This is a genomic window from Streptomyces sp. SID12488 (assembly GCF_010548275.1).
Taxonomy (GTDB): domain Bacteria; phylum Actinomycetota; class Actinomycetes; order Streptomycetales; family Streptomycetaceae; genus Streptomyces.
Genome location: NZ_JAAGLT010000004.1, coordinates 286,672 through 343,260 on the forward strand (window position 1 = coordinate 286,672; position 56,589 = coordinate 343,260).

52 protein-coding genes and 1 pseudogene (2 of these 53 cut by a window edge) are annotated in these 56,589 nt (G+C 69.8%); 31 read left to right on the plus strand and 22 right to left on the minus strand.

Features of this window, described 5'->3' with window-relative positions; all coding sequences use genetic code 11:
- The 6 genes from G3I56_RS09420 to G3I56_RS09445 all read left to right on the plus strand — a co-directional run.
- Window positions 1-290, plus strand: the final stretch of a protein-coding gene (locus G3I56_RS09420) for a response regulator transcription factor (RefSeq protein ID WP_164408428.1). It extends 370 nt beyond the left edge of the window; 290 of the gene's 660 nt are visible here — the last part of the coding sequence; its start codon lies beyond the left edge, outside the window; the stop codon is at window positions 288-290.
- A gap of 264 nt (window positions 291-554) precedes the next feature.
- Window positions 555-1,898 carry a helix-turn-helix transcriptional regulator gene (locus G3I56_RS09425; RefSeq protein ID WP_164408429.1) on the plus strand — a complete coding sequence of 448 codons (1,344 nt, stop codon included), beginning with the start codon at window positions 555-557 and terminating at the stop codon, window positions 1,896-1,898.
- Between the two features lie 186 nt (window positions 1,899-2,084).
- Entirely contained in the window at window positions 2,085-3,074 is a 990-nt protein-coding gene (locus G3I56_RS09430) for a permease (RefSeq protein WP_164408529.1), read from the plus strand.
- A 23-nt stretch (window positions 3,075-3,097) separates the two neighbouring features.
- On the plus strand, window positions 3,098-3,805 hold the full coding sequence (locus G3I56_RS09435) for a TIGR03943 family protein (RefSeq protein ID WP_343239908.1): 708 nt from the start codon (window positions 3,098-3,100) through the stop codon (window positions 3,803-3,805).
- Between the two features lie 68 nt (window positions 3,806-3,873).
- Window positions 3,874-4,500, plus strand: a complete 627-nt coding sequence (locus tag G3I56_RS09440; protein ID WP_203689501.1) for a sigma-70 family RNA polymerase sigma factor — start codon at window positions 3,874-3,876, stop codon at window positions 4,498-4,500.
- On the plus strand, window positions 4,497-5,165 hold the full coding sequence (locus G3I56_RS09445; RefSeq protein ID WP_164408432.1) for a hypothetical protein: 669 nt from the start codon (window positions 4,497-4,499) through the stop codon (window positions 5,163-5,165). Before G3I56_RS09440 ends, G3I56_RS09445 begins: the two co-directional genes overlap by 4 nt.
- Before the next feature lie 110 nt (window positions 5,166-5,275).
- On the opposite strand, the gene G3I56_RS09450 is transcribed toward G3I56_RS09445, so the two are convergent.
- The gene (locus tag G3I56_RS09450) at window positions 5,276-5,911 is read right to left on the minus strand and encodes a hypothetical protein (protein WP_164408530.1); all 636 of its coding nucleotides are present in this window, start codon (window positions 5,909-5,911) and stop codon (window positions 5,276-5,278) included.
- Between the two features lie 195 nt (window positions 5,912-6,106).
- Entirely contained in the window at window positions 6,107-7,096 is a 990-nt protein-coding gene (locus G3I56_RS09455) for a hypothetical protein (RefSeq protein ID WP_203689502.1), read from the minus strand.
- A gap of 165 nt (window positions 7,097-7,261) precedes the next feature.
- Between G3I56_RS09455 and G3I56_RS09460 the strand changes: the two genes are divergently transcribed.
- Complete coding sequence (locus G3I56_RS09460) at window positions 7,262-8,269, plus strand: nucleoside hydrolase (protein ID WP_343239909.1); 1,008 nt, start codon at window positions 7,262-7,264, stop codon at window positions 8,267-8,269.
- A 182-nt stretch (window positions 8,270-8,451) separates the two neighbouring features.
- Here the strand turns inward: G3I56_RS09460 and G3I56_RS09465 are convergent, their stop codons facing one another.
- Window positions 8,452-9,411, minus strand: coding sequence for an LAETG motif-containing sortase-dependent surface protein (locus tag G3I56_RS09465; protein ID WP_164408433.1), 960 nt, complete (start codon window positions 9,409-9,411; stop codon window positions 8,452-8,454).
- A gap of 315 nt (window positions 9,412-9,726) precedes the next feature.
- Here G3I56_RS09465 and G3I56_RS09470 point away from each other — a divergent pair, with 315 nt between their 5' ends.
- Window positions 9,727-11,403, plus strand: a complete 1,677-nt coding sequence (locus G3I56_RS09470; protein WP_164408434.1) for a glycoside hydrolase family 13 protein — start codon at window positions 9,727-9,729, stop codon at window positions 11,401-11,403.
- Window positions 11,404-11,480: 77 nt separating this feature from the next.
- Here G3I56_RS09470 and G3I56_RS09475 read toward each other — a convergent pair whose 3' ends face one another.
- Window positions 11,481-12,224, minus strand: a complete 744-nt coding sequence (locus tag G3I56_RS09475) for a DUF4142 domain-containing protein (protein ID WP_343239910.1) — start codon at window positions 12,222-12,224, stop codon at window positions 11,481-11,483.
- A gap of 138 nt (window positions 12,225-12,362) precedes the next feature.
- On the opposite strand from G3I56_RS09475, the gene G3I56_RS09480 reads away from it, so the two are divergent.
- From G3I56_RS09480 to G3I56_RS09495, 4 genes are all read left to right on the plus strand, one after another.
- Window positions 12,363-12,947 (plus strand): GNAT family N-acetyltransferase, encoded by a 585-nt coding sequence (locus G3I56_RS09480; protein WP_343239911.1) that lies wholly within the window; start codon window positions 12,363-12,365, stop codon window positions 12,945-12,947.
- A 388-nt stretch (window positions 12,948-13,335) separates the two neighbouring features.
- Window positions 13,336-13,539 (plus strand): cold-shock protein, encoded by a 204-nt coding sequence (locus tag G3I56_RS09485; protein ID WP_006373337.1) that lies wholly within the window; start codon window positions 13,336-13,338, stop codon window positions 13,537-13,539.
- A gap of 281 nt (window positions 13,540-13,820) precedes the next feature.
- Entirely contained in the window at window positions 13,821-15,389 is a 1,569-nt protein-coding gene (locus G3I56_RS09490) for a DEAD/DEAH box helicase (RefSeq protein WP_164408436.1), read from the plus strand.
- A gap of 144 nt (window positions 15,390-15,533) precedes the next feature.
- Entirely contained in the window at window positions 15,534-15,821 is a 288-nt protein-coding gene (locus G3I56_RS09495) for an SCO5918 family protein (protein ID WP_164408437.1), read from the plus strand.
- Window positions 15,822-15,899: 78 nt separating this feature from the next.
- Here G3I56_RS09495 and G3I56_RS09500 read toward each other — a convergent pair whose 3' ends face one another.
- Window positions 15,900-19,019, minus strand: coding sequence for a beta-N-acetylglucosaminidase domain-containing protein (locus G3I56_RS09500; RefSeq protein ID WP_343239912.1), 3,120 nt, complete (start codon window positions 19,017-19,019; stop codon window positions 15,900-15,902).
- Window positions 19,020-19,141: 122 nt separating this feature from the next.
- Between G3I56_RS09500 and G3I56_RS09505 the strand changes: the two genes are divergently transcribed.
- Entirely contained in the window at window positions 19,142-20,050 is a 909-nt protein-coding gene (locus tag G3I56_RS09505) for an NAD(P)-dependent oxidoreductase (protein WP_164408439.1), read from the plus strand.
- Between the two features lie 15 nt (window positions 20,051-20,065).
- Here G3I56_RS09505 and G3I56_RS09510 read toward each other — a convergent pair whose 3' ends face one another.
- Window positions 20,066-20,365, minus strand: coding sequence for a hypothetical protein (locus G3I56_RS09510; protein WP_164408440.1), 300 nt, complete (start codon window positions 20,363-20,365; stop codon window positions 20,066-20,068).
- A gap of 276 nt (window positions 20,366-20,641) precedes the next feature.
- On the opposite strand from G3I56_RS09510, the gene G3I56_RS09515 reads away from it, so the two are divergent.
- Both G3I56_RS09515 and G3I56_RS09520 read left to right on the plus strand, forming a co-directional pair.
- Complete coding sequence (locus G3I56_RS09515) at window positions 20,642-21,892, plus strand: M4 family metallopeptidase (RefSeq protein WP_164408441.1); 1,251 nt, start codon at window positions 20,642-20,644, stop codon at window positions 21,890-21,892.
- Entirely contained in the window at window positions 21,889-22,185 is a 297-nt protein-coding gene (locus tag G3I56_RS09520; protein WP_164408442.1) for a protealysin inhibitor emfourin, read from the plus strand. Before G3I56_RS09515 ends, G3I56_RS09520 begins: the two co-directional genes overlap by 4 nt.
- Here G3I56_RS09520 and G3I56_RS09525 read toward each other — a convergent pair.
- From G3I56_RS09525 to G3I56_RS09545, 5 genes are all read right to left on the minus strand, one after another.
- Complete coding sequence (locus G3I56_RS09525) at window positions 22,182-22,775, minus strand: YdeI/OmpD-associated family protein (RefSeq protein WP_164408443.1); 594 nt, start codon at window positions 22,773-22,775, stop codon at window positions 22,182-22,184. The two genes, G3I56_RS09520 and G3I56_RS09525, sit on opposite strands and share 4 nt — an antisense overlap.
- A 145-nt stretch (window positions 22,776-22,920) precedes the next feature.
- Window positions 22,921-23,694 (minus strand): hypothetical protein, encoded by a 774-nt coding sequence (locus G3I56_RS09530; RefSeq protein ID WP_203689503.1) that lies wholly within the window; start codon window positions 23,692-23,694, stop codon window positions 22,921-22,923.
- A gap of 198 nt (window positions 23,695-23,892) precedes the next feature.
- Window positions 23,893-24,111: a hypothetical protein gene (locus tag G3I56_RS09535; RefSeq protein WP_164408444.1), complete on the minus strand. Its 219-nt coding sequence runs from the start codon at window positions 24,109-24,111 to the stop codon at window positions 23,893-23,895.
- Between the two features lie 245 nt (window positions 24,112-24,356).
- Window positions 24,357-24,545 carry a hypothetical protein gene (locus tag G3I56_RS09540; RefSeq protein WP_164408445.1) on the minus strand — a complete coding sequence of 63 codons (189 nt, stop codon included), beginning with the start codon at window positions 24,543-24,545 and terminating at the stop codon, window positions 24,357-24,359.
- A 23-nt stretch (window positions 24,546-24,568) separates the two neighbouring features.
- Window positions 24,569-24,991 (minus strand): hypothetical protein, encoded by a 423-nt coding sequence (locus G3I56_RS09545; protein ID WP_164408446.1) that lies wholly within the window; start codon window positions 24,989-24,991, stop codon window positions 24,569-24,571.
- 327 nt (window positions 24,992-25,318) lie between these two features.
- On the opposite strand from G3I56_RS09545, the gene G3I56_RS09550 reads away from it, so the two are divergent.
- The 3 genes from G3I56_RS09550 to G3I56_RS09560 are packed head-to-tail and all read left to right on the plus strand — an operon-like array spanning window position 25,319 to window position 27,887.
- Window positions 25,319-26,506, plus strand: a complete 1,188-nt coding sequence (locus G3I56_RS09550; protein WP_203689504.1) for an ABC transporter ATP-binding protein — start codon at window positions 25,319-25,321, stop codon at window positions 26,504-26,506.
- Complete coding sequence (locus G3I56_RS09555) at window positions 26,503-27,225, plus strand: ABC transporter permease subunit (protein WP_164408448.1); 723 nt, start codon at window positions 26,503-26,505, stop codon at window positions 27,223-27,225. Before G3I56_RS09550 ends, G3I56_RS09555 begins: the two co-directional genes overlap by 4 nt.
- Window positions 27,222-27,887, plus strand: a complete 666-nt coding sequence (locus tag G3I56_RS09560; protein ID WP_164408449.1) for an ABC transporter permease — start codon at window positions 27,222-27,224, stop codon at window positions 27,885-27,887. The genes G3I56_RS09555 and G3I56_RS09560 overlap by 4 nt, the downstream gene beginning before the upstream one ends.
- Before the next feature lie 81 nt (window positions 27,888-27,968).
- On the opposite strand, the gene G3I56_RS09565 is transcribed toward G3I56_RS09560, so the two are convergent.
- The 4 genes from G3I56_RS09565 to G3I56_RS09580 all read right to left on the minus strand — a co-directional run bounded on the left by G3I56_RS09565 (window position 27,969) and on the right by G3I56_RS09580 (window position 32,815).
- Window positions 27,969-28,568 (minus strand): ATP/GTP-binding protein, encoded by a 600-nt coding sequence (locus tag G3I56_RS09565; protein WP_164408450.1) that lies wholly within the window; start codon window positions 28,566-28,568, stop codon window positions 27,969-27,971.
- Complete coding sequence (locus G3I56_RS09570) at window positions 28,555-29,007, minus strand: DUF742 domain-containing protein (RefSeq protein ID WP_164408451.1); 453 nt, start codon at window positions 29,005-29,007, stop codon at window positions 28,555-28,557. Before G3I56_RS09570 ends, G3I56_RS09565 begins: the two co-directional genes overlap by 14 nt.
- An 83-nt stretch (window positions 29,008-29,090) precedes the next feature.
- A complete protein-coding gene (locus tag G3I56_RS09575; protein ID WP_164408452.1) occupies window positions 29,091-29,567 on the minus strand; it encodes a roadblock/LC7 domain-containing protein in 477 nt (158 codons plus the stop codon).
- Window positions 29,564-32,815, minus strand: a complete 3,252-nt coding sequence (locus G3I56_RS09580) for an ATP-binding protein (RefSeq protein ID WP_164408453.1) — start codon at window positions 32,813-32,815, stop codon at window positions 29,564-29,566. Before G3I56_RS09580 ends, G3I56_RS09575 begins: the two co-directional genes overlap by 4 nt.
- A gap of 408 nt (window positions 32,816-33,223) precedes the next feature.
- Between G3I56_RS09580 and G3I56_RS09585 the strand changes: the two genes are divergently transcribed.
- Window positions 33,224-34,183, plus strand: coding sequence for an ABC transporter substrate-binding protein (locus G3I56_RS09585; RefSeq protein ID WP_164408454.1), 960 nt, complete (start codon window positions 33,224-33,226; stop codon window positions 34,181-34,183).
- A gap of 504 nt (window positions 34,184-34,687) precedes the next feature.
- Here the strand turns inward: G3I56_RS09585 and G3I56_RS09590 are convergent.
- Window positions 34,688-35,101 (minus strand): SsgA family sporulation/cell division regulator, encoded by a 414-nt coding sequence (locus G3I56_RS09590; RefSeq protein WP_164408455.1) that lies wholly within the window; start codon window positions 35,099-35,101, stop codon window positions 34,688-34,690.
- Window positions 35,102-35,306: 205 nt separating this feature from the next.
- On the opposite strand from G3I56_RS09590, the gene G3I56_RS09595 reads away from it, so the two are divergent.
- The 3 genes from G3I56_RS09595 to G3I56_RS09605 all read left to right on the plus strand — a co-directional run bounded on the left by G3I56_RS09595 (window position 35,307) and on the right by G3I56_RS09605 (window position 39,441).
- Window positions 35,307-36,941, plus strand: a complete 1,635-nt coding sequence (locus G3I56_RS09595) for a sigma-70 family RNA polymerase sigma factor (protein WP_164408456.1) — start codon at window positions 35,307-35,309, stop codon at window positions 36,939-36,941.
- A gap of 165 nt (window positions 36,942-37,106) precedes the next feature.
- Window positions 37,107-38,936, plus strand: a complete 1,830-nt coding sequence (locus G3I56_RS09600; protein WP_164408457.1) for a lysyl oxidase family protein — start codon at window positions 37,107-37,109, stop codon at window positions 38,934-38,936.
- Window positions 38,937-39,174: 238 nt separating this feature from the next.
- Window positions 39,175-39,441, plus strand: a complete 267-nt coding sequence (locus tag G3I56_RS09605; RefSeq protein WP_239134786.1) for a hypothetical protein — start codon at window positions 39,175-39,177, stop codon at window positions 39,439-39,441.
- Between the two features lie 130 nt (window positions 39,442-39,571).
- Here G3I56_RS09605 and G3I56_RS09610 read toward each other — a convergent pair whose 3' ends face one another.
- Window positions 39,572-40,429, minus strand: a complete 858-nt coding sequence (locus G3I56_RS09610) for a calcium-binding protein (RefSeq protein ID WP_164408458.1) — start codon at window positions 40,427-40,429, stop codon at window positions 39,572-39,574.
- Between the two features lie 314 nt (window positions 40,430-40,743).
- Here G3I56_RS09610 and G3I56_RS09615 point away from each other — a divergent pair, with 314 nt between their 5' ends.
- Window positions 40,744-42,309, plus strand: coding sequence for a carbohydrate-binding protein (locus G3I56_RS09615; protein WP_203689594.1), 1,566 nt, complete (start codon window positions 40,744-40,746; stop codon window positions 42,307-42,309).
- Between the two features lie 195 nt (window positions 42,310-42,504).
- Window positions 42,505-43,923: an ATP-binding protein gene (locus tag G3I56_RS09620; RefSeq protein WP_164408535.1), complete on the plus strand. Its 1,419-nt coding sequence runs from the start codon at window positions 42,505-42,507 to the stop codon at window positions 43,921-43,923.
- Between the two features lie 235 nt (window positions 43,924-44,158).
- Here the strand turns inward: G3I56_RS09620 and G3I56_RS09625 are convergent, their stop codons facing one another.
- On the minus strand, window positions 44,159-44,524 hold the full coding sequence (locus G3I56_RS09625; RefSeq protein WP_164408231.1) for a hypothetical protein: 366 nt from the start codon (window positions 44,522-44,524) through the stop codon (window positions 44,159-44,161).
- Here G3I56_RS09625 and G3I56_RS43685 point away from each other — a divergent pair.
- Entirely contained in the window at window positions 44,523-44,936 is a 414-nt protein-coding gene (locus G3I56_RS43685; protein WP_239134787.1) for a hypothetical protein, read from the plus strand. The two genes, G3I56_RS09625 and G3I56_RS43685, sit on opposite strands and share 2 nt — an antisense overlap.
- Before the next feature lie 113 nt (window positions 44,937-45,049).
- Window positions 45,050-45,232: pseudogene (locus G3I56_RS44995) on the plus strand (sigma factor); the annotation flags it as partial.
- A gap of 359 nt (window positions 45,233-45,591) precedes the next feature.
- Here G3I56_RS44995 and G3I56_RS09640 read toward each other — a convergent pair.
- A complete protein-coding gene (locus G3I56_RS09640) occupies window positions 45,592-46,446 on the minus strand; it encodes an AraC family transcriptional regulator (RefSeq protein ID WP_164408459.1) in 855 nt (284 codons plus the stop codon).
- Between the two features lie 101 nt (window positions 46,447-46,547).
- Between G3I56_RS09640 and G3I56_RS09645 the strand changes: the two genes are divergently transcribed.
- The gene (locus G3I56_RS09645; RefSeq protein ID WP_164408460.1) at window positions 46,548-47,159 is read left to right on the plus strand and encodes a TIGR03086 family metal-binding protein; all 612 of its coding nucleotides are present in this window, start codon (window positions 46,548-46,550) and stop codon (window positions 47,157-47,159) included.
- Window positions 47,160-47,217: 58 nt separating this feature from the next.
- Here the strand turns inward: G3I56_RS09645 and G3I56_RS09650 are convergent, their stop codons facing one another.
- The 3 genes from G3I56_RS09650 to G3I56_RS09660 form a co-directional block, all read right to left on the minus strand.
- Window positions 47,218-48,570 carry a lipase family protein gene (locus G3I56_RS09650; protein ID WP_164408461.1) on the minus strand — a complete coding sequence of 451 codons (1,353 nt, stop codon included), beginning with the start codon at window positions 48,568-48,570 and terminating at the stop codon, window positions 47,218-47,220.
- Between the two features lie 190 nt (window positions 48,571-48,760).
- Window positions 48,761-49,312: a hypothetical protein gene (locus G3I56_RS09655; RefSeq protein WP_164408462.1), complete on the minus strand. Its 552-nt coding sequence runs from the start codon at window positions 49,310-49,312 to the stop codon at window positions 48,761-48,763.
- 215 nt (window positions 49,313-49,527) lie between these two features.
- A complete protein-coding gene (locus G3I56_RS09660) occupies window positions 49,528-52,800 on the minus strand; it encodes an FG-GAP-like repeat-containing protein (protein ID WP_343239913.1) in 3,273 nt (1,090 codons plus the stop codon).
- A 364-nt stretch (window positions 52,801-53,164) separates the two neighbouring features.
- Here G3I56_RS09660 and G3I56_RS09665 point away from each other — a divergent pair, with 364 nt between their 5' ends.
- The 4 genes from G3I56_RS09665 to G3I56_RS09680 form a co-directional block, all read left to right on the plus strand.
- Window positions 53,165-53,632, plus strand: coding sequence for a GntR family transcriptional regulator (locus G3I56_RS09665; protein WP_164408463.1), 468 nt, complete (start codon window positions 53,165-53,167; stop codon window positions 53,630-53,632).
- Window positions 53,633-53,636: 4 nt separating this feature from the next.
- On the plus strand, window positions 53,637-54,569 hold the full coding sequence (locus G3I56_RS09670) for an ABC transporter ATP-binding protein (RefSeq protein ID WP_164408538.1): 933 nt from the start codon (window positions 53,637-53,639) through the stop codon (window positions 54,567-54,569).
- On the plus strand, window positions 54,566-55,624 hold the full coding sequence (locus tag G3I56_RS09675) for an ABC transporter permease subunit (RefSeq protein ID WP_164408464.1): 1,059 nt from the start codon (window positions 54,566-54,568) through the stop codon (window positions 55,622-55,624). The genes G3I56_RS09670 and G3I56_RS09675 overlap by 4 nt, the downstream gene beginning before the upstream one ends.
- A gap of 112 nt (window positions 55,625-55,736) precedes the next feature.
- On the plus strand, window positions 55,737-56,589 hold the 5' end (the start) of the coding sequence (locus G3I56_RS09680; protein WP_164408465.1) for a S8 family serine peptidase. It continues 2,510 nt past the right edge of the window; 853 of the gene's 3,363 nt are visible here — the first part of the coding sequence; the start codon lies at window positions 55,737-55,739; its stop codon lies off the right edge, out of view.

Here is a 56,589-nt window from a genome sequence, read left to right on the forward strand (position 1 = left end):
AGGTGCCCACCACCGCCGACCACGCCTTCCATCTGGCGCGCGACAGCCGGCCCAGCCGACCGCATCTGACCCCCCGGGAGCTGGAGATCCTGGAGATGGTCAGCACCGGTATGACCCACAAGGCGATCGCGCGCCGACTCGACTGTGCGTCCAGCACGGTGGCCACCCACCTGGCGAGCGTGCGCGGCAAGTACGACAACACCGAGCGGCCGATCACCAAGCCCACGGACTACCGGGACCGCCTGCGGGAACGCCAACTGGACCGCGACCGCCTCGACCCCGAGAGCTAGGACCGGCCAGGGTGGAGTCGCGCCCTACCTCGGCAGTGAGTACTCCTGCATCTGCCCGGCATGATGCGGCTCTGCCGCCCGTGCCGGGCCCGTGTTCGCTGCGATGATGAGGGTCGCGGCGGCGATGATTGCCGCGCAGACCGCTCTGAAATGTGAGAGCACGGCAACCTCGCAACAACAGCGACGTATTAAGCACGCTTAACCCGTGGCTTAACGTAGAGGTTGACGGACCTCAACGGCAAGTAGGCACAGGGGAGTTGGGCGATGGCTGAGCGGGACGACCCGGAAGTCATCGGGCGCAGGGTGCAACGGCTGCGTATCGAGCAGGGGCTGACACAGCGGCAGTTGGCGGAGCCCGCCTACACCCCCGCCTACATCTCCACCCTGGAGGCGGGACGCGTACGGGCCTCCGACGAGGCGCTGCGGCACATCGCCGAGCGGCTCGGGGTGGCGTACGAGGAGGTGGTGACCGGGCGGCCCGCCCATCTGGCCACCAACCTCCGGCTGCGCCTGACCGACGCCCAGCGCACCCTGGCCACCGGCGAGACCGAGGCGGCGGCCAAGCAGTACGGGGCGTTGCGGGAGGAGGCCGCCCGGCTCGGGCTTCTCGCGGAGGAGGCCGCCGCGCTGCTCGGGCTCGGCGAGTGCGGGGTGGACACCGGGGATCTCGCCGCCGCCCAGAACCACTTCGAGCTCGCCGAGCGGTGTCTGGCCGACGAGCCCCTGACCGGGCGGGTTCCCGCCCTGCGCGGGCGCGCCGTCGCGCACTACCTCGCCGGTGAACTCCGTTACTCCGTATACCTTCTCGAGTCCACGATCGACGAGCTGAACCGCACCGGACTGCACGACCCAGACGCTCTCCTCCCCCTCTACGCCAGTTCCATCGCCCCCTACATGGACATGGGCGCCCACGCGCGCGCGGCCCAGGCGGCCGAACTCGCCCTCGCGCTCGCCCCGCAGGTGAGCGATCCGGCGCTGGTCGCCCGGATGCACCGGCAGGTGGCCCGGACGATGCTCGCCGAGGGACGGTACGCGGATGCCGATGCCTCGCTGGCGAAGGCCGCCGAGCTGTACCGGCAGCTGCAGATCCGTACCGAGCTGGCCAACTGCCACTGGATGCGCGGGTATCTGTACGCCCAGCAGGGCGAACTCGCCCGCGCCGAGGCCGAGTTGCGGGAGGCGCACGCCATGCTCTCCGCCAAGCGTGCCGCCCTCTACAGCAGCCAGGTCACGGTCGAACTCGCCGACGTACTGCACCGGCGCGGCAAGTCGGACGAGGCGGCGGCGCTCCTGCACGACGTACTCGGGGATCTGTCCTCGGAGCGCGGCGCCGTCCACTCGGCAGCCGCCCACCGCCTGCTCGGCATCATCGCCGAGGACGCCCGTGACACGGAGAGGGCGGAGGAGCACTACGTCCGCGCCCTGAGCGTCCTGGAGCGCGCGGGCGCCGCCGGCGACCTCGCCGACCTGTGCCGGCTGCTCGGCGATCTGCTGCGCCGGACGGGCCGGGTGGAGGCCGCGCTGGACGCGTACCGGACGGGGCTGGGGCATCGTACGGCACCTGGGACCACCACCCTGGGCCCGGCGCCCGCACAGCCTCCTCTTTGACGAATCGGGGGCAGCGCACAGTACGGGCGGTTACCCTTCGGCCGGAACTATGAACATTTGACCGGATCGGAACGGTACGGGCGCTTGGACGGCGAGCACGGCGAGCACGGCGAGCACGGCGAGCACGGCGAGCACGGCGAAGGGTATCGGGGAGAGTACGGCGGATACGGCGGTGGCGGGCGGAGCGTGGCCGACGGGCTGAGGCTCGTCGTGCGCGCGTTCGTGTACGTCGTCGTCGGGGGCGTCGCGCTGATCGCGATCGTGACCGTCGCCTCCGTCCTCGGGCCGACCGTCGCCCTGGACCTGTACACGCCCGCCGTGGCCGCCTGGTGGACGGTGTTCACGGCGGTGGTGGTGCAGGGGGTGCCGTTCCTGCTGCTGGGCACGCTGGTGTCGGCGGCGATCGGGGCGTTCGTCCCGGAGAAGGTGTTCACCCGGCTGCTCCCGCGCAACCAGGCGCTCGCCGTGCCGATCGCGGGCGTGGCGGGGGTCGTCCTGCCGGGGTGTGAGTGCGCGTCCGTGCCGGTGGCGGGGAGTCTGATGCGGCGAGGGGTGGCCCCGGCCGCCGCGCTCGCTTTCCTGCTCTCCGCTCCGGCCATCAACCCCGTGGTGCTGGTGGCCACCTCGATCGCCTTCCCCGGCCAGCCGAAAATGGTGCTCGGGCGGCTGGTGGCGTCGCTGGTCACGGCCGTGGTCATGGGCTGGCTGTGGGCACGGTTCGGGCGGGAGGAGTGGCTGCGGAAGCCCACGTCGGGGGGTATCGGGTCGTCGGCAGTCGGCTGGCGCGGGTTCCTGGCCGGGCTCCAGCACGACTTCCTGCACGCGGGCGGCTTTCTGGTGCTGGGTGCGGGGGCGGCGGCGACCTTCAACATCGTCGTACCGAGGTCCCTGCTCGACGTGTTCACCGGCTCGGCGTGGCTGTCGGTGCTGCTGCTCGCCGTACTGGCGGTCGTGCTGTGCGTGTGCAGCGAGGCGGACGCCTTCGTCGCGGCCTCCCTCAGCGGCTTCTCCCCCACGGCCCGGCTCGCCTTCATGGTGGTCGGCCCGATGGTCGACCTGAAGCTGATCGCCCTCCAGGCGGGCACCTTCGGCCGGTCCTTCGCCGTCCGGTTCTCGTCGGTGACGTGGGTGGTCGCGGTGACGAGCAGCGCGGTGGTGGGGTGGTGGTTGCTGTGAGGCGTAGGCGGTACGGACCTGCCGTGCTGTTGCTGCTGACGGGCGGGGCGGTGCTGCGCATCGCGCTGTTCAGCGAGCTGTATCTGCGGTACGTGCAGGAGGGGCTGCGGCCGTACCTGGTGGTGTCCGGGGTGGTGCTGGTGCTGCTGGGGGTGGTGGCCGCCGTGGCGCGGCGACCGGCCGAGGGCGAACACGATGACCATGGCCACGATCAGAGTGACGGGCACAGCCACGGTGGCGGGCCCCGGGTCGCCTGGCTGCTCACGCTCCCCGCCCTCGCGCTGCTCCTCTTTCCGCCGCCCGCCCTGGGCTCGTACAGCGCGGACCGGGAGGCGGCTCAGCGGGCCGCGCAGGGTGTGGGTACGTTCCCCGCGCCGGCCGCCGGGAATCCGCTGGAGCTGACGGTCGGCGAGTTCAGCTCGCGTGCGATCTTCGACAGCGGGCGGTCCCTGAAGGGCCGTACCGTCCGGCTGACCGGCTTCGTCACCCACGGGGACGACGGCGTCTGGTACGTCACCCGCCTCCTCGTCTCCTGCTGCGCGGCCGACGCCTCGACGAGCAAGGTCGAGATCCGCGACGCCGACGCCCCGGTCACGGACACCTGGGTCACGGTCACCGGAACCTGGGTGCCCAAGGGCAAGTTGGGCTCGGACGAGGCCTGGCCGCCCGTACTGGACGCGGGCTCGGTGAAGAGGGTCGCGGAGCCGTCGAATCCGTACGAGAAACGTTGATCTCGGCTCGCAACTGAGCTGTGGTGAAAGGATTCCACGGGTGCCGGACAAGGCAGGGCGTGGAATCCATGACGGAGACGGAACAGAGGGCCACCCGGGATCAGCGGGCCCGCTTCGAGGCGCTGGCGCGCGTCGTGACGGAGCCGCTGCACCGCTATCTGCTGCGGCGCGCCGAGCCCGACCAGGTCGACGACGTCCTCTCGGAGACACTGCTGGTGCTGTGGCGCCGTATCGAGGACGTACCGGGTCTGGAGGCGTCGGGGTACGTTTCCGGCCCCGCCCCTGACCCCGACGCCGTGCTGCCCTGGTGCTACGGCGTGGCCCGCGGCTGCCTGGCCAACGCCCGTCGCGCGGACCGGCGTAGACGCTCCCTGCTGGAACGCCTGACGTGGACGGTGGCGGGCGCGGCGCGGGAGACGGGGGACGCCGACCACACCGCCCTGCACGCGGCGCTTGCCCAACTCCGCGCGCTGGACCGGGAGGTGGTCCTCCTGTGGGCGTACGAGGAACTGACCCCGAGCCGGATCGCCGAGGTGACCGGCCTGAGCGCGAACGCCGTGAGCATCCGGCTGCACCGGGCGAAGAAGAAACTGGCGGCCCAGCTGGAACGAAAGACCGGCCCGCACCCCGGACATGAGACAGACGAAGGACAAGGAACCGCTACCGGAAACGGAAACGGAAGGAGCAGTCGATGAACGACGACGAGTTGCTGGCCCACCTGAAGGCCACGGACCCGGCACTGACCTCGAAGGCTCCGCGACCTGACGTCACCCGTCTTGTGGAGGCCACGATGAACACGAACACGAACATGAACGCAGCCGCAACCACAACCACTCAGGTCGCACGGCCGCGCCGGCGCCTCGTACCGGCCCTGGCGTTCACGGCACTGCTGCTGGTGGGAGGCGGTGTCAGCTGGGGTGTCGCGCGGGGCGGAGAGAGTGCGGCGGACAACGCGGGGGCAGGTGTGGCGGGAGGCGGCCAGGTGCCCGGGCTTGAGCCCCTGACCCTGATTCTCCCGGACGGCGACTCGACGGCGGTGGTGAAGTGCGCGGCGCCCACACCCGAACTCCTGCGCCGCCACGAACTCGCCTTCGAGGGCACGGTGACGGCCGAAAAAGGCGACCGCGTGGTTCTCCGGGTCGACCACTGGTACCGCCTCGACGCCAACCTGGCGAACCCTACCGACGTGGTCCGCTTCAGCAGCGACAACGGCAACTCGGAGGCTCCGGACTTCCCGCTCGGCGCCCACTACCTCGTCACTGCCGACGACGCCATCGTCCCGATCTGCGGCGGCACGACCGTGGCGACGGACGAGGCGAGGGCTATGTTCCAGGAGGCTTTCGGGACCCCGGAGAAATAGCGGACAGGAGGTCTCTTCCGGCAGTTTCGGGCCAGGCCGACACGCACCGGGGCGCCCTGCCGGAGTGGAGGGCGCCGCAATGTCCGTATGGGGTAAGGCACTTGAGGTTCTCAGCGCTTCGCGCCGCTGCGGTACGTCGAGATGCCCAGGGCCAGCAGCCAGTAGCTGAGGAGCGCGCCCATCGAGGCTGTCGTGCCCCAGCCGTTCGCCGCGTAGAAGTCGGCCGGGGTGTTGCCGAAGAACAGGGACGGTACGAAGGCCAGGTTGATGCCTGCCAGGACGTAAGCCGAGCGGGCGGTCCAGCGCGGGAGGAGGTTCGTGCGGGCGAGCGTGAAGCCGGTCGCCGCCAGGAACATGGCGAGCAGGAGGCGGCCGATCGAGCCGTAGAGGATGTACGTGCCGTTCACGTCGATCGTCGGGTCGATGGAGTGGTCGGTGGCGATCACCGCGCCTGCCTCCAGGCCCATGGAGACCAGGGTGATCGTGGCGTAGGCGAGGCCCGTCGAGGAGGCCAGCGAGGCCGCCCACTCGTACGCCGGGTGCACCCGCTTCACCAGTTCACGGAAGCTCGTCACGAAGACGATCAGGAACGCCAGCGCGAAGATCCCGACCAGCAGGCGGGCCAGGACGTTCGCGTCCGGGGGCGGGCCCGAGTAGATGAAGTACAGGGGTACTTCGACGATCAGGGCGACCGCGGCGGCGATGCCCGCGGCGCCGGTCAGGCGGCGGGCGGTCGTCTCGCTCATTCCGGTCGGGTGGTGCGAGTCGGTCGCAGTGGCTGCGGCGGTTGTCTGCTGGGTCTTCGTCGTGTTGTCCATGTAAGGGATCGTGCCGGGCGCGGCGCTCTTCGTCCCTGGGCCTGAGCGGCGGATGTGGGGGTGGTGTTGGGTACACCTCCCGTTGTCTCCTCCCACGGCCGCACTGCGCCTCAGTGCAGGGCCTCAGTACAGGTCCTGGTCCTGGTCCGCGTCCTGGTCCTGTGCCTGTTCCCAGTCCTGGCCCTCTCCGTTCCCTTCCGCTTCCTGCTGCTGGGGCTGAGGCTGCGGCTGGGGTTGGACCGGGCCCCGCGTCGGGCTCTGGCTCTGCGTCGGGCTCGGGCTCTGGCTCGGGTCCTCCACCGGGGTCTGGGGCGGGGCCGGGGGGTCCTGCCTGGTCTGCTTCAGGCGTTCGGCGCCCACCTGGACCGCGTGGACCGTGTACTCCGTGCGCGGCTCGGCCAGGCCGCCGTTGGTGAGGACGATCGCGTCGTCGCCGACCCGTACGGCGGCGAGGTCCAGGGTGAGCGTCGCCGGGGCGCCGTCCAGCTCGCCGCGTGTCGACAACCGCAGGCCCTGTCTGGCGTCCCCCGCCTCCGGCAGGCCGACCTCCGTGACCCGCACCTCCTGGCGGGCGCCGCGTGGTCCGACCGCCGTGAAGCGGGCGCATTTCCGCGGCATCGTCTTCAGCCAGGCGAGCCGTCCGTCCACGTCGGCGCGGTGGGCCGCGGTGACCTGGTAGCGGAGCTGCCCGCCCTCGTCGTAGTCGTCGAAGCCGGCGACGGCACGGGCGCCGGCCGGTTCGCCCAGCAGCTCCTCCGTGTACACGGCGTCCAGGAGGCGCCCGCAGTCGGCGTCCTCCGTCGTCGCCTTGAGCAGCGCGTCCCGCCAGAGCGCGGCGCCCTCGGTGGGGGTCCAGGGCGCCCCGAGATCGGCGTCGGTGAGGAGGGCGCCCTGGGCCTGGGCGTCGGTGAGGGCGGTCGGGGTGGCCGGGGCCGCCGGGGACGCGGAGGCCCGCTGTGCGGCGGGGGAGGCGACGGGTCTGGCCTGGCGGCGTTCCATGGTGCCCCCGGCGCGGTCCTCGTCGTGCATGCACGCGGCCATCGTCAGCAGGGTGCCCATCCCGACGGCCGAGGCGAGCAGACGTACCGCACGGGGAGAGGGCCGACGGGTCATCAAGGGGTTCCTCCAGGGGCGCCGGTACGTCAGATCTCCCTCCGACGGCACCATCACGCGCCCGGTCCCACCAGCGGGCCGGGCCGTACGGGTGAGCGCGGCCGTCGGTGAGGGTGGGAAGCGGAGGGCGTGGGAGTCTGTGCAGCCGGGAAAGGAGCCCTCACCGTGACGACTGCGGAACCCACCACCCACGCCCGGCCCGACGACAGCTCAGCTCACCCCGTGCCCGTGATCATCGACTGCGACACCGGTATCGACGACGCCCTGGCCCTGCTGTTCGCCGTACGCCACCCGGGACTCGACCTCCGCGCGGTCACCTGTGTCGCCGGGAACACGGACGTCGACCAGGTCGTACGCAACACCCTCACCGTTCTCGACCTGGCCGGCGCCCCCGATCTGCCCGTCGCGCGCGGGGCCGAGCGGCCGTTGATCGAGCCCGCGCGGTCCGCCGCCCATGTGCACGGGCAGGACGGCATGGGCGACCTCGGCCTGCCCGCGCCCACCACCCGTACGACCGTCGACGTGGACGCGGTGACCCTGCTGCGCCGTGAGATCCTCGGCTCGCCCCGCCCGGTCACGCTCATCCCGACCGCGCCGCTCACCAACATCGCCCTGCTCCTGCGTACGTACCCCGAGGTGACGCGCAACATCGAGCGGATCGTCTTCATGGGCGGCGCGGTGGAGATCGGGAACGCCACGCCCGTCGCCGAGTTCAACGTGTGGCACGACCCGGAGGCCGCCGCGATCCTGCTCACCGCCGGGGTGCCGATCACGATGTACGGCCTGGACGTCTTCACCCGCGTCGTCGTGCCGGGGCCCGATGTCCAGCGGCTGCGCGCGAGCGACGAACCGGGTGCGCGGCTCGCCGGTGCGTTGCTCGCTCACCGCGACCCGGCCCTCACCGGCGACCCCACCCCCACCGGCAGCCTCGGCGACGCGGGTGCCGTCTGCGCGGTCGCCGACCCGGCGGGGCTGACCACCAGCCTGCTGCCGGTCGAGGTCTCCCTCGCCCCCGGCCCGACCCGGGGCCAGACGGTCGTCGACCGCAGACCGCGTGCCGGCGAGTCCGAGATCCACCACGGCACACGGGAAAAGTCGCTGGTGGACGTGGCGTTGGACATCGACGTGGAGAGGTACGTACGGCTGTACCTCAAGACGGTCGAGAAGCGATAGAGAAAGCCGACAGAGAAAGCCGATAGAGAAAGCGACAGGGCGCCAGGAGTTCGGGAAACGACGCCAGGGGTTCGGAAACGGCGTCCGCCCCGGTACCGCTCGCTGGGAGCGGTACCGGGGCGGACGTACTGGACGTACTCAAGCGTTACTGGACCGGGTTCGGAGCCGGGTCAGGAGCCGGGTTACGAACCCGCGCGACCCGCCTTGCGTCGCTTCGTCGCCATCACGATCGCCGCGCCGCCGATCAGCAGCGCCGCGGCGCCGCCCGCGAGCGGGACGGTGGCGCTGCCGCCGCCGGTCTCGGCCAGCGGGGGCTGGGAGCTGTCCGGGCTCGCCGGGGTCGCCGGCGGGGTGGACTCCGGGGTCGACTCGGACGGCGTCGGAGTCGACGTCGACGGCGTCTCGGAGGCGGGCGGGGTCGTCTCGGACGCGGGCTCGGAGGGAGTCGGCGTACCCGGGGTCTCCTCGGCCGGAGGCGTCGGGGTCGGAGTCGGGGTGCCCGGGGTCTCCTCGGCCGGCGGAGGCGTGGTCGTGCAGTCCTTCGTGCCGCCGTTCCACGCCGCGATCAGCTTGTCCTTGATGACCGGACGGTCCGGACCCTTGGGCAGGTCGCCGTGCTCGAAGCCGTCGTTGGCGTCGAAGTCGCCGTCGAACTTGACCTTGCCGCGGTAGAGGTCGATCTGCGCGAAGCAGCCCGCGTCCGGCACCGCGATGTCGAGCGAGTCGGTCTGGCCCTGCTTGACCGTGACGGTGTCGAAGTCGACGAAGACCTGCAGGCCCGAGGTGCCGAAGGTGGCGCCGTGGGCGATGTAGGAGGCGAGGGAGGCGGTGCAGGTGCTGGCGTCACCGGCGGTGCGGACCTTGATGTGGACCTTGCCGTCCTCGGTGGGCTTGAGGTTCTGGTCGTCGACGCGGACCGAGTCGAAGAAGTTCTGCCCGTCGACGGAGAACTGGCAGCGGTCGGCCTCGGTCTTCGTGCCCGCGCCGGCGCCGGGCTTGTAGCCACCGGTCTTGGAGCCCCAGCCGTCGCCGCCGGGTGTGCCGGTGGCCGAGGCCCCCGAGGCGGAGGCCGCGCAGAGAGCGATCGCGGCGGCGCCGGTCCCCAGAAGGTGCAGCGCGTTGACACGTCTCAGTATGGACATGCGGATCCCATCTTGGCGTGTACGAGAACCCGGGTACGGCGGGAGGGCAGCGCGTTGCGGCCGGGCCGTGCCAAGGGAGTCTGTTTTGAGGAACGCTGGGCTCATTGGTCACATGCGCCACAGCGTTTGCACATCGTGAATCGTGGGGAGCGGGGTGTCAACTTGCGGTAATGAAAAGAATGTTCGCGGTTCATAGCAATTCCGACACATAAGGAAGGGTGTGTTCCGGGGGCGCGCGGGTTCACGTTCCCGGCGGAGTGGACAGAGGTGGGCTTGTCGTCCGCCGGAGAAGTGCCGCAACCAAGGAGACAGTGAGTGCCCGAACCGACTCTGGACCTTTCCTCCCGGGACCCCGACTGGTGGCGACAGGCCGTCTTCTACCAGGTGTACCCGCGCAGTTTCGCCGATGCCGACGGCGACGGACTGGGCGACCTGAGGGGCATCACCCGGCGTCTGCCGCATCTGAGCACGCTGGGCGTGGACGCCCTCTGGCTCAGCCCCTTCTACCCCTCCGAACTCGCCGACGGCGGCTACGACGTCGCCGACTACCGTGACGTCGACCCCCGCCTCGGCACCCTCGACGACTTCGACGCCATGGTCGCCGAGGCCCACCGGCTCGCCCTCAAGGTCATGGTCGACATCGTCCCCAACCACACCTCGCGCCGGCACGTGTGGTTCGAGGAGGCCCTGCGCTCGGCCCCCGGCTCCCCGGCCCGCGACCGCTACGTCTTCCGCGACGGGCGCGGCGAGCACGGCGAACTGCCGCCCACCGACTGGCAGTCGGTGTTCGGGGGCAGCGCCTGGAAGCGGGTGGGGGCAGACCAGGGGCCCGACGGCCAGTGGTATCTGCACCTTTTCACGCCCGAACAGCCCGACCTGAACTGGGCCAACGAGGAGGTCCGCGCCGACTTCCGCACCACGCTCCGCTTCTGGTCCGACCGGGGCGTCGACGGCTTCCGTATCGACGTCGCCCACGCCCTGGCGAAGGACCTCGACGTGCCGCTGCGCGACCTGGGCGCTCCCGAACTGAGCGGCGCGGAGGCACTGACCGCCCTCCCGCCCGGCACGCACCCCTTCTTCGACCGCGACGAGGTCCACGAGATCTACCGCGACTGGCGCAAGATCCTCGACGCCTACACCCCGCCCCGGATGGCGGTCGCCGAGGCCTGGGTCCCGGGCGCCCGCCGCGCCCTGTACGCCCGCCCGGACGAACTCGGCCAAGCCTTCAACTTCGAGTATCTGCAGGCAGGTTGGGACTCGGAGGAGCTGCGCCGGGTCATCACCGACTCCCTCGCCACGGCCCACTCGGCGGGCGCCTCGGCCACCTGGGTCCTCTCCAACCACGACGTCGTACGCCACGCCTCCCGCCTCATGCTCCCGCCCGGCACCGACCTGAACGCCTGGCTCCTGTCGGACGGCACGGCCCCACCGGTCGACGAGGCGGCGGGTCTGCGCCGGGCCCGGGCGGCCACGCTCCTGATGCTGGCGCTGCCGGGTTCGTCGTACGTCTACCAGGGCGAGGAGCTGGGCCTCCCGGAGGTGGCCGACCTGCCCGCCGAGGCCCTCCAGGACCCGATCTGGGAACAGACGGCGCACACCAGCAAGGGCCGCGACGGCTGCCGGGTGCCGCTGCCGTGGACGACGACCGGCCCGTCGTACGGCTTCGGCGCGGGCGGCGCCTGGCTGCCGCAGCCGTCGGCCTTCGCGTCGTACGCCGTCGAGGCACAGGACGGGGCCGAGGGCTCGACCCTGGAGCTGTACCGCGCGGCCCTCGCCCTGCGCCGCCGCCTGCTGGACGGCGAGAACCTGACCTGGGCGGCGGAATCCGCCCCCGGAGTCCTCGACCTCACCCGCACGAACGGCTGGCGCTGCGTGACGAACCTGTCGGCCACACCGGTCGAACTGCCGCCCGGGGAAGTCCTGTTGAGCAGCGCACCGCTGGACGAGAACGGACGCCTGGGCCCCGACACGACGGCCTGGCTCGGAAGCTGAGGCCACAGTCGCAGTCACAGCCACAGGCGCAGCCACAGGCGCAGCCACAGGCGCAGCCCCAGCCATAGGAGCTGAACTCACCCTGCCGTGGGAGCGGTCGGGCTGGCGGAGGGACTGGCGCCGGTGTCCGGCGGCGGGGTGAGGACGACAATCGGGGCGCCCGGTACGGGGACGGGCGGGGTGACGTCGGAGGCCGGCAGCTTCGGCGGGGTGGTCTCCTGGAAGAGCACGGTGTCGAAGTTGACGAGCCCCGTCTTCTCCATGACCGTGATGTGGTCCAGGACGGTGGTGTTGGCCTGGTCGGCGAGGGCCCGTACCAGCGTGTTCTTGGTGGTCGACCGGATCTTGGCGACGGTGTTGAAGATCGACCCGTGGGTGATGCGCAGGATGTTGGCGAAGTCGCTGTCGAACTGCGTTCCCCTGCTGTCCGCGGTCAGGGTGGAGATGAACCCCTGTTGCTGCGGACTGGGTAGGTTGGGAATGGTGACCCCGAGTTGCGGAGCGATCGCGCGGACGGTGGCATCGAGGGCCGCGTGCCCGGCGACGAGATGCTGCCCGGCGGTGATGACGGCGGGCGAGGTGCCCTTCGCGATGGCCATCTGCCCGACCGGGTACTCCCAGAGGCCGGCCGCCCGCACCTTCACCACGAAGTCGCGGTCGGCCTCCGTCAGTGGCCCGGTGGGGGTCTGCGCGACGATCCGCGTGGGCGAACTGGACACGTTCTGGACACCGAGCATGGCGGGATAGGCGAGCGCGGCCAGGGTCAGCCCCAACGCGCCACCCACGAAAAGGGTGCCGGTCGAGCTTCGGGTGAAACGCACCTTGCCTCCTGAAGCGACGGGGAGTCGTCGAGGAGGAATACGGATACGGGTGGTGGCCGGAACCTTTCGTCTCCGTATGGCCTCCGTAAAAGACGCACCATGAAAGCGGACCCGAGAAGAGATAGAAGAGAGAACAGCGTGGAGACACTCGCCCTGGACGTGCCCGCGACCCCGACCGCTCCCGCCCTCCGCCTGCGCCCCTGGCACCCGGCGGACGTCGGCGCGCTGGTCGAGGCGTGCCGGGATCCCGTACTGCGCCGCTGGACGAGCCATTCGGTCGAGAACGACGAGGAGGGGCTGCGCTGGATACGGAGTCAGGAGCAGAGCTGGGAGGCCGGCGACCGGTTCGCCTTCGCGGTCGTCGAGGTCCAACCGGGTTCCGTACAGGGTGAGTTGGCGGGTCAGGTGGTCCTCAAGGGTGTGGCTCCCGGCAGGCGGTCGGCCGAGGTGGGCTACTGGACCGCGGCCCACGCGCGGGGGCGCGGAGTGGCCCCGCGCGCCCTGGAGGCGCTCACGGCCTGGGCCTTCGACACATACGGCGCCCCTGGCGACGCAGCCGGGCTCCAGCGCCTCGAACTCGTGCACCAGGAGGACAACGTGGCTTCGTGCCGCGTGGCGCACAAGAGCGGGTACGGACTCGACCGCGTCCTGCTTGCCGAGCCGCCCGCCTTCCCCCGCGACGGCCATGTGCACGTACGGCACAGGAGCCCCGCCCTCGTCTGAGGGCCGCGCCGCTCCCCGACCGCACCCTCCGTGGCCGTACTCACGCCTCCGCGGGCCGTACCGTCCCGTCGCCGGGTGTCTCGCGGCCCTGTTCGAAGATCGGGACGCCGCTGAAGGCCTGCGGCTGGGGCATCTGATGGCGGCGGCTGCCTTGATCACCCGCGAGGACGTCCCCACGGCTGTGGACCGCGTTGAGCTGCGGAGACTATTCCCGCCGGACGTGTGACATTGCCGCAGTCCCCCGTCAGCGCGTTGTGTGCTAGCGTGGTTTTCAGTTGCAGTTGTGGTTCCCAAAGATTTCGGTGTTCTTCTCCGGTCGGGGCAATCATTCCGGCGACGAGGGGTCCGCACGGTGCGGGCCCCCGAGCATGCCCCAAGGAGATTTAACATGGCCACCGGTACCGTGAAGTGGTTCAACGCGGAAAAGGGCTTCGGCTTCATCGAGCAGGACGGCGGCGGCGCCGACGTTTTCGCTCACTACTCGAACATCGCCACTCAGGGCTTTCGTGAGCTTCACGAGGGCCAGAAGGTGACGTTCGACGTCACGCAGGGTCAGAAGGGCCCCCAGGCGGAGAACATTCTCCCCGCCTGATCCGCGTGATCCTGCCGGTCCACTAGTGGATCGACATCGATACACGTGATTGTGGCCGGGGCCCGCACCTAGGGGTGCGAGCCCCGGCTCACAGTTTTTTAGGGACGGTTTCGCGCCGGATACTGGTCGCGCGTCCCTGGTTCTTGGGGGTAATCCCCACCACCGCTCGTTTCCTTTCGGCCCGTCCCCACGGCCTTTTTGTCCTGCATGCCGCCGCTCTCGCGGCGGACGCTGAGCGCTGCCGTGATTCTGTCGACGTGCCGCATTGAGGAAGGTTCTGCATGAACCGGTCGTTCGCCGACCTGGGCCTGCCGCCCTCGCTGCTGGCCTCCCTCACCGTCGAGGGCATCACCGTCCCCTTCCCGATCCAGGCGGCCACGCTGCCGGACACCCTCGCGGGCCGTGACGTCATGGGCCGTGGTCAGACCGGCTCGGGCAAGACCCTGGCTTTCGGCCTGGCCATGCTGGCCCGTCTCGCCGGACAGCGCGCCGAGGCGGGACGCCCGCTGGCACTCGTCCTCGTACCGACCCGTGAGCTAGCCCAGCAGGTCGTGGACGCGCTCACCCCGCACGCCCGCGCCATGAGCCTGAAGATGACCACGATCGTCGGCGGGCTGCCCATCGCCCGTCAGGCCCGTGCGCTGGGCGCCGGCACCGAGGTCGTCATCGCGACGCCCGGCCGGCTCCGTGACCTCGTCGACCGACGCGACTGCCGCCTCGACCGTGTCTCCGTCACCGTCCTCGACGAGGCCGACCAGATGGTCGACATGGGCTTCCTGCCGCAGGTCACGTATCTGCTCGACCAGGTGCCGCGCAAGGGCCAGCGCATGCTGTTCTCCGCCACGCTCGACGCGGATGTCGGCCGGCTCGCCCGCCGCTACCTGCACGAGCCCGTGGTGCACGAGACCGACCCGCACGCCGGCGCCGTCACGACGATGGAGCACCACGTGCTCTACGTCGACGATGTCGACAAGAAGACGGTCGCCACCGAGATCGCCGCCCGCGACGGGCGTGTCCTGATGTTCATGGACACCCGGCGCAGCGTCGACCGCCTCACCAAGCACCTGCTGAAGAGCGGCGTGCGTGCGGCAGCCCTGCACGGCGGCCGTTCCCAGCCCCAACGCACGCGCACCCTCGCCCAGTTCAAGACCGGCGAGGTCACCGTGCTGGTCGCGTCCGACGTCGCCGCCCGTGGCATCCACATCGACGACCTCGACCTGGTCGTCAACGTGGACCCGCCCGGCGGCGCCAAGGACTACCTCCACCGCGGCGGCCGTACGGCCCGTGCCGGAGCCTCCGGCAGCGTGGTCACCCTGGTCCTGCCCGAGCAGCGCCGCGAGATGCGGACCCTGACCCGGGCGGCGGGCGTCGACCCGAACACGGCCAAGGTCTCCCCCGGCGCCGCGGAACTGACCCGCATCACCGGCGCCCGTACGCCTTCCGGCATACCCGTGATCATTCCGGTCCCGGCTCCGACCCCGCCGGCCGCCCCCAAGGGCGACGGCTCCGGCGGCCGGTCCAGGTCCTCGCGGTCCCGGTCCGGTTCGGGCGCGGGTGCCGGTTCCGCCGGCGGTTCGGGTTCACGCTCCCGCCGCGGGTCTGCCGAGGGCGGTGCGGCCACGGCGCGTACGTCGGGCACCGGCGCCGCGGGCAAGACCCGTGCGACGGGCGGCGGCACCGCCAAGAAGGCGTCGCGTCCGACCGGTGGCGGTGCCAAGCCGCCGCGTGTGTCGGGCGGGAACCCGTCCGCCCGTACGGAGCAGGATCCCACCACCGGCGAGCCACGCAGCCGCCGGCGCCGGGCGCCCCGCAACCGGCGCCCGGGCTCCGACGCACGTCAGGCCGGCTGACCCCAGCCGCAGGCCTCAGCGTTGTCCCAGCTTCACCCAGCCGGTTGGTGTCAGGCCGACCGGCGCCCGCATCACCTGGCCCAGCACCACTGACGGGCCCCAGAACAACTGACCCCGGACCCTTCTCTGACCTGCGGAGGCACCATGCGTTGTGTGATCGCCCGATTCCCGTTCGACCTGATCATGAGCGAGGTCACGCACAAGATGGACGGGGTCGCTCCCGAGCCCATCACCAGTGCGGCCGTCAGCATCGGTGGCGTGGACTACCCCGTCAAGCAGGTCGGCGCGGTCATCACCCGCCTCGACCGGCGGGACTTCACCGAGAAGGAGATGATCGCCGCGCTCAACCGGCTCGGCTTCACCTGCCGTCCGGCCACCCCGGCGGCCCCGGCCCGTCCGGCGGTCATCGACCCGTGGGCCGAGATGCAGTAACCACCGGACGAGCCGGATGAGTCGGACGAGCCGGATGATTTGGGCTAGTTGTTCGGTTCAGTCGGATTCGGTTGTCTTTTAGTCGACCGGCACCCCCGTGACCGCCGCGGCCAGCGGGTACGCGCCTGTTTTCAGGGGCGTACCGACCTTGCCCGTCGCCGTTGATACCGGTACGAGGGTGCCGGCGTCGGCTGTGGTGACGTAGGCCGTGTCGCCGTTCCAGTCGAGGGCGACGTCGAAGGCGGAGCGGCCGACGGTGACCGGGGTGCCCGGAGCGCCGGTCACCGTGTCGAGCGGGGTGATCGTGTCCCCGTTGCTCGCGCTGATCCAGAGGGTGCGGCCGTCGGGTGAGACGGCGAGACCGTACGCCTGACCGGTGACCAGGTAGGTCGGGCGGGTGTCGTTCGTTGCGGTGTCGATGGGAGTGACCGTCGAGCCGCCGGAGTTGGACACGTACACCGTCCGCCCGTCGGGAGCCGCGACCACGTTGAACGGGTTCGGTCCGACCGCGATCGGCGTTCCGGCCCTGCCTGTCGCGATGTCCACCGGACTCACCGTGCTGTCGTGGATGTTCGCCACGTACATGGTGTTGCCGTCCGGAGTGATCGCCATGTTCTCCGGCCCGTCTCCCACCGCGACCTTCGCGCCCGCCGTGCCCGTGGCGAGGTCGATCGCCTGGACCGCGTCGTCGGAGTAGTCCGCGACCCAGAGGGTCCGGCCGTCGGGCGTGAGGGCCAGGCCCGCCGGTACGTCCCCGACCGCCACGGTCGCCGTGACCTTCGAGGCGGCGGTGTCGACGATGCTCACCGAGTCCGAACCCTGGTTCGCCGCATAGGCGGTACGGCCGTCCGAGCTGACCACGACCTCCCCCGGGTTGTTGCCGACGGGGATCTCCGTCGACGTCCCGGAGGCCAGGTCCACCGAACTGACCGACGCGCCACTGAAGTTGGCGGTAAGGGCGCGTTCGCTGGCTCCTCCGCTCTCAACTCCTCGTATCTGTACGGGAATTGCTCGGCTTACCAGGCCATCCCCGGTGACGGCGACCGACCTTACGCCCGCCGCTGCCCCGCTCGCCGCCGTGAAGGTCAGGGTCGTGGTGACCTTGCCGCCCGCAGGGACCGTCACCGAGCCGGTGGACGGGGTGATGGTCAGGCCCTCGACTTCCTTCGCCGTCCAGGTTGTTGTCCTGTCGGTGGTGGAGCTGTTGTCGGCGATGGTGAGGGTGGCTGTGGTGGTGGCGCCGGGGCTCAGGGACAGGGATGTCGGGGTGAAGGAGGCGTCCGGGCCCGGGTCGGGGGCCGCTCGCAGTGTCGCGTCGAAGAGGAAACGGTCGAGTACGCCGGGGGCGATCTGCTCCGGGACGGAGTCGAGTTGCTTGCGCTGGGACTGGAGGCGGGCGTAGAGGGTCGCCACGGCGTCCGTGTCGCCGTTCGTCTGCGCGAGCATCAGCTGTACGGCCGTCCTGCCTGCCTCTCCGTATGCGCCCAGCTTGTCGAGCCAGGCCGAAGTCTCCGTCAGGAAGCGTGAGTTGCGGAGGTTCGCACGGAGATCGGCGGGGGTGGCGGCCATCGCCGTGAAGTAGGCGGTGAGGGCGCGGGCCGCCTTGTCGAGGCCGACGCCGCTCTCGTACGCGGTCGTGAACGCCTTGAGGAGCGGGGTGAGGGGCGGGGATTCGGTGGCGTCGAGGAGGGAGGAGTAGTTGTTCTCCGCGAAGATCCGGAGGGCTGTGGCTGTGGCGGTTGCTGTGGACCTGGGCGCGGATGTGGTGGCTGCGAAGTCCTTTACCGAGGCCAGGAACGCCGCTCGGGGGTCGTACACCGTCGGGTTCCAGGCGTAGGACGCCGAGGTGAAGAGAGCGAGTTTGCTGGCCTCCGCCTGGATCATGGGGTTGGCGGTGATGCCCGTGACCTGGGTGGCCATGCCTGACTCTCGGCCGGTGTAGGGGCCCAGGAGGAGGCGGCTGGTGGTGTAGTCGTTCACCGGGTAGTTGTCCCAGATGAGGATGGGGTGACCAAACAACTCCCGTGCTTGGCGTGCTTGTTCGGTGCTGATCGTCGGCGCGATGACTCCGACGCCGGTCCATTCGACGACGACCGAGGGGGCCAGTTGCTCCCGTAGCGCGGTCTTGTACGGGGAGTCGGCGAGGTCCGAGTACTCGGTCGGGACCATCTCCAGCGGGGTAACGTCGTCGTGCGCGTCGACGAAGTCCCTGACGACGGCGTTGAGGAGGGCTGACTGTGCGGCCCCTGCCGCGCCGCCTCCGGTGCCGAACTTCTGCTCGTCGGCGGGGCAGTTCCAGGCCGTGTAGCTGATGTCGTCCAGCGGTACGGCGAACGAGCGCACGCCGATCGCGTACAGGGACTCGAACTTGGCGACCAGTGCGCCGACGTCGGCGGCCGAGGAGTAGCAGACCGACAGGCCGGGAGAGAGGGCGTAGGTGAAGCGGACGTGGTTCGCGGCGGCGCGGTCCACCAGTTGCTTCAGGGTGGCGAGCTGGGCGGGTGGGTAGTCGTCGCGCCAGTTCGCGCGCAGATACGGGTCGTCCTTGGGCGAGTAGACGTACACGTTCTGCTTCGTACGGCCGTAGAAGTCGAGTTGGGAGAGACGGTCCTGCTGGGTCCAGGGGGCGCCGTAGAAGCCCTCGACCACTCCGCGCAGTGCCGTTGCCGGCCAGTCGCGGACGGTTGTGGCGGGGACCGAGTGGTGGGTGACGAGTTGGCGGAGGGTCTGTGCCGCGTAGAAGGTGCCCGTCGGGTCGACGCCGGACAGGGCGATGGTGCCCTTGCCGGTGGCCAACGTGTAGCCGCCGGAGGGGAGTTGGGTGGGGGGTTCGGCGTGCAGGTGCTTGAGCGCCTGCGCCGTTGCCGGGTTCTCCTTGGGACCGCCGATGTAGACGGTGAGGGCGGCGGGGGGTGGGGGTGTCGGGCTGCCCGCGGTGACGGTACGGATGGTGCGGGCGCCAGCGTCGCGCAGTACGCGTTCGACGAGGGCGCGGGCGGCGGGGTCGGTGGCGTGGCCGATGACCTCGACGATGTGTCTCGGGACCGGTTGGGTGCCGTGGCCGGGAGTCGACTGCTGGGGTGTCGGCCAGATGTGGGGGACGGTGGACGCGGTGGCGGAGTGGGGCGTCGCCGCCGCGGCAGGGGCCGGGGCGGTGCCCAGCACACAGAGGGCCAGTGCGGCCAGGAGACCGCTCACTGACTTCAGGCCCGGGGTCACGGCCGGATTCGGTTTCGGTTCACTATTTTATCCATCATGCGGAATATTGGTGGATGGATTCACCAGACGGCAAGACCGCGTCCACTTGCTTTACTGAGCCCATGACCGACATCGAGACCCGCACCCGCACCGTCGCCCTCTCCGTCGCAGTCCTCGGCACCGGCATCATGGGTGCCGCCATGGCCCGTAGCCTCGCCCGCGCCGGCCACACCGTCCGGGTGTGGAACCGGACCCGGGCCAAGGCCGAACCGCTCGCCTCCGAGAACGGCGTCCAGGTCTCCGACACTCCCGCCGACGCCGTACGGGACGCGGATGTCGTGCTGACGATGCTGTACGACGGTGACGCCGTCCGGGATGTCGTGCGTGAGGCCGCGCCCGCGATCCGTCCGGGGGCCGCGTGGGTGCAGTCGACCACCGCAGGGGTGGACGCGATCGGTGAACTGGGCGCACTGGCAGATGAGTTGGGGCTCGCCTTCTTCGACGCGCCCGTGCTGGGTACCCGGCAGCCCGCCGAGGCCGGGCAGTTGCTCGTGCTCGCCGCGGGTCCCGTGGAGCACCGGGCGGCCGTCGAGCCCGTCCTCGACGCGGTCGGCGCCCGTACGGTGTGGACCGGCGAGGAGGGTGGGGCGGGAAGCGCGACGCGGCTCAAGCTCGTCGCCAACAGCTGGGTGCTGGCCGCCACCAGCGCGACCGGTGAGGTGCTGGCCCTGGCCCAGGCCCTCGGCGTCGACCCGCAGAGCTTCTTCGACGTGATCGCCGGCGGCCCGCTCGACATGGGCTATCTGCGTGCCAAGGCAGGCCTGATCCTGGACGACAAGCTGACTCCGGCGAGTTTCGCGGTGTCCACGGCGGCCAAGGACGCCCGGCTGATCGTCGAGGCGGGCGAGCGGAACGGCGTACGGCTGGATGTGGCCGCCGCGAGCGCCGAACGGTTCCGGCGTGCCGCCGAACAGGGGCACGGGGACGAGGACATGGCGGCGGCGTACTTCGCGAGCTTCGAGGAGAAGTAACCCGGGTCGGTGCCGTCAGCCCACCCGTACCTGTCGGCTGCCGCAGCTGCCGCACACGGCGTCGGTCAGGGGGGAGTGCATGGCGCGGCCGTCCTCGTCGACGTACTCCATCGGGTTGAGGCAGCCGGCCGGGTCGGGGAGGAGGACGACGACCTCGAAGGTGCGGTTCCAGGCCGCGCCGCAGTCGAGGCAGCGGAAGGCGAAGGTCTCGGTGAGGTTGTCGGACCTGTGCGGGCCGGCGTTCTCGTGCGGGCTCGGGCTCCTGTGCGGGCTCGGGCTCTCGCGCGGGCTGGGGTTCTCGTTCTGGCCGGGCATGCGGACTCCCTCTGCTGGCTGACGGGGTCCCAGGCCAGCAACCCCGGCCTCGGGCCGCCACCGGCGAGGGCCGTCCGGGTGATGGGTCATGGCTGTGGTCGTGGTCGCGGACATGGCTCGCGCTGCGTTTGCCAGTCGTCATGGTCGGCAGGAAACTGGTGGTGTCCTGCTTTTCTCTGCGATGGACTTTCCCGCCCGGTCTGCCTGGTCTTTCTGGTCTACCCGGTAATCACATGACCAATTTCGCCGGCGCTCCCATCGCACAGGAGGTATGCCATGAGCAGGAATTGTCACGTCAACTGCATCATTCCCCCGCACCTTCTCGACAAGCTTCTGGAGAGTGGAGACTCCGAGGTTCGCAAAACCGCCCTGGACACCCTGCTGACCACCGCACGGTTGCGCGGTGAGCGAGGGGTCCGGGCGTCCTTCGTCGGTGCCGCGTCCGCCGGGAACGGCCGCCGGACCGTCTTCGACTGCCATCAGGACAGACTCGCCTTCGCCGCGCTGGCCCAGACGGAGGACGGACCGGCGTCCGCGGACGAGTCCGTCAAGCGGGCGTTCGACGGACTCGGCATCACGCGCGACTTCTATCGCAGTGTGCTGGAACGGAATTCGCTCGACGACCGGGGAATGCGTCTGGACGGCTATGTCCACTTCGACGTTAAGTACAACAACGCGTTCTGGGACGGACGGCAGATGGTATTCGGTGACGGGGACGGAAGCATGTTCACCGACTTCACCGGATCCCTCGACGTGATCGCCCACGAACTGACGCACGCGGTCACGGAGTTCACCGCGGGGCTCGCCTACCACAATCAGTCCGGGGCGCTGAACGAGTCGATCTCGGACGTCTTCGGGTCGCTGGTCAAACAGTGGTCGATGAAGCAGTCGGCCGAGACGGCGGACTGGCTGATCGGCTCCGAGGTCTTCACCCCGGGGATCGACGCCGACGCCCTGCGGTCGATGAGAGCGCCGGGGAAGGCGTACGACAACGAGCTGTTCGGCAAGGACCCCCAGCCGGCCCACATGCGTCACTTCGCCCACCTGCCGGACACCGAGCGAGGCGACTTCGGCGGCGTGCACATCAACTCCGGCATCCCGAACAAGGCGTTCTACCTGACGGCGACGAACATCGGCGGGTTTGCGTGGGAGGCTCCCGGCCTCATCTGGTACGAGTCGCTCAAGGCGTCCAGCGTCGACACGCAGTTCCAGGACTTCGCGGACACCACCCACCAGAAGGCCGGGGAGGAGTACGGGGCCGACAGCACCGAGCAGTTGGCCGTGCTGTCGGCGTGGCAGGAGGTCGGCATCCAGATCACCGGGGTCCCGGCCGGGGTCGCCCGGGCCCGGAGCCGCGCGGCCGGCCGGAACGGTGCGCGGGGTCGAGCGGCCGGCCAGGACGGTGCGGCGGGCCGGGAGGACGGGATGGTGGCCCTGAACCGGCAGGTCGAGGCGCTGGCCGCCCAGGTGGCTGGGCTGTCCAAGGCCGTGACCGCACTGCAGCGGGAACGCGTGACCCACGGATGAGGGTGACTCTGGCGAAACACGGCGGGCAGGCGGCTGCGATCCAACTCCGCCTCCCGCTGAAGGAGTTGGACACGGACTCCCTGCCCGGGAACGCCGCTGCGGAGCTGGCCCGACTGGTCGCCGCGGTGGTTCCGGTGGCGGAGGAGCACCGGCCCGGCCGGGCAAGGGACGCGATGAGCTACACGATCACAGTGGAAGAGGACGGCCGTTCCGCCACCGTCCTCAACCAGTCGGACACCACCATGTCCCCGGGGTTCGCGGCGTTGCTGAGGTGGATCGAGAGTCGTGACTAGGGTTGGAGCTTCTCGCCCTTCGCCAGCATCGCCACGTACTTCTCGATCCGGCGTGCTCGGGTCTCGGCCTTCTTGGCCTCCTGGATGCGGTACAGGATCGCGTAGCGGTTCTGCCGGTCCAGGGTCTCGAAGGACGCCGCCGCGGCCGGGTCGGCGCTCAGGGCCGCCGCGAGGTCATCCGGCACCGTGGCGGTCCTCGCGCTGTCGTACGCCGCCTCCCAGCGGCCGTCCGCCTTGGCGCGGTCGATCTCCGCCAGCCCCTGCGGGCGCATCCGGCCCTGCTCGATCAGGACGGCCACCTTGCCGCAGTTGACCTTGGACCACTTGCTGCGCGGCCTGCGCGGGGTGAACCGCTGGAGCCACCACTGGTCGTCGAACGCGGCCTTCTGGCCGTCGATCCAGCCGTAGCAAAGTGCCACGTCGAGCGCCTCGGCGTAGTTCAGCGCATCGATGCCGGGGCCCTTCTTGCGCAGCTTGAGCCAGATACCGGGCGAGGCGGTGTGGTTCTCGCCGAGCCAGGCCTCGAAGGCCTCGGCGGATGGGAAGTCGATGGTCTCCAGGTCCTGAGTCACCCCGGCAGCGAACCACATCCGGCTCTTCGGCGGGAGGCCGCCGTGTCGTGCTGACCGCGCGGGCCGGTCCTGCCTTCCGGTCCCGGGTTTCCGGTCCTGGGTTCCGGCTCGGCCCGCCCCGCCGACAGTCGACGGGGCGGGCCACCGGGCTAGCGATTCAGCGTCACTGAACCGTGGCTGCCGTACTCTCCGTTCCCGCCACGCCCCCTGCTGCGGGCAGTGCGGGCAGTGCGGGCAGTGCGGGCAACGCAGGCAGTGCGGGCAACGGGGGCAGCGGGGCCGGAGGCAGCTCCAGCGGCGGGAGCTCGACCGGGGGCAGCTCCACCGGCAGTGGCGGCAGGCCGCCCAGGAGACCCCCGAGGAGGCCGCCGAGGGTGTCGAGGAGGCCGCTCACCAGGCCCGTGACGGTGCCCAACAGACCGCCGACCAGGCCGGTCACCGTGTCGAGGAGCCCGCTGAGAGTTGCCTGGAGCTTGTCCAGGAGGTCCGAGATCGGGTCGGCCATGACTGCCGCGGCCCTGTTCGTCGTACCGGTCCGTTCCGCCAGGCGCTGCTTGAGCGAGGCGTTCGCCGTCTCGACAGCCTTGGCGAACCCGGCCGCCTGGGTCGGGGTGAGGCGGCCGGTGCCGGTCTGCTCGGTGAGGTCGGTCAGGACGTTCAGTACCGGGGCGAGTGCGTCGCTGCGGTCGGCGCGATCGAGGGCGCCGAGCCGCTTGAGCATCCGGTCCGCGTAGGCGGAGGCATCGGAGGAGGTGCCGTACGTGGTGGACCACGACGTGTGGGCGCCGATGGAGGCGTAGGCGTCCCGGCTGGCGTCGGTGACGGCGACGGCCGTGCCGACCGGGCCGAATATCAGCGCGGCACAGACTACGGACGACGGGAGGAGAAGCCCGCGGGAGCGGGGGCCGAGGCCGGAACGGGATACGAGGGCGCGCATGCGCAGTCCTTTCGAGAGCTGCTCTCTTTGGGCCCACGGTGCGAACACCGGACACCGAACGCAACCGCTCACGGACTCTCGGTAAGCTCCGTCTCGTTCGCCGCGACCCGGCTGACCAGCGCGTTTCCTTGGTGCACCACATTGGTCGCGGCGTGGAGCCATTCGGCTGTCAGGGAGCTTCCTCCCTGGAGGGGGGTGTCAGATCTGCTGCCGGTGCGCGCCGTGCCCCTGCTGCCCCTGCCGCTGTCCGCGGCTCCTGAAGAGGCTGAGGCCCGCGCCGAGCGAGACGACTCCCATGCCGACGCCGGTCATGACGCCCTGCGATCCGTCGACGACGAACGGGGCGACGGCCGCGACGGCGAGGTTGAACAGGAACAGGAACCAGAGGACGGGCTTGGAGGCGAGCAGGGACTTCATGGGGTTTCCTTCCGGGGGAGGCCCATAAAGGGCCAGGTGGGAGAGGTGGTGGAGGTGCTTGGGGAGGTGGTCGGGGAGGCGTTTGCTTCCGAGATCAACGATCCCGGGAACGCCTCTCCGTCACGAGGGAGTGCTCTCCCGAACCCGAGGTGTAGCCCGCTACACCTTTTCGGCCCTCCGTTGCCATGTCTTACGAGGGCATACGAGAGGGTCGGCTCCGCCCGACAGCCCAGCCTCCGCCATCGCTACCGCTTCAGCGCCCGGTACCGCCTGAGCAGTGCGGTGATCCGGTCCGGGTCGGCCGCGCCGTTGAGCTCGGTGAGCAGGTCGTCGGGGCACAGCTGGTACAGGTCGCCCCACCAGCCGCGCCCCCGGTTGTCCCAGATCCGGTAACCACCGGGGACACCCCGGGCGACGTAACGCCTCCTGCTCACAGCCACTCCCTCCCCTCACACCCTCACAACTGGCTCCGCCACCAGGGCTCGTCGGGGTAATCCATCCGAAAGATCCTGGCCCGGTCCATGATTGTGCGGTCCAAAGCCCGTACGAGCGTGCGCAGTTCGCGTGCGCTCTTCCTGGGCAGTGCGTGGAGCACCTCTTCGAGGTGGTCGCGAAAGTACCCCGGCCAGCACCAGCATCCGAGGATGCCGCAGGCCTGCGCCGGGAACGGCTCGGCCAACTGGCGCAGCGGCCCGTACGCCAGAAGCTTCCACTGCAAGAAGGCCTCGGCCGTCGACTCCGGCCAGTGGCGACTCTGTTCGAGTCGGTGGATGTCGGCCGTGCAGGAACCGGAGAGCCCGTCGATAGAGGCGCGCCGGTGCAGGCTCTGGTTCCGGACGGGAATCTCGCCCCGCAGGGCGGAGGGGCGCCTACGCGGCACTGCCCTTTCGGTCGTCAGTCATGGGAGGGAACGTACAGGTCGAGATGGCGGGGCACCACGGAATAACGAGCAAGCAGATCAAGGGGCGTGCGGCACGCCGTGCGGCCGCCGATGTTCGACCGGGACGACCGGGACGACCGCACTGAGGGGGACGAGCCGTAGGTCGTGGCCGGTAGTCGCTGATCGGCCGTCAGCAGGGCAACGCGGAACGTGCCTCTCCCGTGGAAACGTCCGAAACGTACGAGGTTTAGACTCTCCCCGCAACGGCCCGAAACTCAGCGGTCAAGAGTGGGCGTAAATGGCCAGACCCGAAGGGTATTCGGCGCTTTGATACGGATAGATTCAGTCACCAAGCGATACCCGGATGGCACGGTGGCCGTCGACCGGCTCTCCCTCGACATACCGGATCGTTCGATCACCGTCCTCGTCGGCCCCTCGGGCTGTGGCAAGACGACCACCCTGCGGATGATCAACCGGATGGTCGAGCCCAGCGAGGGCACGATCCTCATCGACGGCGTCGACAGCCGTCAGCAGTCGGTCAACACCCTGCGCCGGTCCATGGGTTACGTCATCCAGAACGCCGGACTCTTCCAGCACCGGACGATCGTCGACAACATCGCCACCGTGCCCCGCATGCTCGGCTGGAGCAAGGACAAGGCCCGCGCGAGGGCGCGGGAACTGATGGAACGGGTGGGGCTCGACGCCTCGTTCGCCAAGCGGTACCCCTACCAGCTCTCCGGCGGTCAGCAGCAGCGCGTCGGCGTGGCACGTGCCCTGGCAGCCGATCCCCCGGTGCTGCTGATGGACGAGCCGTTCTCCGCTGTCGACCCCGTCGTCCGTAAGGTGCTTCAGGACGAACTCCTGCGCATCCAGGCAGAGTTGGGCAAGACCATCGTCTTCGTCACGCATGACATCGACGAGGCGGTCAAGCTCGGCACGATGGTCGCCGTGCTGCGCACCGGCGGCAAGCTCGCCCAGTTCGCGCCGCCCGCCGAGCTGCTCTCCGACCCCGCCGACGCGTTCGTCGAGGACTTCCTCGGCGCCGACCGGGGCATCCGGCGCCTTTCGTTCTTCTCCTCGGGCGGACTTGAACTGCTCACCACCCCGATCGTCGCGATCGACGCCACCGCCGAGCAGATCGCCGCGCGTGGCGACGCCGAGGCCCCCTACCTCCTGGTCGCCGATCTGGACGGGCGTCCGCTCGGCTGGAGCGAGCCCGGCAGGCTGACGGCCGGGCAGGTCGACGCCGGCCAACTGCTGCCGTACGGGCGGCCCTTCGTCGCCGGACGGGACTCGCTGCGCGCCGCGCTCGACTGTGCCGTCCTGTCGCCCACCGGCTGGGCGGTCGCCGTGGACGCCGAGGGCCGGGCCGCCGGAGTCGTCTCGCAGGCGGCCATCGGCGACGCCATCCGCGGCGCACACGCCCACGCGGCAGGCCGTGCGGAGCGGCCGACGACAGGGGACAGCGGGGACGCCGGGGGCAGCGGGAAGAGCGGGCAGAAGGTCGTCAGGTGAACTGGAACCGCTTCTTCGACATCCCCAGCGACCTCCAGCACGACTGGCTCGGCCTCATCGGGCTCCATCTGCGCGAGGCTCTGCTGCCGGTGCTTGGCGGGCTGCTGCTGGCCCTCCCGCTGGCCCAACTGTGCGTGCGGCTGCGCTGGTTGTACCCGCCGGTGCTGTGGGTGACGACCGTGCTCTACGCCATCCCGTCCCTCGCCTTCTTTGTCGTCCTCATCGACTACACGGGGCAGACCGAACTGACGGTGATGATCCCGCTCACCGTCTACAGCCTGGTCGTGCTCGTCCCGGCGATCGTCGACGGCGTCCGTTCGGTCCCGCAGGAGACCCTCGCCGCCGCGACCGCCATGGGCTTCGGACCCGTACGCCGTTACGTCCAGGTCCAGTTGCCGATCGCGGTGCCCGCCATCATCGCCGGTCTGCGGGTCGCCACCGTGTCCAGCATCAGCCTCGTCAGCGTCGGCATGCTGATCGGCAACCAGGGCGCGCTCGGCAACCTGCTCCACGACGCGCAGATCTACAACCGGCCGGAACTCGCCTGGAACTCCGTGATCACCAGTGCCGCCCTGGCGGTGCTCGCGGACGCCGCGCTGGTCGGCGTACGCATCCTGCTCACCCCCTGGATGCCGAGCGCCGCGCGCGGCGCCAAATCCATGCCCGCCGGGGTCCGGCCCGAGCCGGCCGTGCCCGCCCTGGAGGACGCAGCCCGGTGAACGTCATCAACTACATCCACGCCTTTTTCGGCGACAGCGCCCACTGGAACGGGTACGACGGCATACCCACCCGGCTGTGGGAGCACGTCCAGTACTCCCTGGAGGCGCTCGCCGTCGCCGCCGCGATCGGGCTGCCGATCGGCCTGATCACCGGTCACTACGGGCGGGGCGGCAACGTCCTCTCCCTGGTGGCCACCGCCGGCCGCGCCCTGCCCACCTTCGGCCTGCTGGTGGTGGCGACCCTCGCGCTCGGGTTCGGCATGCTGCCCGTGATGATCCCGCTGGTCGTCCTCGCCGTCCCGCCGATCCTGGTCACCACCTACGAGGCGATGCGCTCCGTGGATCCGCCCCCCGTGGACGCCGCGCGGGGCATGGGCATGCGTGAGTCCGGCATCCTGCTGCGCGTCGAACTGCCCGTCGCGCTACCGCTGATCCTCGGCGGGCTTCGCTCGGCGGCCATCCAGATCGTCTCCACGGCCACCATCGCCGCGTACGTCAGCCTCGGTGGCCTCGGCCGCTACATCGTCGACGGTCTCTACCAGCACGACTACGAGAAGGTGGTGGGCGGCGCCACCCTGGTCGCCGGCATGGCACTCGCGACGCTCGCGGTGTTCTGGGCGGCAGGCCGGGCGGCGGTCTCTCCCGGCGTGCGCCGGGGTTGAGGGGCGCGGGGAACTGCGCGACCAGCCACAACGGGCCGGCAGTTCCCCACAACCGTCAGTAGGTATGTGTACGTACGGTGCCTACCCGCCACTCCGGGCCAGTGCCTGCTCCAGCACAACCAGCAGAGCGTCCCGTACCGAGCCGCGGTCACGGGCGTCGAAGACCAGCAGGGGGACGCCCTCGGACACGTCGAGGGCCCAGCGGACCTCGTCCAGCGTGTGCGCGGTCTGGCCGTCGAAGGCGTTCACGGCGACGGCGAACGGGATCTGCTTGTGCTCGAAGTAGTCGACGGCGGCGTAGCAGTCGTCGAGACGGCGGGTGTCCACGATGACCAGCCCGCCGACCGCGCCCTCCACGATGTCGTCCCACATGAACCCGAACCGCTCCTGTCCGGGCGTGCCGAACAGGTACAGCTTCAGCGTCGGGTCGATGGTGATGCAGCCGAAGTCCATCGCGACCGTGGTGGTCGTCTTGGTCGGGGTGTGGCTGAGGTCGTCGACGCCTGCCGCGACCTCGGTGATCGCCGCCTCGGTGGTCAGCGGCTCGATCTCGGAGATCGAGCCGACGGCGGTGGTCTTGCCCACGCCGAAACCACCCGCGATCACCAGTTTCACCGGCAACGGCGGCCGTACGGCGGCCTGTCCGGCCGAGGTGCGGACCAGCGGTTCAGTCGGTGTCACGGAGGACCCTCCGGGAGTCGGGGATGGCCCGCAGGCCATCGATAACCCTGCGCAGTACGGACGAGTCGTGGGTGACGCCGGAGTCGGGCACGTGCACCGACAGTTGTCCCGCCGTCCGGAGGTCCTCCGCGAGGACCCGCACCACGTTCAGGTGCAGCCGCAGCCTGGCCGCGATCTCCGCGATGGACTGCGGTACACGGCAGGCGGCGACGATGTCGTGCTGTTCGAAGGAGAGCCGGTGGAGCGCGTCGAGCCCGCCGGTGGTGGCCACCAGCTGGGTCTCCACGGGCATCGTCCGGCCGGACGACGCCTCACCCGCGGCGCCCGCGACCCGGCCGGCGGTGACCAGGAACGGCCGCACGGCGGGTGCCGGGCCGACGGGTGCGGCCCTGCCCTCGTTGGCCCCGTCGGCCCCGCGCGGTGTGCGGCCGTCCGCCATCGGTGTTCGCTCTCTCTACGTCTCTCTGCGGTCTCTCAACGGTCTCTCTACTGCTTTCCACGGCTTGCTACGGTGCTAAGCGCTCAGTGCAGACGCGTGGCACCGACGGTGTTCTTCAGCTCCAGGACGAGCTGCGGACTGAGGGCGGTGCCGGCGCGGTTGGCGAACACCGTCATCTCGTAGGCGATGTTGCCCAACTTGGCCTCCTTGCCGGTGACCACGCCGAGCACGGCGCCGCTGCCGATCGCGGAGACCAGGACATGGCCGCCCTCCAGATCGATGATGACCTTGTTCAGGCCGCCCAGGCCGTAGTTGCCGGAGGCACCGGCGGCCAGGCTGGTGATGCCCGAGACGATCGCGGCCAGCCGCTCGGAGTCGGCGTGCTCGCGCAGCGCCGACACGGCGATCAACAGGCCGTCGGAGGACACCGCGATGGCGTCCACGACCCCTGCGGTCTCGGTGGCGAAACGGTTTAGCAGCCAGGTGAAGTCGTCTGCGGCGGCCCGCAGATCGCTCGGCCTGGAGTCTCCGGCGGGAGTCTCACCTGTCGACATGCTCACTGCTCGGCTCCTTCCGGAAGGTGGTTCTGGTGGTTCTGGTGGTGCGGGGTGTCCCCGACGGTGATCTGGTCGGTGGACGGGTCGGACGACTCTGTCCGGTCGGGCGAAACGTCGGGACGCTGGTCGGGACGGTGGTTGTGCCGGCCGTCGTCGCGACGAGCGGCCCGGTCTTCGGTGGGGCGGGGGTGTTCGCCGGTGTCGCGGTGCGCGCGGGCCACGGCCGCCTCGAACTCCTCCAGCGAATCGCGTACGGCGTCCGCGTCGGCGGGGCGTGCGGCCTGCCGTGCGGCCTGCTGGGCACCGGCGTCGGCGGGCGTCCGTAGTGTCGCCCCGCGCACCCGTCGCCGAAGCGGACGGGAACCGTCGGGACCGACGGCGAACGGGTCGGCCGCGGCCTGCGCGGAGAGGGGACCGGCAGAACGGCCGACCGGGGCCGGTGCGGCACCGTGGTCGCCGGCGCCCTGCTCCGTCCCGCGGACGGAGTCACCGGGTCCGCCTGCCGCACGGGCGAGGCCGCTCTCGGGGCCGGCCGGGTAGGCGTGCGGCGACTGCTCCGTCGTACGGGCGGCGGGCCGAGACCCAGCCGCCGGGTAGGCGTCCGGCGACGGTTCCGTCGTGGCGGTGGGGGGGATGTGCTCCGCCGTACGGGAGTAGGCCCCGGGTCCGTCTTCCGCGCGGGTGTGGAGCGTCGGCTCGGCGGTGCTGGGCACCGGGATCGCGGTCCCGTCAGGGTGGATGCCGGAGGCGGGCTCGGGCAGGTCGACGCGGGGCGCGGAGGCCGACAGGGAGCCTGAACTGCCGTGCTCGGCCGTGGCGTTGGCGGCCAGAGATCCGGACCGGGTGGGGAGACCGAGGGGCGTGGACCTCGTCGTACGGGAGGGGAGACCGGGTTCGGCCGAGTGGCCGGGGGAGCCGGTCGCGGCCGTACGGCTGCCGGAACCGGTATCGCCCGTCAGGACGGCGAGGCCGGCCGCGTCGGTGCCGGTGGAGGCACCTGCCGTGGTCGTGGCGGTGTCGCGTGCCAGGTCCGTCGGGTCCTCGGCGAGGGACGCCGAGGGCAGCGGGACCTCGGTCTCCCGTTCGGCGGGGGACGCGTCGCGGCGGGGGACCCGGCGGGGGAGGACGGTCGTGTCGTCGTCGTGCGTGGCCCAGGACGGGACCGTGGACGGGATCGATGACGACGGGGAGGGGCCGGCCGCGGGGGCCGACGGAGCGGTGAGCGCGGCGGGCGGGGGAGGCGCGTCGCGGGAGGCGAGCCGGCCCGCGGGCTCCAGCTCGCTCATCGTCAGGAGCAGCGTCGACGGGATCATCACCTCGGCCGTCACTCCCCCGCCCGGCGTACGGGACAGGGTGACGTCGACGTCCCAGCGCCGCGCCAGCGCACCGACCACGAACAGGCCGAGCACCTTCGTCGGGACGACGTCGAGGCGTTCGCGGCGCACGAGGCGGGAGTTCTCCTCGGCGAGGCGCTCGGCGCTCATGCCCAGGCCGTGGTCCGCGACGGTGATCGACGCGCTGTCGTGGTCGGAGCCGACGACCACCTCGACGGGGCTGTCCTCGGGCGAGAACGACACGGCGTTCTCGAGGAGTTCGGCGATCATCAGGGTCAGGTCACCGATGATGTCGGGCTCCACCATGGCCTCGGTCGCGGCCCGCAGCCGTACCCGCTGGAAGCCCTCGATCTGGCCCAGCGCGGCACGTACGACGTTGGTGAGCGCGGTCGGCCCGGAGCCGAGCACGGTCTCGCGGATGCCGGCCAGCAGCATCAGGCTGTCGGCGTTGCGCCGCAGACGGACCGCGATGTGGTCGATGGAGTAGAGGCGTTCGAGCAGCGCCGGGTCGGTCTCGCCGCGCTCGACCGCGTCGATCAGCGCGAGCTGACGGGTCGTCAGGTTACTGACGCGGCGACCGACGTTGCCGAACATCTCGGCGACGTTGCGCCGGCTGAGCACCTGGCGTTCGAGCAGCGCGGCGGCGGTGGTCTGCACGTTGTTGAACGCCTTGGCGAGCTGGCCGATCTCGTCGTCCGCGGTGACCGGCAGCTGACGCAGCCGGGGGGAGCCGGACTCCTCGGCGTCGTCGTCGGCGACGCGGGCGAGCTCGCGGCCCGCCACGTCGGCGACCTCCTGGGCGGCTCCCGTCAGCGCCAGCACCGGGCGGACCACGGAGCGGCGGACCAGGATGGAGAAGGCGATCCACAGGGCGAAGCCGAGCAGCGCGAGGCTCAGCAGCAGGGCCGCGCGCCACTTGGCGCTGGTGGCGGTGTCCTCGGCGCGGTCGGCGATCTGGTCGATGAGCGAGGTGGAGATGTCCAGCCGGGTCCCGGACTGCGCGCGGTAGTTGGGGTAGGAGATGATGGCCGTCCGCAGCGCCGCCCGGATCGCGCTCTTGGACTCGGCCTGCAACGCGCTGGGGTCCACGGCCAGTTCGGCGTACTGCCGGCTGATGGCGGCCTGCCAGGAGTTGTGCTCGATGCCGCCGAACTCGTCGGTCTGCGCCTCGTCGGCGAACCGGGCGAACCGCTCGGCCTGGTAGGTGAACAGCTCGTAGGAGCCGACCGCTCCGGTGAACTCGATGAGCGCGTTGCTGTCGCGGGTCCCCGCGGAGAAGACGCCGGTCTCGTAGGCGCCGTGGGCGGTGCCGGCGCGCAGCAGCGAGTCGAGGAGGTTACCGGTGAAGGTGGTCGCGAGGTCGGAGTTGCGGTCCAGGCCCAGGCCGTCGATGAGTCCGTCGGCCGCACCCGAGTACGCCGGGTCGATGTTGGTGGCGGGCAGATAGCCCTGCTCGATGGTGGTCCGCAGACTGGACAGTGCCTGGACGTCCTTGAGGGCCTGCACCTCGGTGTCCGGCAGCCGGTCGCCGAAGGCGTCGACGACAATCCGCACCTGGGTGTCCACGGCCGACTGCGCCTGCCGGTAGGTGGCGGTGGACGGGGTGCCGGCGTCGAACGCCGCTTCGTAGCGCACCGAGAGCAGGAGCGCCTGCTGGTGTTCGGCCTGCAGTTCGGCGACCAGTCGGGCCACTTGGGCGCTGGCGCGAACCAGTTGGGCGGCGTCCTCCGCGCGGTTGGACTCCTGCACCAGGTCGACGATGAGGTACGTCAGCAGCAGCGCGATCACCGTCAGCGGGATACCGACGAGTACGTTCAGTTTGCGCTGGAAGGGCCATCGGTCGGCGAAGCCCCGCAGGCCCCGACGCGTTGGCGTCGATGCCGACCGGGCGGTCGCGTCCACCTCTTTCGTGGACACCGGGCCTCCTTCAAGAAGGTGTTGCAGGCATGCAAGGGGGGCTCATGCGTGCCGACTTCTGCACGCACATGTCCGAATCGAACGATACGAACCATACGGAAGCGTCCCCCGCACACCGCTGTGGCCCCCGCCGACTGCTGTGGCGGACGCCAACTCCGGCGAGACTATCCCGTCTTCGAACGGGCGGGCGTGTGGCCCTAAGTCAAGAATCCATTACGAAGCGGCATACGGGGGCCACTTGGGGGCCTTCCTGGGAGTACACAGGTGATCTCCCGATCCATGCGCGAGCGATCACGGAAAGACGTCAATCGGTAACCCGGTTTCTCTTGACTGATCAAGAAGCGGCTGGATTGGATCAGACCAAAGCGTCTGAGCTCTCATCAACTCCCCCAGCCCGGAACGGGAACCGTGACAATCAACGCCCACAGCAGCAGGTCCCTCAGGAACCACCCAGGTGCGACGGCCGTCGCCCTCGCGGCGGTGACATTCCTGCTGGCGGGATGCTCCTCCTCGTCCGACGACAAGTCCGACCCGCTCGCCGGCGACAAGGCGGCCGGTGACACCGTGGTCGTCGGCTCCAACAACTTCGCCGAAAGCATCCTGCTCGCCGACATCTACGGCGAGGCCCTGAAGGCCAAGGGCATCAAGGTGACGTACAAGCCCAACATAGGCAGCCGCGAGACCACTTACGGCCTGCTCAAGAACGGTTCCATCACCGTTCTGCCGGAGTACAACGGCTCGCTGCTGGCCTACCTGGACGCGAAGGCCGCACAGACCTCGCTCGCGAGCGTGAACGCCGCCGCGAAGGCCAAGCTCGACTCCAAGCTCACGCTGCTGGAGTCGTCGCCGGCCGAGGACAAGGACTCCGTCACGGTCAACGCGGCGACCGCGAAGCAGTACAACCTCACCGCGACCTCGACCCTCGCCGACCTCAAGACCGTCGCGCCGGACCTGGTCCTCGGCGGTTCGCCCGAGTTCCAGACCCGCCAGCAGGGCATGGTCGGCCTGGAGTCGGTGTACGGACTGAAGTTCAAGTCCTTCAAGGCCCTCGACGCGGGCGGCCCGCTGACCCAGGCGGCGCTGAAGAAGAACACCGTGCAGGCCGCGGACATCTTCACCACGGACCCGACCATCACCAAGGAGAAGTTCGTCGTTCTCCTGGACCCGAAGAACCTCTTCGGATTCGCGAACGTGACCCCTCTGGTCTACAAGAGCGGGCTCTCCCAGGAGGGCATCGACGCGCTCAACGCCGTCTCCGCCAAGCTCGACACGAAGGCCCTGCTCGAACTGGACTCCCAGGTGCAGTTGGAGAGCAAGGACCCGCTGGACGTCGCCAAGGCCTGGCTGAAGTCGGCCGGCCTGGGCTGACGTTCCGGGTCGGGGACCACGGAATCACGGAAGTACGGAATCACGAGGGCCGCACCTGTACTCACGGGTGCGGCTCTCGCCATGACGGAGAAGGGCTCGGGGGCGTAGTCGTCCGCGCCCGCCGACCGGCCGTCGGTGCGGTGTTCGAGGGTGTCCCGAGCGGTGAGTATGAGCATTGGCGCGGGCAATCCGGCGTGCTCCTGCCGCAGCTTGCGCAGGACCTGGAGCCCGTCCGGCACGACGGCATGCGAGGCGCGGCCACGGTCTGCAACTCGGTGAGCGCCGGCTCGTCGTCGACGATCAGGACGCGAACGGCGCCTTCTGGAGCTGCGGCCAGGGGCCCACACCTTCGGGGGCCACGGCACTGGCGGCCACGGCAATGGGCAGCCACGGCTTTGGGGGTGTCAGTCATGCCGGACATGCGCCGAGCATTCCTGAGGAGGAGGCTGTAGGGCCGCTGCACGCGAACTGAGTGCCGGGCGGCCTGTGCGGCCTGTACGGAGTTCAGACCCCGCCGAGCAGCAGGGCGAGCCCTTGTTCGACCATCGGTCCCAGATCCTCCATGCCCGGCGCGACAACGCTGTACGAGCGATGGAGGAACCGCTGAAGCTGTGCCGTACGGAACCGGACCACGGCAAGCCCGTGCGGCGAGTGGAGTTCCACGACCGTGCGCGTCGGTCCGCACGGCCACAGGTGGACCTCGCCGATCCCCGCCGGGTTGTCCAGCCCCTCTCCCAGCAGCGTCCGGGAGAAGGTCCACGTCACTCCCTCGCCGTCGACCGAGACGTCGACGGGGAAGTCGATGTGGACGGCGAGCGGGTCGGCGGAGTCGTAGCGCAGGGTGACGGCGAGCGGAAGTTCCTGGTAACCGGGGGTTATCAGGCGGGCGCGTGCGGACTGCTCCAGGGTTCTGTACATGATCGTCTTCCCGTCCGGGTGGGGCGTTGGGCCAGTTGTGCCGAGTTGCCTTCTCGACCTCCGGCAGTGCCCCGGCATTACGCCGATATCGGAGCTACCCCATGTGACGTGCGTCACCTTCTGTAATTACTTGAGATTTTTGTCATCTAGCCTTACAAACTCATCCCCAATGCCCCATCTGCAGGTAACTGGAGCGTTCCTGCCCATGATTGACAACACCGCCACTGCCACCGCGACCGACGCGTACGCCCGTATCTACGAGGAGCAGCAACCGCGTCTCGTCGCGTACGCACGTTCGCTCACCAAGAGCAGTTGGGCCGCGGAGGACCTGGTCGCCGAGGCGCACTTCCGTGTGTGGCGACGCCTGTCCGCAGGGCACGAGATCGACAACGTGCCCGCGTACCTGATGACGACGGTCCGGCACCTGGCGGCAAGCGTGGGCAGCAGCTCGGCGCGCGAGACCCCGCTGGATCCGCAGGACAGGCCTGAACGCGGGGAACGGGTCGTCTCCCAGGGCCGTCACGTGGACGACCCCGCCGAACAGGTCTCCTCGGTCGACCTGTTGGTACGGGTACTGGGCCAACTCCCCGACCGCTGGGTCAAGGCGCTGTGGCTCGCGGAGGCGGAGGGCCAGCCCCTGGCGGCGATCGGACCCCAGATCGGCACCGGCACCAAGGAGGGCGCCACCGCGGTACTCCTCCACCGCGCCCGTGAGGGCATGCGCCAGGCCTTCCTGCGCGAGCAGCCCGGCGTCCCGGACAACACGGCGTGCGAGCCGTACTGGGTCCGCATGCCCGCGTACGTACGCGGCACCGCGACCCGCCGCCAGTCCGACCAGATCCTCGCCCACGCGGACACCTGCGACGACTGTCGCCACCGACTCGCTTTGCTGATGCGCACGAACGACCGCCTGCCCGCGCTCGTCGGCCCGGCCCTGCTGGTGCTTCTGGTGGGCGGCACGGGGAAGTACCTGCTGTCGTTCGCGGCGTCGTCCGTCGGTGCGTCGACCGTGACGTCGGCCGCTGCGGCCGGGCACGGTGGTGGGGGCGTGCTGCACGCGGTACAAGCGGTGCGCCATGCCGTGGTCGGTGGCGCGAGGATGCCCAAGGCGCTCGCGCTGAGCACGGGGGCGGCGGCAGCGGCCGTCGCGATCACCATCGCGCTCACCTCTCCGCAGGTGCAGTTGCAGGAACGGTCCCGGGTCCCGCTGGCCGGCAAGCCGGTGGCACCGGCGCCGGCGCCGGTGGCGGACGTACCGGTGACGGCGCCTGTGCCGCTGAAGGCGGGTCCGGTGGCTGCGCCCGAGCGGGTGCCCGTTGAGATACGGGTCGCTTCGGTGGTCACGGTGACTCGGGGGAGCGGCACCGGTGTTGGCACGGGTGGGGACGGGGGTGCGGCTGTGGCGCCTGTGACTGCTCCCGGCGCGCCGGTCGAGCCTGCGCCTCCGGAGACACCCGAGGTTCCTGAGGTTCCTGGTGTACCTGAGGCGCCTGTGGCTCCGGCACCGCCAGTTGTGGAGCCACCGGTGGTGGAACCTCCAGTGGTGGAGCCGCCGGTGTCTCCGGCGGTGGAGCCTCCAGTGGTGGAACCCCCGGTCGTGGAACCTCCAGTGGTGGAGACGCCGGAACCGCCGGTTTCCGAGCCTGTTCCCGTCCCGGATCCGGACCCGTACCCCGTCGCTCCAACTCCCGTGGATCCCGCCCCCGTTCCTGTCCCGGAACCAGACCCGGCCCCGGTGACAGAGCCGGCCCCGGCTGCAGATCCGGCTCCGGTCACCCCAACTCCCGTGGATCCCACGCCTGTTGAGGAGCCCCCGGTTCCTGACCCCGGAGGCTGCTGAGCGGCCGATCGGACCGCTTTCGGTTGAATTTTTCCTCGCCGAGCAACCTGGGCACAGCTTCCCTTGTCTCACAGGTTGCTCACAGGTCCGGCCTGGATGCGTTGGGGTGCGTCCGTAGGTATGTCGGCCGGTCGTGGGCTGTGTCCAGTCCGATGCCACTTGACCATGGCACTGGCAGACGAGGAACCGATGACCACTCAGCAGCACAGCACCACCACCACCACCAACAACAACAACAACACCAGCAACAGCGACAGTCGGCGCAACAACAACCGCGTAAAGCACTCGGCGCTCGCCGTGGGGGCCGCCCTGGCCGTCGTCGTGTCGGTGGCCGGAGCGGCGCCCGGGGCAGGGACGGCCTCGAGCGCGGCGCCCACGAAGCCGAAGATCAGGCTCCTGGCCGCGACGGACTCCGTGACGGCCGAACGCTGGGAGGGGGAACCCGGCGTCTACCTGGACCTCGCGACGTACGTCACCGTGGACGACGTACCGCTCGAGTTGAAGGTGACCCGGAAGTCCTACAAGGACCCGGTGGTCGCCGAGCAGATCACCCGCAAGGACGGCAAGGCAACGGCGAAGAGACTGCCTCCCGGGACGGTGAACGACTTCGCGGGTCTGCCGGGCTTCCTGGAGGTGTCGTTCAGGAACACGGCCGGGCAGGAAGTCGCCAAGAGCAAGGGCACGTTCTGCCCGAACAACGCGTCCGGACGTATCCGCCCGGACGCCCCGGCGACCTCGCACTTCCCGGAGGGCTGCTCCGCCAACCCGTTCACGCTGGGCGGGGTGTGGGGCGTGGAGAAGGGCTGGGCCACCAACGTCACCTCGATCGACGACACGAAGCCGGTGGATCTGCCGGTGGGTGAGTACACGGCCAAGGTGTCGGTCGGGAAGACCTACCGCGACCTGTTCGGCATCCCGAACGACCAGCGGACCATCAAGGTGACGGTACAGAAGGGGAGCGGCGAAGGAGGCGGTGGTGGAGGCGGCGGCGTAGGCCTGGCCGCACGGTCCTCCGCCCACCAAGGAGCAGCACACGGAGGTGCGCACGGAGGAGGACATGGAGCTCACGGGGCCCATGCCGCTCACGGGGCCCAGTCCTCCGCCCCGCTCGCCTCGCACCACTACGGTCCGCGCGGCGCGGACATGCCCACCATCCCGGCCTTCCCCAACGCGCTCGTCGACCTGGGTACGGCACACCACCTGGGCGACGGTCCGGGCCACAATGACGGTTCGCGCGTCGCGCCCCCGCTGAAAGCCGCCGCCCAGCGGCCCACGAGCAGGGCCGGCATTCCGGCCAACGTGCCCAAGCCTGACCTGCGTTCACTGCCGGCGTGGGACATCGCCATCACGGACGGCGAGGACGGGGACGTAGCAGGCAAGGACTACCTGGCGTTCAGCGCGAACGTCTGGAACGCGGGCCCGGCCCCGCTCGTCGTGGACGGCTTCCGCAAGCCGGGCAAGGGCCTGATGGACGCCTACCAGTACTTCTACGACGCGAAGGGCAAGCAGGTCGGGTACACACCCACCGGCACGATGGAGTGGGACCCGCGGATCGGCCACGAGCACTGGCACTTCACGGACTTCGCGAGCTACCGCCTCCTGAGCGCCGACAAGACCAAGGAAGTGCGCAGCGGCAAGGAGGCGTTCTGTCTGGCCAACACCGACGCGATCGACCAGACGGTGAAGAACGCCAACTGGCACCCGTACAACACCGACCTGTCGACCGCGTGCGGCGAGAAGAACTCGCTCTCGGTGCGTGAGGTGCTGGACGTCGGCTCCGGCGACACGTACACCCAGTACCGCCCGGGCCAGTCCTTCGACGTCACCGGCCTCCCGAACGGCACTTACTACATCCAGGTCATCGCCAACCCGGAGAAGCGCCTCCAGGAGACCAACCTCAACAACAACGTCGCCCTGCGCAAGGTGATCCTCGGCGGCACCGAGGGCGCGCGGACGGTGACGGTACCGCCGCACGACCTGATCAACGTGAAGTAACCGACCGGTTCCGGCCGCGCGCGCCGCACCTCCGAGGGGAATATGGGGGAGAACAGCCCCCTCGGAGGTGCGGCCACCTACACCACCGATCCGGTAGGCCGCTCCATGGTTCGGGCACCCGGGCAACGGCATCGTTGACCCCGACGAACCGAAGCCCGAAGCCCGAAGACCGAGGCCAGAAGCCCGGAGATCCGGGACGAATCCAACGGTTCACCGCCCCGGCCCGGAAGGATCTCCCATGAACGCCCTGCCGACCTCGAAGCCGAGCACCCCCACGGCCACCCTGACGGACACCCGGATCGACGCCCCCGCCGACAGCGACCTCACCCCGCTGCTCACGGCCTGGGACCAGGCACACTCGGCCGCCGTATCCACCTCCGTGCCGGCCGTCGGCGTCGTGGACCTGGGGCCGGATCCGGATCCGGACTGGCGCCACCTCCTGGACGAGATCGCCCACCCCCGCACCACGCAGGCCTTCCACCGCCTGGCCGAGGCCGCGGCTTGATCCTGTGCGTGCGTGCGTGCGTGCGTGAGTACGTCCGACCAGGCCGGCCCCGACACCAGAGGCCCCGGAGATCCGGGGCCTCTGGCGTGTGCGCACCGGGCCGACTCAGCCCTGTGACGTGCTACGAACTTCAGTCCTGGCGTACGACGTTCGTGCCCGGGCCACCCGAGAGGACGTCCCTGCCGGCGCCGCCGTACAGCTTGTCGTTGCCGCTGTTGCCCCAGATGTAGTCGACGCCGGCGTTGCCGTACAGGACGTCGTTGCCCTTGCCGCCGAGAATGTGGTCGTTGCCGGCGCCGCCGTAGATCGTGTCGTTGCCGTCGTCACCGCTCAGGTCCTCGGCCCCCGCGGTGCCGCGGATCACGTCGTTGCCTTTGCCGCCCTGCGCGATCCCGTTGGAGGAGGTGAGGGTGTCGTTGCCGTCACCGCCGGCCACGAACGAGTTACCCGCGCTGATGGTGTCGTCGCCTGCCCCACCGTCCACGAAGTTGCCGGCGATGTCGCCCCGGCCGGTCAGCTTGTCCTTGCCCGCGCCGAGGATGAACGCAGTGGTGAGGTAGGTCTCGTTGCTCTTGTTGGTGAAGTCGACCACGTCATTGCCGTCGCCGAGGTTCATCCGCATGATCTGGTACGGGCTCTGGCTTTCCTCGGTGACGACGGTGCACGCGACCTTCGTGTGGTCGGCGGCGCTGGGGTAGACGCACCCGCGTCCGGCACTGATCGGAACGACGTCGTCGATCACGAAGGTGATGTCCGTGGCGTTGGCCTTGGACTCGGTGACGGTCGCCTTGTTGATCTGACCGGCGGCGGCCGTGTAGGCGAACTCCCGGTCGTTGGAGCTGACTTCGGCCTTGGCGGACGGCGTCGCGGCACCGGCCGTACCGGCCAGTGCGAGCGGAACGGCCGCCAGTCCGGCGCCGAGGGCGAGCGTGAGAGTCAGTGCCGATGCGAAGCGTGTCTTACGACGGCCGGTGGGGGAAGAGGGCATGCGCGTAACCTCCAGGGTCACATGGGCACTTGAGGCGGTTCCGAATGTGTTCAGAACTCGGTGACGCCATGTGAGACGACCGAAGTGCGCCCCGGGTTGTAAAGACCCACCCAAGCCGACGGCCAAGCATTCGGGCAGGCGGAGCGACCGAAGTCCCTCAGTCGTCCACCCATGTGAACAACGATCAAGTACGCGACTATTGACGCGTCCAGGACCATCCCTCTAACTTCCGAGAGAAAGCGCTTTCCAGTCCGGTCCGGCAGCTGTTCCACCTGATCCAACCGCCCTGGAGATGGAGAACTCCGATGTCCACGATGCAAGTGAGACCCGTCATGGCGTGCGTCAGCCTGCTGGCAGGCGCACTCGTCGCGCTCTCCGGCACCACGGCACAGGCCGCGACCACGAGGTACGAGGCCGAGACCTCACCGGCGGTCTGCACCGGCACCATCGACTCCGACTGGACCGGCTACTCCGGCAGCGGATTCTGCAACGGCACCAACTCGGCTGGCTCGTATGCCCAGTTCACCGTATCCGCACCCGCATCGGGCACGGCGACACTGGGCGTCCGCTTCGCCAACGGCACCACCACCGCCCGTGCCGTGAGTGTCATCGTGAACGGTACGACGGTCACGACGGCGACCTTCGAGGGCACCAGCACCTGGACGGGGTGGACGACAAAGACCCTGACCGTGCCGGTGGTCGCGGGCAGCAACACGGTCCGCCTCAACCCGACGGCCGCCGCGGGCCTCCCCAACATCGACTACCTCGACGCGAACGTCCCGGACGGCGGCACCACACCCCCGCCGACCGCCTCCGCCCTGTACGTGTCCCCGTCCGGCACCGACAGCGCGGCGGGCACGTCATCGGCGCCGACCACCCTCACCTCAGCGATCAGCCGCATCACCGCAGGCGGAACGATCTACGTTCGCGGAGGCACGTACAACCAGCCCTCCACGATCACGATCCCGGTCGGCAACAACGGCACGGCCTCCGCCCGCACCACCCTCTCCGCCTATCCGGGCGAGACTCCGGTCCTCAACTTCTCGGCGCAGACGGAGAGTTCAACCAACCGAGGTCTCCAACTCAACGCCAACTACTGGCACATCAAGGGCCTGGTCGTCGAACGGGCCGGTGACAACGGCATCTACGTCGGCGGCAGCAACAACGTCGTCGAGCGCACGGTGACCCGCTTCAACCGTGACACGGGCCTCCAGCTCGGCCGTATCGCCTCCACCACCCCGGCCGCCGACTGGCCGGCCAACAACCTGATCCTGAGTGCCGAGTCCCATGACAACGCCGACTCGGACGGCGAGGACGCCGACGGTTTCGCCGCCAAGCTCACCACCGGCTCCGGCAACGTCTTCCGCTACGCGGTCTCGCACAACAACATCGATGACGGCTGGGACCTCTACACCAAGACGGACACAGGACCCATCGGCCCGGTGACGATCGAGGACTCCCTCTCCTACCGGAACGGCACCCTCACCGACGGCTCCCAGGCCGGCAACGGCGACCGCAACGGCTACAAGCTCGGCGGTGACGACATCGCCGTCAACCACATCGTCCGCCGCAGCATCGCCTACAACAACGGCAAACACGGCTTCACCTGGAACAGCAACCCCGGCACGCTGGCGGTGTCGGACAACGTCAGCATCGACAACACGGAGCGCAACTTCAACTTCGACGGCGGCACCTCGGTGTTCCGCACGAACACGTCGTGCCGCAGCACCAGCGGCACGAACGACCGGATCATCGGCAACTCGGATACGTCGAACCAGTTCTGGTCGGGCACGAACGGCTCCCGCTGCTCGTCGTACACGGGCGCACTGCACTGGTCGTTCGCTTCGGACGGGCGTCTGGTGGTGACGTTCGGGGGGTAGCCGGCGGCTTCCCTTGTGAGACCGAGCTGGACCGCATGCCCCGGACGCCCCCAGGTCGCCGACTCGGGGGCGTCCGCCATTCGCGGCGTCGCGACCCTCTTCCGAGTGAACATCGATGTTACTAACGTTGATGTTAGTAACATCGATGTTAGTTATTCTGTCCGGGGTTGTGGCGGACGTGCGGAGGGCTGGGGCATGGGTGATTTCGTAGGCAGGACGCGAGAGCTTGAGACGTTGAACCGGGAGCTCGGCAAGGTGTCGGGCGGTGTCGGCGGGGAGCGACCCGGGCGGTGCCTGATGCTGCGAGGGCGCCGACGAGTGGGGAAGTCTCGTCTGGTCGAGCGGTTCGCGGAGCGGTCCGGCGCGCCCTTTCTCTTCTACGCGGCCACGGGAGCGTCGCCGCAGGCCGATCTCCAGCGGCTCGGCCGGGACGCTCAGGTGTCGAACCTCCCATTGGCCGGCCTGCTGGCCTCGGCCCGTCCGGCGAGCTGGGACGACGCCTTCGACGTGCTCGCGGCAGCCTTGCCATCCGATCGGGCGAGCGTTGTGATCATGGACGAAGTGCCCTATCTGATGGACGCGGAGGGGGCTTTCGAGGGCACGTTGCAGCGGGCGTGGGACAGAGTGCTGGAGGTCAGGCCGGTTCTGCTCATCCTCATCGGCTCCGATCTCTCCATGATGGAAGCCCTGAACAGCTATGGCCGCCCCTTCCATCAGCGCGGACGGGAGATGGTGCTCGGTCCCCTCAATCCGGCTGAAGTGGGCGGGATGCTGGGCCTTGAACCCGCCGAGGCGTTCGACGCGGCACTGATCACCGGCGGGCTTCCCCTGATCTGCGCGGAATGGCCGCACGGCGCCGGAATGTGGGACTTCCTGTCGGCTGTACTGAACGATCCGGTGTCTGCCCTGCTGGTCTCGGCGGAGCGGTCGCTCGCCGCCGAGTTCCCGCAGCAGACGCAGGCGCGTACGGTGCTGTCGGCGATCGGAAGCGGAGAACGGACCTTCAGCAACATCGCCCGCGCCGCCGGCGGTATCGGGTCGACCCCGCTCCAGCGTTCGGTGGGGGTCCTCACGGACAAGAGGGTGGTCGCGACTGAACTCCCCGTGTCCACAGGCCCTTCGAAAGACCGGCGCTACCGGGTCGCAGACCCGTATCTTCGCTTCTGGCTGCGATTCCTCGGACCGGCGATGGAGGAGATCGAGCGAGGCCGGGGTGATCTGACGCTGAATCGGATCCGCGATAACTGGACCAGCTGGCGTGGCCGCGCCGTCGAGCCCCTCGTACGCGATGCCCTGGCACGTCTGCTGCCGGACGCGCACCTGCCCGCCGCCCCCGCGATCGGCGCCTACTGGACCCGTACCAACGACGTGGAGATCGACATCGTCGGAGCCGACCGTGGCCCCATCGCCAAGGAACTGCTGTTCGTCGGCTCGGTGAAGTGGCTGGAGAACGCCCCCTTCGACCGCCACGACCTGTCGGCGCTCCTGCGCCACCGCGCATTGCTCACGCCCGACGAGATTCCCGTGGTCGCGGTTTCGCGGAGCGGTACCGACTGCACGGGACTCGACGCCGAGTACGGCCCGGCGAGACTCTTGGAGGCGTGGCCCTCCTGACCGTCACGCCGTGGTCGAGCACCCGTTGGACCCGCACGAGATCCGAGGTGGGCACGATCCAGCGGATGCCCTCCTCGTCCGGGCTCGCGGCAACCACGTCACCGCATGCGACGCACGAGAGCTATGGAGGTTACGAAGGGCTACTGGGCCACTTGGACCCCTGAGGGTTACGGAGACGGGCACGAGTCGAATGTCGCTGAGCTGTTGCGGGTCAGGTGCCCCGGCGGTGACTCCGTCACGGCCGATCGGTGACGTGGAACTCCATCCACTCGATGCCCGGGACGGTGAAGCGCGCACCGATGTTGGCAGCCGCGATGCCCTCGAACTCGTGCTGGGCGCCTGATCCTTGGCTGCCGAGGCTCCATGGCGTCGCGACCTTCCACGCACACTCGAGGACGGCCATGAGCGCCTGCTCCGGAGTGGGGCACCCGAGCGGCGAGAGCAGCCGCAGCACGGCGAGCTCGGGAAACTTGCAGTACCGCTCGTAGCTCTCGATCTCAACGGGCCGATCCAACCGAGCCGCAAGACGCCCGACCACCCGCTCGGCGGCTCGGCGGTCGTTCGCGTGTACGTGACAGCGCCAACGGATCGTCTGGAACATGGCGGAAACCATACGGGTCAGGCAGACAACTCGCAGTCGTCTCGGCCGACGTGGCATCCGGTGCCGCCCCGCCGCCGGAGCGGCAACAGCCAACCTTCGCGTCAACGGCGTCAACGGCGTCAACGGCACGGCCTACCGCTGGCGGCTGCGGCGCAGGCCGACCTACTTTCAGGTCCTGTCCTGGACACCCTGCACGTACGCGGTCGAGCACGCGGACAGCCCTGGAACAACGCTCCTGGTCACCACCAACCAGCCGCACCCGAGCAACTGGTTCGGCCGTGAGGCGAAGCCTGTACTGCCGTCCGACGTCGCCGAAGCCATCGGACGTGCCCTGCACAAGGGTTGGACCCCCACGGACTCCGGTTCCCCGTTCCACCTTGACCGGTCCGTAGGCTTCGTTCCTTCGCCTTGAGCGGGGCGGAGTACGAGTACGAGTACCGCGCACGAGGCGAGTTGGAGGATCCGCCCGCTCGTAGTGTGATCGTCGCCACAGAGACGACGAGTGCCGAGCGGACAGGGTTGGTTGTGGAACTTTCCCTGCGTGACCGGATCCGCGCCGGCGATCCGGAAGCCTTCGCCGAACTGTTCGGCGCGCATGCCCGGGCCGTCTACGGTCATGTCGCTCGTCTGTCGGCGGACCGGGGCACTGCGGAGGACGTGATGTCCCTGACCTTCCTGGAGGCCTGGCGGCTCAGGGAGAAGCTGAGACCCGACGACGCGGCCCCGGACGGAGACGCCGACGTGCCCGACGGCGACGGGCTGCGCCCCTGGCTGTACGGCATCGCCACCAACGTTCTGCGCAACACACGCCGCGCCACCCGCCGGCACAGCGCGGCGCTCGCCCGGCTCCCCGACCGCCCGGCGGACCGTGACACCCTGCCCGACTTCGCCGACGACGTCGTCGGGCGCATGGAAAAGGCCGAGCGGCTCGCTGCCGCGCACACCGCGCTCGGCAGGCTGCGCAGAGCCGAGCGTGAAGTGGGCATTCGGGTGACGGGAGTTCACGGTCACCCGAGCCCAAAGCCGCATGAGACGGCACTGGGCGCGAGTGTCTGCGAGCGTGCTCATCAGGAGCCGTTGTCTCCCCGCCGCGCCCAACTCGCGTACTGCGTTGGCGAAACCCCCACCGCCCCCGTGAAGTCCCGTGTGAAATGGGCCTGGTCGGCGTATCCGAGTTCGGTGGCCAGGGCTGACCAGTCCTGGGGAGTCGTGGCCGCGCGGGACGCGGCCTCCTGGATTCGGGTGCGGCGGATGACCCACTTGGGGCCGATGCCGACGTATTCCGCGAAGAGGCGCTGGACTTGGCGGGTGCTCAGGTCGGCTTGGGTGGCGAGTTGGGAGACCCGGAGGAGTGAAGGGTCCGTCGTGATGGTGTCGACCAAGGCTGCCGCCTCGTCGATGTTCCTGTACATGGAGGGTGTTGTAGCGGAGGGAGTCGGGGCTACGGAGCGCAGGAACGTGGCCGCCAGTTCCAGTGCCGTTGGGACGTCCGGCTCCGTGATGATCGTGTTCGCCGCTGCCTGCGTCGCCTCGCCGAAGAGATCCTCCACATCCAGGACGCGGTCCGTGAGTGTGGACACCGGGGAACCGAGGAACGGGCGGAAGCCGCCGGGGCGGAAGCGTAGGCCCAGTGCGCGGCCGGTGCCGGAGATCTCCCGGGTGAATGTGTTGCTGACGATGCCCGTGATCTGAGCCTCTCCGCCGGTGACGAAAGTGAGGTGAACCATCGGGTGGGTGAGGACCTGTTGGTGGTGTGGCTCGGTCAGGTTCCAGTTGAGGATCCAGTAGCCGTCCAGGAACCTCTTCAGGTCCTCCGGGGGTGGTTCGGTGGTCAGGTGGAAGCGTTCGGCTGCTGTGTGCGGGTCGAGGATGGCTTGCTGACGGGCTCTGTTCTCACGTCGCGTTTGTTCAAGACTCGTCATCGGTTCCCTGTCTACCGTGGCTCCCTGGGATACGGAAGCGATGAAGGCCGGAAGTCGGGAAGGCCGGAAGTCGGGAAGTCGGGAAGTCGGGAAGGGATGACGTGGAGCATCGGTCTCTGATGGTTCGGGCCTCGGCGGTGGCCGTCGACATCGTGCGGGGGGTTCAGGGTGATGACCTCGGATCGCCCACCCCCTGCGCCGAGTTGAATGTCCGGGCGCTCGTCAATCATCTGGCCTACTGGACCGGCGTACGAGGGCATGTCGCCGGGCTCAAGCAGTCACCGCACGGCGATCGGGTCGTCGACGGGTTCGACTTCACCGGGGTTGTCGGGTGGGCCGACGAATACGCCTCCCGGTCGGCCGCCACCGCCCTTGTCTGGAGTGAGCCCGAGGCCTGGGAGGGTGAGACCGCACTCACCGGAGCCGGAGTTAGTCCCATGCCTGCCCGCTTCGTCGGGGGAGTCGTGCTCGGAGAGTGGCTCGTCCATGGGTGGGACCTTGCCGTTGCCACCGGGCAGAAGGTCGACGTGGACGACGAACTCGCCGCAGTGCTGTACGAGGACATCGTCGGCAAGGCGGAGATGGCCAGGCGGTACGGCGTGTACGGGCCCGAAGTCGCCGTACCGGCCGACGCGCCCCTGTTCGAGCGGGCGTTGGGGCTCGCGGGACGCGACCCGTCCTGGCGGCGACAGGGGCAGGAACAGCGGGGCTGATCGGCGGCCGTAGCCCCCGATCAGCCCCGATCAGCCCCGGTCGGCCTCGCTCACCCGCTCAGGGCAGGACCGGCAACGCCCCGCAGTTCGATGTCGCGGGCTTGCCCGACAGGCGGTCCGTCAGCCAGCTCACCGCGTTGCCCTGGTCCGTGAGGAGTGGGGTGAAGTGGTTCAGCAGGGGGCTGATCACGTTCGGCAGGAGCACCGGTCTGTACGTGATGTTCGCGCCCTTCGCGCACCAGTCCGCGGCCAGGCTGCGGGCCTGGGCATGCGGAACCAGGTTGTCGCTGAAGCCAGTTGCTATACGGATCGGGCTCGATGGGGTGAGGGTGCCGATGCGTTGGCTGTTCAGGAAGGTCTGGAGGGCCGGGGTGGACGCGATGATGTCGGAGATGGACTCGCCGTCCGTCGTCCACTTCGTGCTCTTCGTGTAGGCGTAGCCGAGCAGCGCGTCCCCTACGCACATCGTCGACAGGTCGGTCATCGCCGCCTTGCCCTGCGCGTTCAGGTGGGCCTCCGCCAGCGGCCTCAGCGTCGGGTCCGACTGGAGGAAGCCGTTGAGCGACCAGGCCAGCGCGCCCGCCAGTTCGCTTCCGTCGATCGCCTTCGTGACCGCGGCCAGGTCGGCCGGCGGGGCACCCGAGTAGGTGCCCGCGAGGGTGATGTCGGGGGCGTAGGAAGGCTGGAGTTCCGCTGCCGCCGCTGTCGCTCCGCCGCCCTGGCTGTAGCCGAACAGGCCTACCCGGGAGGCCGATGTGACCGACGTGTCGGGGAGGGAACGGGCGGCGCGTACCGCGTCCAGTACCGCGTGTGCCTCGTCGAGACGGTTGACGTACGTGTGGAGGCGGTCCGTCGCTCCCAGGCCGGCGTAGTCCGTGACGACCACCGCGGCGCCGGTCGCGAGCAGGCGGTAGATCGCCACGTCCTCGTAACCGACCGACACCGTACGGCCGTTGAGGGAGAGCGGGTGCTCCAGGCCCAGGGATGCCGCGCACTGGTCGCCCTGGCCCATCGTGCCCGGGGCCACCGCGACCAACGGGCGCGCGCCGCCTCCCTTCCAGGCCGCCGTCGGTTCGATGTACGCGCCGGTGACCGCGACCGGGGCGCCGTTGGAGTCCGTGGACTTGTACATCAGCCGGGTCGCCCGGCCCGGGAGGGGGCCGTCGAGGGTGGGGAGTGAGATGGCGAGGGGGAGCGGTTCGGTGCGGATCAGCGCGCCGTCGGGGGTGGGGAGGGTGGCTGGTGGCGTGTAGAACGTGGGGATCTCCACGCCTCGGGACACGACCGTCTCCGTAGAGGAGCCGTCCGAGGCCGAGGTCGAGGCCGAGGCTGTTGCGTACGAGAGCGCCTGGGCGCTCAGACAAGTCGCAGCGGTGACCGCTGCGGCCAGGAGCCGTCTGCGTGCGGGCATGGCGAACCTCCTGAAGCGTGGGGCAGGAAGGAAGCAATGAGGAACCCGGGAGAGGCCGAGAAGCCGAGTGGCCGCCTCTCCTTACCGGGTAGTTCGCCAGGACCGTACCTACTGGTCGGTTACTTCGGGTAGCAGTCGGAAGATTACGGTTGAGTAACTTGACTCACTGTCTAATTGGGGAAACGGGCCGTCACCGGTTACAACCAGCCGCCTCCGGCGTGAACTTCAGGGGGGCGTTCCGGTCCGCGGCGCTGGCCTCGTCGTAGGTCACCCTGGTGACCTGGTACCAGACGGCGTCCCGCTTGGTGTCGCCGTCCACGTCGTCCAGGCTCACGCACCAGCGTTCCTGGCGGACGACGCGCGTATACGTCTCGGTGCCGCTTCGGGTGTTCGAGCACTTCTGGTAGTGCTCGGTGGTGTACCAGGTACGCGTTCTCTTCGCGGTGCCCTTGCCCGTACGTTGCGTGTGCTTGACCTGCCTGGTCGCCGACGCGCACTTCTTGACCAGGTGCGGGCGGGTGGCCTTGGTCGTCTTGGCGGTGACGTGACGGACGGCGTTGCGGAGCCCGTGGACGGTGGGCGTCACCGGCGCCGTCTCCTGGACGTCCGCGCCGCCGCCATCGCCGTACTGGCTGCTGGTGGTGCCGTCGCCCTGTGAGCCGTCGCCGCTCCCGCACGCGCCGAGCCCGGCCATGAGGATCACCGTGAATCCGGCCAATGCCAGACGTCTCTTGCTGGACATGTCTCTTTCCCCGCCCGTTCTCTGTCTCAAAGTCTCAAAAGGGCGGTCAGCGTAACTGATCACCCGACAAGCGGGACGATCACGGCGATGAGACGCACAGCGGCCCGGCGGTCCGTCGTCACGGACCACCGGGCCGGGTCGGCGGACGCCGACTGAGGCTGACGCGAGCTGTATGGCAGAGCTACGTCACGGATCTACGTTTCTACGTCGCGGATCTACATGACCGCCTTGTAGCCCTGCCAGCCCGTCGCGATCCGCGTACGGGCGCCGAACACTCCCTTTCCGTTGCCGTTGGTGCGCCATAGGTTCCCGGCGGTGTCCCGGGACACGAGGTCCGCGCGGCCGTCGCCGGTGAAGTCACCCACGCCTACAACCGAGTTGTAGGAGGCGCCCCAGCTGACGGCGATCTTCACCCGCGCCTTGAAGGAGCCGGTGCCGGTCCCGTCGAACCGCCACAGCACGTTGGACCTGTCCTGGGCGACGAGGTCACCGCGGCCGTCGCCGTTCAGGTCTCCGGCGCCGACGATCTTCTTGTAGCCGGTCCAGCGTGAGCCGACCTTCGTCCGGGCGGAGAGCTTGCCGGTGCTGGTGCCCTTGAAGAGGAAGACGTCCCCGGTCGAGGCCTGACGGGCGATCAGGTCCGGCCGCCGGTCGCCGTCGACGTCACCGGGCGAGGTCAGCACGTCGTACCGGTTCCAGCCGGTGCCGAGTGCGGTGTACGGCGTCGAGGGCGTCGCCACCTTGCCGCAGGCCGGACGGTACGCGCGCAGGGTGCCGTCGCCCGACCGGACCAGGACGTCGTTGCAGCGGTCGCCGCTCAGATCGCCGTACGGCACGAACCTCGAGGTGACCGGCCAGCCCGCACCGGTGACCTTGGCACCCAGGGTGCCGGTGCCGCGCTGAACGGTGAGCGTGCCGTTCGAGGAGAGGGTGAGGAGGTCGCCGACGCCGTCGCCGCCCGCGTAGTCGCGCGGGGCCGCCGAACCGGACGTCACTTTGGTGGTGCCGGAGAGGGTGAGGGCGGCGCCCTGACCGTCGGCCGGCTTCGCGGTGAGCGTCCAGGTGTAGGTGCCGTTGGTGACGAGGCGGCCCGCGGTGTCCTTGCCGTCCCAGGCGGCCTTCAGCAGACCGCGCGCGGAGGCGCCGGCCAGGGTGCGGACGGTGGCGCCGGACGCCTTGTCCCGGACGGTGACCTGCCAGCCGGCGGCGGGCTTGGACAGCCACCAACTGCCGGACCAGCCTGCGGAGTTGGCAGTCAGGGTCGAGTCGATGGCGGTCAACGCGGAGGCGGGAACGCCGGTCGGCACGATGTGGACGCGCTGCTCGTCGTCGGCGTGGGCGACGGGGCCGCCGAAGCGGTCGACGGTCCAGCTGGTGCGTCGACTCCTGATTCCGTCTTCGTACCGGCCGAGTTCCCTCCAATCGACGAGCTTGCGGCTGGGCAGGTCGTCGTAGGACCCGCTGGACGGCAGTCCGCCGTGCAGGTCGACGAGGGTCAGGCCGCTTTCCGAGTAGGTGCCGTAGATGTACTGGACGAGGTAGCCGTCGCCCAGGAGGACCTCGCCCACCGGGGCGGTCGAGGTGCGCTTGGTCGTGCGGTCGTAGACGCCCGCTTCCTTGAAGTTGCCTTCTGGTTCGTCCAGGCACTGCCAGTAAACCCAGCGGCCCACGGCCTGAAGCTCGTACGGGGTGCAGCCGTTGGTCGTGGTGAAGGACTCCATGGCGGTACCGGAGGGCAGCCGGGTCGCCGTGACCTTTCCTCCGGTGGCGGCGCCGCTCCACAGGGTGTTGCCCCAGACGGCGGCGGCGACCCGCTTGCGCTTCTGGAGGACCTTCCCGGCCGCACCGGCGGAGAACTCGCCGATGTACTGGTTCGAGGCGTAGGCATTTTCGACGATCGCGTACCGCCCGGAGAGATCCGTCAGTTCCGGGGAGTCGTCGTTCGTGTCGATGGTGGGGCCCCAGTTGGGGGAGCCGTTGGCGTACAGCATGGTCAGGCCGGTCACGGTGTCACGTTCGCGCCCGTGGTGGCCGGTGCCGTCGGCGAACATCGGGATGCAGCGGGGCGTGTTGTCGTTTACGCCGCAGTTGCCGTCCCATGCGTCGACCAGACCGTCCACGGTGCTTCTGGTGACGCTCGGGGCGGCGCCTCCGGCAGGCGTGGTGAGCCAGGTGCTGCGGTACGCGCCGATGGCTCTGTCCGGCTCGTACAGCGTGCTGTTGTCGGCCGTGCTGAGAATGCCGCTGCCGAGGGCGAGGCCGTGGATCTGGGCCGGCACCGGCTGGACGGCGGTCATCCGGGTGCGGGCGACGGTGCCGTCGGCGGCAGGCGTGATCCGGTACACATTCCAGTCGAGGTCGCCCCGCTCGAGGTACCGCTCGGCGCCCGCCACGAGGACGGAGCCGTCGGGCGTCTGGACCAGCTGGCTTGTGGCCGGGTCCATGACCTTGGTCGTGTCCGTGCCCGTGCTGCCCGGGGTGAAGGCCCAGAGGGGCCGGCCCCGGGGCACGTACTCGTGCTCGGGTTCCGTCAACTGCGACTCGATGCCGAGCAGCGCGTCGCCGACGATGCCGAACGAGGGATAGGAGCTGAGGGAGCCCGTGTCGAGGGTGCGGGGCGGTGCTGACAGATCGGCGCGGTCGAAGACGTCCGCCTTGCCGCTTCCGGCGCGCAGTCGCACCACCGAGTCGGCGCCCAGCAGGAAGCCGGTCACCTCCCGGCCCTCGTCGGAGGCGTCGACCCGGTCGGGTAGAGCGCTGTAGACGCCGGTAGCGAGGTCGACGGTGCCCCAGTGATCCGAGCGGTCCGCACCGCTCTTGTAGTGGACGAGGACCGACGTCGCGTCACCGTCCTGGACGTCGATGCCGCCCGCACCCTCCGGAAGCCCGGTCATCGGTGTATCCGTGACTCCACCCTCGTCCCGGGGCCGCAGCAAGTGGTACGTGAGGTCGTCGAAGCCTCTGCTACGAGTGAGGACGGTACTGCCGAAGGTGCCCAGGTACGAGTGTCCCGCGGACATCGGCACCACGGCTGCACTCCCCGAGGAGCCGTCCCCCTGGATCAGGGTGACCTGATCGTCCGCATCCGAGTACAGCGCGACGGTGTCGGAACCGTCCCCGTACCACCCGGGGTCGGACGGGGGCAGATACGAGAAGTAATAGCCATAGAGGTACCGGATGGCCTGGGGCAGCCGTTCCTCCAGTCCGGTGGTGGCACCGGTGGCGTACGACGTCCACAGCAGTCGGTCGTCGCCCTCCTGTACCCAGAGGAAGCCGCTGGCACCGGCGTTGAGGATCCGGGTGTACGTGGGGATGGCACGCTGGGCGGCCGGCAGGACGAGTTCTCCGGCCGCGGCGACGGCCGAGGGCGCTGCGGGGACCGCCGACGCCGGCACGGAGCTCAGCGCCAGGCCGAGGCTCAGCGCCGCGGCCACGGCTGCGGTGGTCGTACGGACAGGTCTGTGCCGGCGTCGGCCGGTTCGGGCCACCGTTCCTCCAGGGAAGGCAAGAAGAGGGCATGGCAGGAACGGACGTACACCAGCGCTCCGACCTCTTGCTTGGCCCCCCGGCCGTCCCCCATGCGCGCGTGCGACCGAGAGTAACAGCATGCCCATGACCAGCAGCGACCGTATTTCCCGGGCGGGGCCTCTGATCCGACTCTGATGAATCCCCCAGGAAACTCTGGGCCGTCCTCTGATCGCGCAGTGATCAACCGAGCCGGACCATCGAAACGTTGTCCAATGAGCCCTTCCGGTCACTTTGGGCAACACGGCCCCGCCCCTCCGTTCCCCGGACGGCGTTGACAACCGCCCTCGCATCCCTCCATCATCATTCCACTAATCAAGTAGTGGAATGGTGGTGGTGATCGTGGAGTACCGCATCGACAGGCGGAGCGGGGTCCCCGCCTTCCAGCAGATCGTGCAGCAGACCAAGCAGGCCCTGCGGCTGGGCGTACTGGTGCCGGGTGACCGGCTGCCCACCGCCAAGGAGGTCGCCGCGACCAGCACGGTCAACCCGAACACCACCCTCAAGGCGTACCGCGAGCTGGAGCGCGAGGGCCTGGTCGAACCGCGACCGGGCCAGGGCACCTTCGTACGCCGCACGCTTGGCCGCCCCGAGACGGGCACCGACTCGCCGCTGTACGCGGAGCTGGTGGCGTGGATGTCGAAGGCGGCCGGGGCCGGTCTGGAGCAGGAGGACGTGGCCGCACTGGTCGCGTCGGCGATGGAGAAGCAGTACGCCGCCGGGAACGTGGCGGCAACGGGGGCCACGACTACGGGGTCCACGGGGGCCACGACAACTAGGAGTACAGGTGAGTGAAGGTATGTACGCGGGGGAACCGGCGATCGAGGCGTACGGGCTGGGCATGCGCTACCGGCGGGGCTGGGCGTTGCGGGACTGCTCCTTCCGGCTTCCGGCGGGCCGGATCTGCGGGCTGGTGGGACCCAACGGGGCGGGCAAGACCACGCTGTTGAGTATCGCGGCCCATGTCCTGGAGCCGACGAACGGCTCGATCAGCCTGTTCGGTGAGGCTCCGGGCTCGGTGGAGTCCGGCCGGCGCACCGCCTTCCTCGCCCAGGAGAAGCCCCTGTTCCGCCGCTTCACCGTGGCGGAGACCCTGCGCCTGGGCCGGGAGCTGAACCCCGGCTGGGACCAGCGCGCCGCCGAGGACATCATCCGCGCGGGCAACGTGCCCTTCGAGGCGAAGATCAGCACCCTCTCCGGCGGTCAGCGCACCCGCGTCGCCATCGCCCTCGCCTTCGGCAAGCGCCCCGACCTGCTGATGCTCGACGAGCCGATGTCGGACCTCGACCCGGTCGTGCGCCACGAGATCATGGGCACCCTCCTCGCCGAGGCCGCCGAGCGCGGCACCACCGTGCTGATGTCCACCCACGTCCTCGCCGAACTGGAGAACGTGTGCGACTACCTCGTCGTCGTCTCCGGCGGCGGAGTGCGCCTCGCCGGTGACGTGGACGAGCTGATGTCCGTGCACACCCTGGTCACGGGCGCCCATGAGGGTGACGGCATGCCCCCCGCCCTCGGGCACCACACCCTCGTCGAGTCCCGGACCAGCGGACGGCAGTTCACCGCGCTCATCCGCCCCGAGGGCCCGGTCACCGGCCCCTGGGACGTGAACGCCCCGAACATGGAGGAACTCCTGCTCGCCTATCTCCGCTCCCCCGACGCACCACCGCTGATCACCCCCACCGCCCAGGTCCACGGCCAGGGGTTCGGCACCGGGGCGGTGGCGGCATGAGCACCTTCACCCGCAGCTCGACCAGCACTTCGACCAGCACCTCGACCGACGGCAAGAACGGGACCATGAACGGGACCACCACGGAGGCACCCACCCGGCGCCCCCACCTCAGCGGAATGACCTGGCTGGTCTGGCGCCAGCACCGGGCCGCGTTCTGGACGATCCTCGCCGCCACCGCGCTCTCCGTGGCCTGGATCGTCTACCAGCGCGGCCAGCTGGTCGACTTCCTCGACGGCTACGGCTATCCCGGCAAGAGCCTCGACGAGGCGGGCGGCAAGCTCCAGCAGTACATCGACGCGTTCTCGCTCGTCTCCTTCGGTCTCCAGGGGATACCCATCCTGCTCGGTGTCTTCCTCGGCGCCCCGCTCATCGCGGGCGACCTGGAGAACGGCACGGCCAAGCTGGTCGCCGCCCAGTCGATGAGCCGGACCCGCTGGCTCGTCACGAAGCTGGCGCTGGCCGGACTGGTGGTCGTGGTGAGCACGGGCGTGCTGTCGGCGGTGTTCGACTGGTGGTGGAACCCCGTCAAGTCCGAGATCACGGTCATGGACTGGACCTCGGGAGAGGCGTTCAACACGACGGGCCCGGTGCCTGTCGCTCTCACCCTCTTCTCTGTCTTCGGTGGGGTGGCGGTCGGTGTGGTGCTGCGGCGCACGCTGATGGCCATGGTGGTCACTTTCGGCTTCACCGTCGTCCTCCAGATCGTCTGGGGCTACTTCCAGATGTCGCTCGGCAACGTGATCACGGTCACGACGAACAAGGGTGTTATGGAGGAGAGCGCGTTTCCGTCGATGCCCAAGGGCGCGTACCAGATCGACGACTCGTATCTCACCAGCAGCGGGGATCTCGTGGGGTGGAGCACCTGTTCGGGGTCGGGGACGGACGCGGCACGGCAGGCGTGCCTGGACAAGGCTGGTGTCGTGGGCTTTTCGGTGGACTACCTCCCGATGTCGCAGATGAACGCCATGCAGTGGTTCGGAGCGTCGATTCTGTTCGCCCTGACCGCCGGTGTCGTGGCGTTCCTCTTCTTCTGGGGCCGTAAGCGACTCGTCTGAGTCCCGCCCTCCGCGCCCCTTTTGGAGGGGCGCCTCTTCCCACCCTTTGATTCCTTGTCCCGTCGGACGGGCTGCTTTGCCGTGCCCGGAAGTCCGGGGAGAAAGGCATGTCTTGAATCACCGAAAGAGGCGAGCGCGTGAGGCTTCGGCACTCACCCTCCTCACCGCCGCCGCTCTTACCGCGGCCCTGCTCAGCGCCCCGGAATCCGGGGCCGCACAGTCCGCCGACGGTACGGCGGGGATGGCTCGCACCCTCGCCAAGGCCAGGACCGTCACCCTCGTCACCGGCGACCGGGTCACCCTGGACGCCACCGGACAGGTCACCGGCGTGCGGCCAGGCAAGGGCAGGGAAGGTACGGCCTTCCGAATAGCGCGGGACGGCGACCGCACCTACGTCGTGCCGCGTGACGCCGAGCGGCTCCTCGCGAACGGCACCGCCGACCGGCGGCTGTTCGACGTGACGCAGCTGGTCAAGTGGGGTTACGACGACGCGGCCCGCCCCGACCTCCCGCTGATCGTGACGTACGCCAAGGGCCGCACCCTCGCGCCGAGCGCGCTGTCCGCCGCCGGTGCCCGGGTGAGCCGGGACCTGCCGAGCGTCAACGGGGACGCGCTGAAGGCCCGTAAGTCGGAGGGCGCCGAGCTGTGGGAGACGCTCACCGGGAGCGGGGGGACGGCGCGGGCGAGATCGGCCGCCGCCGACCGGGTCGAGAAGATCTGGCTCGACGGGAAGGTCGAGGCGGCCCTCGACCGGAGCACCGCGCAGATCGGCGCTCCCGAGGCCTGGGCGGCCGGGTACGACGGCAAGGGCGTCAAGGTCGCCGTGCTGGACACCGGGGTCGACGACACGCATCCGGATCTGAAGGGCCGTGTCGACGAGGCGAAGAACTTCTCCGAGGCGGCGGACACCGTCGACCGGGTGGGCCACGGCACGCATGTGGCGTCGACGGTCGCGGGCTCGGGCG

Bases quoted from the DNA above. Each gene is read 5' to 3' on its own strand.
- G3I56_RS09425 (WP_164408429.1), top strand. From the start codon at position 555: ATGGCTGAGCGGGACGACCCGGAAGTCATCGGGCGCAGGGTGCAACGG.
- G3I56_RS09440 (WP_203689501.1), top strand. From the start codon at position 3,874: ATGACGGAGACGGAACAGAGGGCCACCCGGGATCAGCGGGCCCGCTTC.
- G3I56_RS09445 (WP_164408432.1), top strand. From the start codon at position 4,497: ATGAACGACGACGAGTTGCTGGCCCACCTGAAGGCCACGGACCCGGCA.
- G3I56_RS09450 (WP_164408530.1), bottom strand. From the start codon at position 5,911: ATGAGCGAGACGACCGCCCGCCGCCTGACCGGCGCCGCGGGCATCGCC.
- G3I56_RS09455 (WP_203689502.1), bottom strand. From the start codon at position 7,096: ATGACCCGTCGGCCCTCTCCCCGTGCGGTACGTCTGCTCGCCTCGGCC.
- G3I56_RS09465 (WP_164408433.1), bottom strand. From the start codon at position 9,411: ATGTCCATACTGAGACGTGTCAACGCGCTGCACCTTCTGGGGACCGGC.
- G3I56_RS09485 (WP_006373337.1), top strand. From the start codon at position 13,336: ATGGCCACCGGTACCGTGAAGTGGTTCAACGCGGAAAAGGGCTTCGGC.
- G3I56_RS09490 (WP_164408436.1), top strand. From the start codon at position 13,821: ATGAACCGGTCGTTCGCCGACCTGGGCCTGCCGCCCTCGCTGCTGGCC.
- G3I56_RS09495 (WP_164408437.1), top strand. From the start codon at position 15,534: ATGCGTTGTGTGATCGCCCGATTCCCGTTCGACCTGATCATGAGCGAG.
- G3I56_RS09505 (WP_164408439.1), top strand. From the start codon at position 19,142: ATGACCGACATCGAGACCCGCACCCGCACCGTCGCCCTCTCCGTCGCA.
- G3I56_RS09510 (WP_164408440.1), bottom strand. From the start codon at position 20,365: ATGCCCGGCCAGAACGAGAACCCCAGCCCGCGCGAGAGCCCGAGCCCG.
- G3I56_RS09515 (WP_164408441.1), top strand. From the start codon at position 20,642: ATGAGCAGGAATTGTCACGTCAACTGCATCATTCCCCCGCACCTTCTC.
- G3I56_RS09520 (WP_164408442.1), top strand. From the start codon at position 21,889: ATGAGGGTGACTCTGGCGAAACACGGCGGGCAGGCGGCTGCGATCCAA.
- G3I56_RS09525 (WP_164408443.1), bottom strand. From the start codon at position 22,775: ATGTGGTTCGCTGCCGGGGTGACTCAGGACCTGGAGACCATCGACTTC.
- G3I56_RS09530 (WP_203689503.1), bottom strand. From the start codon at position 23,694: ATGCGCGCCCTCGTATCCCGTTCCGGCCTCGGCCCCCGCTCCCGCGGG.
- G3I56_RS09535 (WP_164408444.1), bottom strand. From the start codon at position 24,111: ATGAAGTCCCTGCTCGCCTCCAAGCCCGTCCTCTGGTTCCTGTTCCTG.
- G3I56_RS09570 (WP_164408451.1), bottom strand. From the start codon at position 29,007: ATGGCGGACGGCCGCACACCGCGCGGGGCCGACGGGGCCAACGAGGGC.
- G3I56_RS09590 (WP_164408455.1), bottom strand. From the start codon at position 35,101: ATGTACAGAACCCTGGAGCAGTCCGCACGCGCCCGCCTGATAACCCCC.
- G3I56_RS09595 (WP_164408456.1), top strand. From the start codon at position 35,307: ATGATTGACAACACCGCCACTGCCACCGCGACCGACGCGTACGCCCGT.
- G3I56_RS09600 (WP_164408457.1), top strand. From the start codon at position 37,107: ATGGCACTGGCAGACGAGGAACCGATGACCACTCAGCAGCACAGCACC.
- G3I56_RS09605 (WP_239134786.1), top strand. From the start codon at position 39,175: ATGAACGCCCTGCCGACCTCGAAGCCGAGCACCCCCACGGCCACCCTG.
- G3I56_RS09610 (WP_164408458.1), bottom strand. From the start codon at position 40,429: ATGCCCTCTTCCCCCACCGGCCGTCGTAAGACACGCTTCGCATCGGCA.
- G3I56_RS09615 (WP_203689594.1), top strand. From the start codon at position 40,744: ATGCAAGTGAGACCCGTCATGGCGTGCGTCAGCCTGCTGGCAGGCGCA.
- G3I56_RS09620 (WP_164408535.1), top strand. From the start codon at position 42,505: ATGGGTGATTTCGTAGGCAGGACGCGAGAGCTTGAGACGTTGAACCGG.
- G3I56_RS43685 (WP_239134787.1), top strand. From the start codon at position 44,523: ATGGCGGAAACCATACGGGTCAGGCAGACAACTCGCAGTCGTCTCGGC.
- G3I56_RS09625 (WP_164408231.1), bottom strand. From the start codon at position 44,524: ATGTTCCAGACGATCCGTTGGCGCTGTCACGTACACGCGAACGACCGC.
- G3I56_RS09640 (WP_164408459.1), bottom strand. From the start codon at position 46,446: ATGACGAGTCTTGAACAAACGCGACGTGAGAACAGAGCCCGTCAGCAA.
- G3I56_RS09650 (WP_164408461.1), bottom strand. From the start codon at position 48,570: ATGCCCGCACGCAGACGGCTCCTGGCCGCAGCGGTCACCGCTGCGACT.
- G3I56_RS09655 (WP_164408462.1), bottom strand. From the start codon at position 49,312: ATGTCCAGCAAGAGACGTCTGGCATTGGCCGGATTCACGGTGATCCTC.
- G3I56_RS09665 (WP_164408463.1), top strand. From the start codon at position 53,165: ATGGTGGTGGTGATCGTGGAGTACCGCATCGACAGGCGGAGCGGGGTC.
- G3I56_RS09670 (WP_164408538.1), top strand. From the start codon at position 53,637: ATGTACGCGGGGGAACCGGCGATCGAGGCGTACGGGCTGGGCATGCGC.
- G3I56_RS09675 (WP_164408464.1), top strand. From the start codon at position 54,566: ATGAGCACCTTCACCCGCAGCTCGACCAGCACTTCGACCAGCACCTCG.